Here is a 57,671-nt window from a genome sequence, read left to right on the forward strand (position 1 = left end):
GTGGGGTCGCGGTCCGGGAAGCGGCCCCGCGGATCCAGCGTGATGGACTCGATCGCGGCGCCGTCGAAGGGCAGCTCTGCCTCGAAAGTCTTGCTGCCCGAGAACCACACGTCGACCGGATAGGTCACGACCAGCGTGCGGTCGTCGACTCGCTCGGCATTCGGCATCGGCGGTGGCGTCCGTCCGTCAGCGTGGAAGCGCACCTGAAGCACGACGGGCGACGGCATCTGACCGTCCTGATGCACAGTGACCGTCGTGCCAGAGCCCGACGACGTGACGTTCTGGATCGATCCGTCCACCGACTCGGTGGTGAAGAGCCAGTAGTACCAGAACCACCCGAGGTCCCGATCGAGTGCCCGGTTCATGAAGAACATGTAGTCCCACGGGGACGGGTGTTTGAAGCGCCAGGCGTGGGCATACTCGCTCATCGCCCGCCACACCTCCTCGTCGCCGACGATACCACCGAGCATGGAAAGCATGAGCGGCGCTTTGGAGTATGCCTGGAACGAGTACATCGGCCCGCCGTAGTTGGCGTTCCACATGAGCGGCGCCTCCCGCTCGTTGCCGCTCACGAAGCCGTACGACTGGCCGGCGCCGTCTAGGACCGGCGGCTCGCCGCGCCGGTGCGCGCTCGAGAGCACGTTCATGTACTGGTTGAAGCCCTCGTCCATGAAGCCGTACCAGGTTTCGTTCGTCCCGACCATCATCGGCCACCACTGGTGTCCGATTTCGTGATCTTCGGCACCCAGAGCAGACCCGATGAACATGGGGTACTCCATGCCTGTGTCCGGCCCGTCCACCATCGTGAGCTGCGGGAACGAATACGGCATCCACAGCTCCGAATAAAACTGGAGCGCGTGCCTCCCCCGAGCGTCGGCGCCTACGTAGCGGCCGGCGTGCCCAGGCAGGTACATCCATTGGAACGGGATCGTCTCCCCACCGGGGATGTCCACGCTCGTCGCCTCCCACACGTATTGGCTGGAGGTCGCCCAAGCGAAGTCGTTCACGTAGTCGGCGACGAAGTGCCACACGAGCCGATCTCCGTCCGCCGTCGCGGTCCCGGGCCCGAAGTCCTCGACCCCCACGATCGTCCGGGTCTCGTCAGAGCCCACGACGTGTGAGAGCCGGTCTCGGGTCTGCTCACTGAGGACATCGTCAGGATTCTGAAGAAGACCCGTCGCGCCGACCACCCAACCGGCCGGCACGTCGATAGACACGTCGAAGCGGCCGAAGTTGTTGTAGAACTCGGAGGAACCCAGGTACGGCTCGGTATCCCACCCCCGCAGGTCATCGTACTTGGCGACCCGCGGATACCACTGCGCGACCTGGAAGAGCGAGTCGCCCCAGGCCCCCATGCGGAGCCCTCGACCGCCTTCCGCTGGCGGGACCCGAAAGCTCCACTCGATTTCGAGCGTCGCCGAAGCCTCCGCGGGAATCGGATCCCTCAAGATGATGAGCGAGGAGGTGGTGTTCAGCCCGGTCACATAGTTCATCTCAAGCTGACGTGGCGGCTGGCCAAGACGTCGCCGGGGCGGGCTGGCGGTGAGGTCGATCGGTTCTCCGTTCAGGGAGATCGAAGAGACGACCGTGCCGTCGGTGAGGTCGTTGAGCGCCCGCGAGCGCACCGCGCTGGGCGAGAAAAGGTTCTGGTCGAGCCGGAGCACGATCGAGTTCAAGGCGTCGGGGCTGTTGTTCGCGATCTCGACGGTCTCGCGGCCGGTCACGGTGCCGCTGGACGGGTCGAGGCGAGCCTCGATCGAGTAGTCGACCTCGAGCTGCCAGTAGTTGGCGCCGGGCGCGCCAGTGGAGTCCCGGGTCCCCGCTTCGAAGGCCCTGCGAATCATGTTCGTCAGAGGGATGTCGTGCCGGATGGACCGCTCGGGCCGGGTCCAGTCGGTGGGGGTCTGCGCCGACAGCGAGGCCGATAAATTCACGCACAGGGCCGGAAGGCAGAGGGCGGTGAGGGCACGCTTCATTGTCGAGGCTCCTTGGGGCAGCACATTCGTTTCCAGCGAAAAGCCTAGATCGGGCGCCCGGAGGCGACAAGGGGACGCGGAACCCCGAGACATGGCATGCCTGTTCTTGTCCGCCTTCGGCTAGGGAACCATCTTCGAACCGATTTGCGCTGTTGGGTGCTGCCGTCCCACCACGGGCTCAGGAGCTTCCCTGATCGACACTATCGGCTGCCGTCGGGACGGCTGCCGTCCGGACTCGGCGGAGCGATGACATCGCTCGACGATTCCGCTGCGGGGAAACTCGGAGGTCCGGCGGTCCGTGAGTTGCTGGCAATCACGCTGATCGTCTCCGCATGCAGTCGACGGAGCGAGCCTGTTCGTGTTCTTCGGTGTGTCCCTGACCATGACCTTGCTCGTCGGCCTTTTCAGCGGGATCGAGCTTCCCCTCCCGATCGACATCGGCAACGACATCGCCGATGGCGGCCGGCTCACGAATCGTGTCCTGGGCTGGGACTACATCGGTGCGCTGGTGGCCGGCGTGTCGCGGCCCACGACCAAGATCTGGAGCACGCGTCGTCCATGGAGCTAGGCTCGTAGCCGTGCTCCTATATGCGCTAACCGTGTTCGTGAGCGCGTTCCTGCTCTTTCAGGTCCAGCCGCTCATCGCGCGTTACATCCTGCCCTGGTTCGGCGGTGGGCCCGCAGTGTGGACTTCGTCCATCTTGTTCTTCCAGGCGATGCTGCTGGCCGGCTACGCCTACGCGCACTTGAGCATCGTACGGCTCAGGCCTCGCGCACAGGTGGGAGTCCACCTCGCGCTCTTGGCGGCGGCGTTGACCCAGCTCCCGATCACGCCATCCGACGCGTGGAAACCGACCGCGGTTGCGCACCCCACGGCGCAGATTCTGCTCCTGCTCACCGCGAGCATCGGGTTGCCTTACCTCGTCCTGTCCTCGACGGCTCCGCTGCTCCAGGCCTGGTTCGCGCGAGCGCTTCCGGATCGCTCTCCCTATCGACTCTATGCGCTCTCCAACCTGGGTTCGCTGCTCGCGCTGGTGAGCTATCCCTTCGTCGTCGAGCCCCTACTGGCGCGGAGCACCCAGACCTTGGTGTGGTCGGCGACGTTCTGCCTTTTCGTGGTGCTCTGTGGCGCATCGGCGCTGCGGGGACTGAGGGCTGTCGGGACAGACGGAGTGGGAGCCGCCGCGCTCCCGGATCCCGACGAGCCGCCTCCAGCGGCAGGGACGCGCGTGCTGTGGCTCGCGCTGTCCGCCTGCGCCGCCGTGCTGTTCCTGGCCGTCACCAATCAGATCACGATGGACGTGGCGGTGGTTCCGTTCCTGTGGGTGCTTCCGCTCGGACTCTATCTACTGACCTTCGTCATCGCCTTCGAGCGCGACGGCTGGTACGTGCGCTCGTGGTTCGTCGCGGCGCTGGCGCCGGCGCTCGCCTGCGCCGTGTGGTTCATGTTCCGGGGACAGGCCGCACCCATCCCCCAACAGCTCTTGGTGTACGCGGTCGTCGTGTTCATCGGATGCATGGTCTGCCACGGCGAGCTCAGTCGCCTCAAGCCGCATCCTCGATACCTGACCGGGTTCTACCTCACCGTTGCGCTTGGCGGGGCCCTGGGCGGCGCTTTCGTGGCACTTTTGGCTCCCGTGCTCTTCAACGACCATCTCGAGCTGCATGTCGCGCTGATGGGCGTCGCCACGCTGGCGCTCGTCACAATGTTCATCGACGAGGAATCGACGTTGGATCTCCGCCGGCACCCGGCGGCTGCCATCCTCCTGACGCTGTCGGTGGCAGGCCTTGCGCTCGCGTTGAACATTCATGCCCGTCGGGCAGGCGAGCTCGCAGTCGTGCGGTCCAGGAGCTTCTACGGCGTCCTCACCGTATACCGTCAGGCCGAGGGCAGGCCCGACGAGACTCTCTCGCTATGGCACGGCAGGACCGCACACGGCATACAGTTCACCAGCCTCGAAGGGCGCCGGCTCGCAACGAGCTTCTACGCGCCCAACAGCGGCGTGGCCCAGGCCTTTCAGCTGCTCACGCCGGACCGAGATCGCCGGATCGGGATCGTCGGAATGGGAGTCGGCACTCTGGCAACCTTCGCGCGGCCGGGGGACTATATTCGGCTCTACGAGATCAACCCGGAGGTCCGGCGTCTGGCGGAAACACTGTTCACCTACTTGAGGGATTCGCCGGCCGAAATCGATGTCGTGATGGGCGACGCACGCCTGTCGATGGAGCGCGACGCCCCGCAGAACTTCGACATACTAGCCTTGGACGCCTTCAGCGGCGACGCAATCCCGTTCCACCTTCTCACGAAGGAAGCGTTCGAGGCCTACGACCGTCATCTCGCGCCGGGTGGCGTCATCGCCATCCTGATCTCTACCTGGCATCTCGACTTCGAGCCCGTCGTGCGACGAGTCGCGGATCACTTGGGGCTGCATGCGATCAGGATCCGCTCGCCGGCCGGCCCGGTGCAGAACTGGGGCTCCGACTGGATGATACTGACGCGTGACCGTGAATGGCTCGACCCGGCCCGCTTCGACCACGTAGTCGCTCCGACCGAGAACACCATGGAGGGTCAGCGCCTCTGGACGGATGACTATACGAGCCTGTATCAACTTCTGAGGAAGTGATTTGAGAACCTCGATACACGCCCAGACAATTTACGTTTTCGCGTTCCTCCTGGGCTTCTGCAGCATAGTATATGAGCTGCTGCTCGGGCAGTCCCTGTCGGCGTTCTTGGGCAACACCGTACTCCGGTTCAGCGTGACCATCGGTCTCTACATGCTGTCGATGGGCATCGGGGCGCTTTTGGCCGAAGGCCGCTGGCTCGAGCACGCGGCTGCCACGCTGCTCAAGGTCGAAATCCTGCTCACGGTGGTGGGCGGATTTTCGGTGATCTTCCTCTTGATCATGAACTCGGTGGGCATTCCGGACACGCTCTTCTCAGTGCTCGCGCACCTGCTCATCGTCCTGATCGGGGTCCTCACAGGCCTCGAGATCCCACTCCTCATCGAGCTACGCGGCCATGAAGTGGAAGGCTGCGAGCGCACGGTGCTCGGCGTCGACTACCTGGGCGCCTTCTGCGGCACGATCGCGTTCGCCTTTGTCTTCTACCCCCGCTTCGGCCTCATCCCCACGACGTTCTTCGTCGGTCTTCTCAACGCTTTTGTGGGCGTCTGCCTCTACACGCAGCGATTCAAGGTGCACGAGGCCGGCCGCCGCAACTATGCCGCTCTCGTGGGGGTGCAGGCCTTTTTCTTCGTGGTTCTCGCGGTGCTCGTCCAGACCGCCAACCGTGTGAACGAGCTGTTCCTCCGCTACTACCTGGCATCGTGAGGCCCGCGTGACGACGAGAACGGACTTTGGTCAGCACTACCTCGTGGACTTCCTGAGATGTGACCCCGTGACGCTGCGATCGGTGGGTCCGACCCGCGAAATCTTCCTGCGGGCGGCCCGGGAGGCGAAAGCTATCGTGGTGGCGGAGGACTTCTATCAGTTCGAGCCCGAGGGGGTGAGCGGCGTGCTCCTCATCGCCGAGTCACATCTGAGCGTGCATACCTGGCCGGAAGACGGGTTCGCGGCCATCGACATCTTCACGTGCGGCGAGGAGATGGACGCGGAGGTGGCGATCGCGGTGCTGACCGTCGCCTTCCGGGCGGAGGAGACCGTCGTGAGGGTGCACACGCGTGGCCAGCTCGGCGAAAGCGAATCCGAGGAGCCCAACGTTGGCTGAGCGACCCGGAGCGGTACGCGCCGTCCTGGCGATCACCATCGTTCTGTCTGCGTGTAGCCTCCTCTACGAGCTGCTCATTGCTCAGACGATGTCGATGATGGCCGGAAACACGGTCGTGTGGTACAGCCTGACCGTGGGCGCTTACCTCGGAGCGTTGGGGCTTGGGGCGGTCGCGGTCAATACGAGAGCAGCGCGGAGCAGCTGGAACATGCTCTTCATCGTCGAGCTCCTTCTGAGCATCGTGGGTGCGTGCGCGGTCCTCGTGATCCAGCTCGCTCACTCTCTCTACCTGTACTTCTACGCGGGTCCGGGCGGCGGCAACATCCTTCTCCTCTTTGGCGTTTCGCTCGCGATGATCCTACTGGTCGGCGTGCTCAGCGGAATCGAGTTGCCGCTCTTGATTCAACTCGGAAAAGACGCCTCCGAGGACGGCAAGATCACGAATCGGGTCCTGGGTTGGGACTACCTGGGAGCCTTGATAGCGGGACTTCTGTTCCCGCTGGCGCTCGTACCCTTCTTCGACCTGGCGGTCATCGGTTTCGGTACGGCGCTGGTGAACCTGTCGGCGGGCGCGTACGTGCTGCACCGTTTTGTGCCCCGCAAACAGCGGTTTCGGGTGAAGACGACGCTTGCCTTGGCGTTGGGGGCGGTGCTGGTCTTCGGGATCTCGCAGGGCGGTCACATCCAGCAGTACTTCCTCAAGCGGTACTACTTCTATATCGACGCGGCCGCGATCGGCTCTCCGTTTGGCTACCTCAGCGAGCTGCCGGACATCGTGCGCGTAAGTTCCCCCTACCAAAAGATCGATCTGGTCCACGACACCTCAGTGTACGAGGGAAGCGTCCTCATCGATGCGTACTCGACGAAGTTCGCCGAAGACCCGTCGCTGCCGAGGGACTGGTTTCTCTTCTTGAACGGGGACTTCCAGCTCAGCTCCGACTACGAGGAGATCTATCACGAGTGGTTCGCGCACGTGCCGATCATCCTGAACGGGAAAGTACCTGAGCGAGTGCTGGTCATGGGCGCGGGCGACGGCATACTGCTCCGGGAGCTCGTGAAGCACGAGGGAATCCGTAGCATCCTGCACGTCGACCTGGACCGGACGCTGGTGGGCTTGGCGAAGGATCACCCCACGTTCACGGCCATGAATCGACGCGCTTTCGATGACCCGAGGATCCAGACGGCGTTCGGAGACGCGTTTCAAGTGATTCGGAAATCTCGGGAAACGTACGACGCGATCTATCTCGATTTCCCGTACGTAATGGACTACAACCTCTCGAAGCTGTACAGCCGGGAGTTCTTCCACTTCGTGAGGGCGCGGTTGGCCGATGGAGGCTTCGCCGTTCTGGACGCTCCAGCGCCGAACATGAGGCTGGATCCGGATCTGGAAGGGAACCTCCGGATCGAGCCTGGCGGCTACCTGGACATCTATCACAGCACCATCCGAAAGGCCGGCTTCGAGTCCATCATACCGTTTCACACCCGGCTCGAGCTCGACAATCCGAGCGCGTACGAGGCCCTCGAGGCATGGCCCGAGACGCCCACCTTCGAGGGCGTAGAACGGGAAGATTTCCGGCAGGCCCTGCGGCGAGAGTGGATGCTCCAGTTCATCGAACAGCACGAGAGCAACTTCGAGCAGGGCTTCATCCTGATGTGGAACGATGACCGCGATCCTACCGTGCACATGTATCGCGACCTCGGCGTCGACCTGAGCGTGCTGAACGAGCGACGGTTCGCGCTGGCGTTCCCGCCTCCGTTCTCCCGGTCGGCGGACATCGATCCGTTCAGAGTGAACTCGATTCTCCGGCCCACACTGCCCCGTCAGCGAATCTTTAGCGTGCGCAGGCCGTTTTGATTCGAGACAGCCCGTTCGCAGCGAAGAAATTGGTGGCTAGGGCCGCACCGTCACCATATCCTTTGGACGAAATAATCTGCCGCGGCGGAGTCCGGGCGAGGACTCTCGCCGACGGTCGATACGCGGGAATGAGGTTTATCGCTCGGACCACGGGTGGCACACGGTTTGCGGATCCTCACGGTGTTTCGTCGATGCGTTGCTGGCAAGAGGTTTCGGATGACCCACGCGGGCTCACCGAGCCATTACCGCGCTGAACGAGGCGGTTTCACGCTGATCGAAGTGATCTTTGCCCTCGTGATCCTCACGGTAGGCATCTTGGCGGTGGCGACCCTCAATACTATCTCGATTTGGCAGACCCGCAGGGGTGACGACCTCACCAACTCGGCGTTCGCCGCCGCGCAGGTTCTGGATGCCGTCTCCGTGCTGCCGTTCGACTCCGTCGCCGTGGGTAACTACGTGGATACCGTGAGCTTCGGCCCAGCCAACTACATCGTGAATTGGACGGTCTCCGACATGTCGGATTCGCTTGCGACGGGAAACAGGGAGATCAAGAGAGTCCTCGTACTGAGCGGCGGAGGATTGACGCAGACGACTGCTGAACAGTACGAGCTGTTCATTTTCAAGCCCGGCGGCTCGTGAGAGCGTCGGGCGGAGCGAACGTGACAGAGATGGACGAACGAGCCGATACTGAGTCGGGCGATGCGAAGGGCTTCACGCTGGTGGAGTTGTTGGTGGCCTTCGTCCTGTTCGCCATCGTCATGGGGTCTACCGTAAGCTTCCTGATGTCGCAGCGAGCACTGTACGACGTGCAGGCCGACCGCATGGCGCTTCAGAGGAACGTCAGGGCAGCGGTGGACCTAGTGGCGAGCGAGCTCCGTTCGATCCCGCCTGGAGGCGTCGTCAAGGGTACGCAGGACTCGGTGGTCGTGCGCTATCCAATCCGGTGGGGCCTCGTATGCGGCCACCTGAACAAGGCTGCGCCGTCGAAGAACCCCAACGACCCGCCCCCGCCCCCGGCACCCGACGCCGAAATCTACATGCCGACCATGACCGATCCGCTCTACTCAGCGGAGAACCAGACTGGCCTCGGTTTCCGCGGCGCGGACAGCGTATGGGTGTTCATCGACGACGTCGGTTCGCCGCAGCCGTGGGAGGACTCGCTCTATGTCGAGAGTACGGTCTTCTGCACCGCGGGCCCCGGCGCCAAGGTGCGTACCGACAAGTTCGACAAGGATGGCAATCTCGTAGAAGCGGGCGATACCTTGAGCCTGCAATACCGCCGGTTCATGGGCTACTACTCGTATGTGGGATCCGAAGCCTATACCGGCGCTCAGGTGATCGCTTACAGTGAAGTAACGTACCGCTTCGGCGCCTCGGTTTTCGAGCCTGGAACCCGTGCGCTCTTCCGGATCACGTCGGCCGGTGAACAGGAGTTGGCCGGTCTCTTCGACACTGATTCCGGGTTCGAGTATGTGCTGGAGAACGGCACCGTGCAGTCTGCGCTTACCAACCAATCTGAGATCGACACCCTCGTGGAGATCCGCATCAAGGCGTTTGCTACCAAGGACAACCCGTCCGGTGGGGATACCAGGACGTTGGACTACGATGCGACGGTGGGGGTGCCGTTGCGTAACCTCGGAGAGGAACAATGAGTACGATCCCAACGCGCCTCGAGCGTGATAGATCCAGTGAGGAGGGGAGCGCGCTGGTGTCAGCGGTCTTGATCCTCATGCTGCTCACAGTCCTCGCTTCGGGCGGCTACTGGGTGTCCCGAGGCGAGATGAGCGCGGCACAGGGGTTCTCCCAGAGCGTCCGCGCCCTGTACATGGCCGAGTCCGGGCTGGCGCTCTACTTCGCGGCAAATCCGACGCCGAACGCGGACTCGATGGTCTTCGAGTTCTACCCGGACCTTTGCGCGGACACGCTCGTCTATACCGACTCAACGGCGGTTGCGGAGTGCTACGCTGACGCAGACGACGAGGAAGAGGACTTGCTTGAGGAGCTCGAGCTCGACCCACCGCCGTCGCAATCGTTCGCGCTCACGAATGCCAACGTCTACGTCACTTCGGACTTCGTGATGAGCAACGGGCAGACACCGATCTATAGGGTGAGGTCAGAGGCGAGGGTGGAGGACGTCGAGGGTGCCGGCTTGCAGACGATTCGCGCCATCGACACTTACGCTGTGCTCGCGCCGCCCTTCGATATCACATCGGTCTTCGCAGCCTCCGGCGGCGTCGACTTCGGAGGAGACGACGGACACTACCACTTCGACAGCAAGGCGAAGCAGGGGAAGAACGGCGGCTGTGGCTCCGAGTTGGTCCTTCCGAACATACAGATTCCGTCCGGTCAGTTCGACCTCCCCCTACCCGACGCTGACTGTCCTGCCGGCGAGAATTGCCCGTATAAGTGGCACATGAAGGGCGACGGTCTGGAGGTCGACAGCACGGCTGCCACGGGCACCGGAATCCTAGCGGGCATGGGTATCGACTGGAGCGACTTCCTCGACAACTCGTACTTTGCCGGCGTCTCGGACGTCATTGCCTTCGACGACTCCGTTGACTTCATGGATTATTTCCAGTCGGCCAATGCCGATACCTTCAAGGGGGCGTCTTCCTGGCCCATAACTCGGTTTACGGGAGACCTCACTACGGACGATCGGGTCAAAGGGTATGGCCTGCTCATCGTGAACGGGGACGTGCTTGTAAGCAACGACAAGCTCGAATGGACGGGCCTCATCCTGGTGGGTGGCACGATCACCACGATCGGTGCCGCACACATCCACGTGAAGGGCGCCGCCGTAGCGGGGTTGGGCTGCACGGAAACGGAGCGTTCTAGCGGGGCCTGCCGGAGTGTGCTCGACGGCGACCACAGCGACATGAAGTACCGGCCGTGCGAGATCAGCCAGGCCTGGAGCCGCCTCAGTCACCTTCAGCCTATGAGTGACCTCTTCCGTGAGGTCAGCCCGGAGAACTGATGGAGCGGAGCTCCGCGTCTTCGGCCGGCAGCGTTGAGGATCCGCGTCCGGAGCCCTCGGAAGCTACGGCTTCGGCCGGAAAGTGGGCGGGTAGTGGCGGACACTTTGGCTGAATCGGCCATCTTGTCTGTATGTGAAGCGGTTCAAGACCGCGCCACTTCTATCTCTTGTGGTTGAAGGTCAACCATTTTCAAGATCGTAGGCGAACCGGCACAGGATCTGCTATGATCCTGGGCGAAAGTCGAGCCGAGCGGGCATCGAATCGAACACCGTGAAAGCAAGAGCATCGACGTGAGCGAGATCCCACAGCGACGCGAGAGCCGGACGAGTTCGGCGGGCTTCTCACTGATCGAGCTCGTTATAGTGCTCACGATCATCGGTGTGATGGTTGGGATCGCGGGCGGCCAGTATACCGAGTACCGGGATCGGACCGTACCGGAGCGAGCCGCGCGCGTCGTGGGCAGCTACGTTACGCTCACCAGATCATACGCCATCCAGCGGCGGACCCCGGTCACGTTGGTCATAGATCCTACGAACCGGAGCATCATGATCCGCAGCGAGACGGACACGCTCCGCATCGTGCCGCTCGGCTTGGGAACCGACTTCGAGCTGAATGGACTCGACTCGAACATCGACGGCGACAGTCTCACCTTCAATGGCCGGGGTTTGTGCAGCGTGTGCGGGGTGGATGGGAACGGCATCACGCTTACAAGTCGCGGGACGACCTACATCGTCACGTTCAACGCGCTCGGGCGGTGGAAGAGAACCAAGGTGGTCGACAGCTAATGGCCTCCCGCGCGGGCGCACACCCGTGGCCTGCGTGACCGACTACCGTCCTAACCGCAGGTTCCCCTTCCACCAGTCGGCCTCGGCCTCGCTCTTCGGCCCCATCTCGCCACGCACGGAGTCGAAGAGCGCGCCGGGATCGTACACCTTCCCCGACCGGATCACATAAATCGCGTTGCGCGTGTCCGTGATCGTGGTCAGCGGGTCCCCTCGAACGATGAGCAGGTCGGCGTACTTGCCCGCCTCCACCGTGCCGAGTCGAGCGTCCACGCCGAAGGCGCGCGCGGAATTGATCGTGCCGAAGCGTAGTGCGGCCGCGTTCGGAATCCCTGCGAGCACGAAGGCGTGCAGCTCACGGTGCACGCCAAAGCCGCTCCACCACTCCCCCCAGCTGGGGTGGTCGGTACCGAGCGAGATGTTGTCGCCACCGCCGGCATCGAAGAAGAGCTTGATGGTCCGACGCTTCATGTGATAGATGCGCTCGAACTGGTCGACTGGGGCGCGGGGTAGGCGCGCTTCTACTTCGGCCCGCGCGTAGGGCGTAAGGAAGCCCCGCTCGTCTTCCCAATAGTCGTAGACCTCGGCCTCCTTGCCGGCGTAGTAGTCATACGCTGTGAGCGTGGCATCGAAGTAGGCGCCCTGCTCCACGAACAACCTGGCCTGCGCTTCGAGCTGCGCGCGCGTCGTCGGGTCATCGAGGTCGAACGCTTCGAGCGACGCATATGCCGACTGACTGCCCAGGAACGCGTCCCCACCCATGAAGTGCTCGATGCGATCGATACCCATCAGGATCGCGTCGCGTGGATTCACGCTGTTGCGGACCCCCGAGTCGAGGTGGCCGGTGACCGTGATGCCGTGCTCGTGTCCGACCTCGATCAGGACCTGAAGCTGAGCGGGCCGGATACCCTTGGCCTTGAAGCCACGCACGCCGTTCAGAGCCCAGTACGTGGCTTCCTTCCGAATCGAGTCGAGGGTCATCGCCTCGTGACTCCACCCGGGTCGAGCGGAACCCCAGTACGGCCCGGAGCTGTAGATTCGAGGCCCTGGAATCTCGCCCGACGCCACCCGCTCACGACCCCTGCGCGCCTCGGCCGGATCGACCTCGCCCGCCGGGAACGTCGACGTCACGCCGTTGGCCAGGAAGAGCACCGGGTTCACCGTGTACTCGTCGACGCGACCCTCTGCGAACAGATCCACGGCGTAGTGCGCGTGGAGGTCGAAGAGGCCCGGCATGATGAAAGAATCATCCCCGAGCGTGATCGCGTCGGCCCCGCTCCCCGTAGGATCGATCTCACCGACCCGCAAGATCGTGCCGTTCCGAACGAGGATGCCGGGATTGGGGCGTGACGCGTCGCTCGTGCCGTCCCAGAGCACTCCGCCCAGGAGGACGAGGTCGCCTTCTTGGGGCAGGATCTGGGCACCCGCGTGGGGCACCATCAGGAGCGTCATGGCGATGCCGAGAAGGGTCCGACGCATGGGTGTTTCAGTGTGGAGGCTGCGGTGAATGCCGCTAAGGCTTACCATTTGGAGTATACCCGAACCCGAGGCACCATGCCGTATTACGAATACCACTGCGAAACGAACAAGCAGACGATCGAAGTGCGCCACGGAATGGACGAGCGCCTCGAGAGCTGGGGTGAGCTGGCCGAACGCGCCGGCGTGGACGCCGGGACTACGCCGGCCGATACTCCTGTCGACAAGCTGATCAGCGCTCCCGTACCGCTCGCCGGGTCCAACCAGGACACCAGTTTCCAGGGCTGCGGCTCTGGCTGCGCCTGCGTGCCGCAGGCGTAGCTGCCCTCCCCTCTACCCGGCTTGTGGCGACGGGCCGCTATAGCTGCTTCGCCCATCTGTTACACGTAAGGATTGAACTCGTGCGTGTAGGTCCGGTTGTCAGTTCGGGGCCATTGACACGTCTCCCGAACGCGTGTTTCGCGACACGTCCTGGGCATTATGGTGTCGACAACGACACGTCGAGAAAACGTGTTGCCAATTACCAGTTTTGACGACATGTGGTATCCGGCATGGTTTCGCGGGGCGACATCGGAGCCGAAGCACCCGCGGAGGCTTTCTTGGCCGATCTAAGACTCGGGCCGCATCATCGGCTATTGGGGCTTGGCGCTTGGAGAAACACCTCACGAGTTCGAGGTAGAGGGGCGTACGCTCTATACGTGGTGCGCGTGGGACACGCTCTTCCTTCCGGAGCTGATCGGGAAGGACGCGACCGTGCGGTCACGGTCAGCAGTCACGGGTGAACTGATCACTCTGGAGGTGACTGCCGATGGGGCGACCTCGCCGAGCCCGGATGTCGTCGTGTCGTTCGTCGATCCGGAGGTGTGCGACGTCGAGGGCAACCAGATCATCTCGTCTTTCTGCCATCACATCCTGTTCCTGTCGTCGCGAGAGGAAGGGGAGGCGTGGGTGACCGAACAGGGAGACGGCACCTACCTGCTGTCGCTGCAGGAGGCGTTCGAGCTCGGCCGTACGTGCAACGCGCTTCGGTACGGAAGTGCCCTGGCCAGCGAGAGCACGGCCACAGCGTTCCTTGCCGCCAATTGCTCGGCTCCGTAGTGTCGGTCTTCCCGTCCGCGGGCCAAGATTGAGGCCTTGCCCACGAACGTGTGGAGTCGGTGGACGGCAGATGTAGAGGTGCAGGCATGTATGGAATTGATCAACCCGCTCGCTTCACCCGTCGTGAAGCGATCCAGCTGCTCGGCGGCGCGGCCGGCCTCGGAATGGTGGCCGGCTGTGTGGATTCCGGCGACCAGGCTGCGGCGCCCGCCGCGATCATCCGGACCGTACTGGGCGACATCAGTCCCGATGCCATCATCGGGGTGACGCTGTTCCATGAGCACTTGTCGATCCGAATGTCCGATCGGCCCGCCGCGACCGACGACGTCGACTACGTCGTCCGCGAGATCCGGACGGCAGCCGAAGAAGGCGTCGGCTGCATCGTCGATGGCGGGCACTCGGACCTACGGAGGGACCTCGACGCGCTGCTTCGAGTGGCCGACGAGACCGACGTGCACGTCGTGGCGTCCGGCGGCTACTACATGGAGCGGTTCTATCCGCCCGAGATCGCGACGAAGAGCGAGGATCAGATCGCGGAGGACCTGACCGCCGAGGCCGACCGTGATCGGCTCGGCGCGTTCGGTGAGATCGGCCAGAGCTCGAACGCCTCGGAGATGACCCCGAACGAGCTGAAAGTGTTTCGCGCGGTCGGCAAAGCCCACGTCGCCACGGGACTCCCGGTCTTCACCCACAACGCCTACGGCACCGGCGAGAACGTGAGACCGGACGCCGGCCTCACACAGCTCGACGTCCTCGAATCGATGGGCGTCAGCCCAGGCCACATCGCGATCGGGCACGCATGCTGTCTCGACGACCCCTCGGCGAGCGTGCTGATCGAGATCGCCGAGCGCGGCGCGTTTGTCGGCTTCGACCGGGTGACCGGAGGGCGGGTCGACGACCCGCAGAAGGTCGAGACCATCATGGCGTTCCTGGAAGCCGGGCACGCCGACAAGCTGCTGATCTCGTCCGATTTCACGGGCCGTCGGTCCGAAGCGCGCCCGGGGTACGGCAACTCGATCACGGTCTTCGCCCCGCTGCTGCGTGAGGCGGGGATCGACGAGGACGTGGTGTGGGCGATCCAGCGCGATAACCCGCGCCGCTTTCTGGCCTTCGTGCCTCGCACAGGCTGATACTGTCCGGGGCCAAGAAGTGCGGCCGGAGCCGCACCGAGGCGTGAGGATCGTCGTCGTCGGTGCTGGCGGCCTGGGCAGCTACGTCGGAGCGCTGCTCGCGCGGGCCGACCACCACGTGACCTTGGTGGCTCGCGGCGAACACCTCTCGGCGATCCGCCGCAGCGGTCTCCACGTGCACACGGTGGCCGGCGACTTCGACGTACAGCCCGAGTGCGCCGCTTCGGCGCTCGAGCTGCCGGGTGCCGACCTTACGTTCGTGACCGTGAAGGCCTTCTCGCTCGATGACGTCGCGGACCAGGTCGCGCATCTCGCACGAGCCGGCTCGATCGTCGTGCCTCTCCTGAACGGAGTCACCGCCGGTGAGAGACTGGTGGAGCGCGGAGTGGCAAGTGACCGGCTGGTGGAAGGCATCGCCTACATGACGGCTTTTGTGACGGAGCCCGGACGCGTCGAGCGCAGGGCGGAACATCACCGCCTGGTAGTAGGATCGTCGACCGGGAGCGACCCGGCCGCGATCAGCTTGATCGCGGAGGCTTTCCACGGCACCGGGGTCGAGATCGTGGCCTCGGAGGATATCGCCGCCGAGCTGTGGATGAAGATGGCTGTCGTGTGCGCACTGTGTGTACTCTGTGGGCTGACCGGGAAGTCGATGGGCCCGATCCGGACGCACCGACTCGGGGCCGACCTGCAGAAGCGGGCGATCGCCGAGGTCACGTCCGTGGCGCGCGCACGAGCTGTCGAGCTACCTCGAGATGCCGAGCTGACGGTCGGCGCAGCGCTGGACGCATTCCCTCCGGACTTCGTTCCCAGCGTGATCCACGACCTGCGCAGCGGCCGACCGACGGAAATGGAGGAGCTGGGCGGAGCGATTGTCCGCTTGGCGCGCGAAACAGGTGTCGACGTGCCCCTACACGAAGCCGCGACCTGTGCGGTTCAGCTCGCGGAGCCGGAGTCGGCCCGGTAGTCCTTTCCGATCCTGAACGAAGGCGCCATCTTAGTTCAGCTTGTGCGATAAACTGAATCAAGAGGAAAGGCTCGTTCAGGATGCGCGGAACACTCGTCACCAAGGTCTGGGAGTGGGACCCCACGCTCTACGCGCCGCCGAGGTACCGGAAGGCCTGTAAGTACGAGGCGTTCATCCCCGATGCGTTGACCGGTTTCGAGTTCGAAGTGACCTCCGGGGTCGCTGGTGTCGTGTCTGACGCGGAGCAGGCGATCATGACCCTCAACGCGAGCGCTCGGCCCGCCCTCGCGCCCATGGCCCGCCTGCTGCTCCGCACGGAATCGATCGCATCATCGAAGGTGGAGGGTATGCAGGTAGGGATACGTCAACTCGCCCGTGCCGAGTCGAAGCTCGAGACCGGAGGGAAGGCCTCGTCCACGATCTTAGAAGTACTTGGGAACATCGATGCCATGCAGCTGGCGGTTGATGAAGCGGCTACCGTCGAGCAGATCGGTGTCGAACACCTTACAGAGATCCATGGCAAGCTGATGGCCAATTCCCCCAATTCGCGGGTCGCAGGCGTCGTCCGCAGGGATCAGAACTGGATCGGCGGGAATGACTACAATCCCTGCGGCGCCGACTTCGTCCCGCCGCCGGCGGAGCACGTCGATTCCTTGCTCCGTGATCTTTGTGAGGCCACTGGGGACGACTCGCTTCCTCCCCTCGTTCAGGCCGCAATGGTTCATGCGCAATTCGAGACAATCCATCCGTTCGATGACGGGAACGGGCGCACCGGCCGTGCGCTCATCCACGTAGTGCTCCGTCGCCGCGGCATCGCGACCTCATACGTCCCTCCCATCAGCGTCGTTCTGGCAACACAACGAGAACGCTATATCCGAGGCCTGGCCGGATTCAGATCTGGCGAGGTCGGTGCGTGGATTGAACAGTTCGCCGCTGCGGCGGCGCGTGCGGCGAGACTGGCAGCTGACTACCTCGAGGCGGTGACCGAGCTGATGGATGAGTGGCGCTGCCAGCTAGCCGAAGGCCCAGCGCCGAGGTCCGACGCCGCCGCGTGGGCAGTGATCGACGTCTTACCCGCGCATCCCGTCATCACCGCACCGGTTGCCGCTGCCGTGACGGGGCGATCCAAAGCCGCGATCCACCAAGCCATTCGGCAACTCACGGACTGTGGCGTTCTAGTGGCGCTCTCCGAGTCCAAGCGTAATCGCTCATGGGAGGCGGTTGGCCTTCTGGATCTCCTAGAGAGTCTGGAATCGGGCAGGGCACCCGACAGAGTTTGACGGCCCGGGGACGAGCGCTTGTGTCCTCTTGGGCTTGATTGTGCAGATTGGCCCGCGACAGTCTGGGAAGACGACACTGTGCCGAGCCACGTTTCCGGACCTGCCCTACGTCTCGTTGGAACCGCTCGACGTCCGGGACTTCGCGGTCCACGACCCGAGAGGCTTCCTGAGCGAGTACGAGGACGGCGCTGTCATCGACGAGGTGCAGCGGGCTCCGGCACTCTTCTCGTATCTCCAGGAGGCCGTGGACGCGGATCCTACACCGGGGCGGTTCATCCTCACCGGCTCGCAGCACTTTGGGCTGACCGACGCGATCACCCAGTCGCTCGCAGGCCGAGTTGGGCAACTCCACCTGCTCCCGTTGAGCCTAGACGAGGTGCGCCGCTTTCCGTCCCGGCCATCAGATCTTTGGGATACGCTTTTCACGGGGGGGATACCCGCGGATCCACGATCGCAGCCTGGTGCCATCGCAGTGGCTGGGGGACTATGCGACTACCTATGTGCAGAGGGACGTTCGACAGGTCCTGAACGTCACCGACCTGGAATCGTTCGCCACGTCCCTGAGGCTGCTCGCCGCGCGCACCGGCCAGACGGTCAACCTTTCGAGCCTCGGTGCCGACGCAGGCGTGACACACAATACCGCGCGCTCCTGGATCTCAGTCCTCGAAGCGAGCTTCGTCGTCTTCCGAACGCCGCGATGGCAGCGCAATCTCCGGAAGCGAGCGGTGAAGGCTCCGAAGCTCCACTTCGTGGATTCCGGCCTCGCATGCTGGCTGCTGGGCATCCGAGAGCCGGAGCAGATTCGACTCCATCCGCTGCGCGGAGCGATCTTCGAGAGTTGGGTCGCGTCGGAGATTCTCAAGGCCCGGTCGCACGCAGCCAAGCCCGCTGATCTCTTTCATCTGCGCGAAGACCGCGGCGCCGAGGTGGACTTGATCGTCGAAGCGGGCAACACCGTCCGCGCGGTCGAAGCCAAGTCCGGGGCAACGGTGGCGGAAGACTTCCTCGAGCGGCTGATCGCGTTCGGCGACGCCTTGCGGGAGCGGCATCAGCACCTGCAGGCGGAGCTGTCTCTGGTACACGGGGGGACGCAGCGTGGGCGTCGCAACGATGTGCGTCTCATCCCGTGGCAGGAGATTCAAGACTTCGAGTGGTGAGAGCCGTACTTGCCCACACTCCAACCCTCGATAGACTTCCGCCCCATGTCTGACCGCACCTCGTTCGAAGTCATCGTGCTCGGAGGCGGTCCCGCCGGCACCGCGGCGGCCACGCTGCTTGCCCGCCGGAGCCACGAGGTGGTGCTCGTCCGTCCCGCTTCCCATCCGGCCGGGAAGCTCGCCGAATCGATTCCGCCGTCCGCGCGGCGACTGCTCTCCGAGCTGGAGGTGCTCGAGGCTGTGGAGGCGGCCGGCTTCTATGCGAACACCGGCAACACCGTGTGGTGGGCGGACGCCGACGCGCGCGGCGAGCGATTCGGGACTAAAGAGCCCGGTTTCCACGTGGACCGAGTCGGCCTCGAGCGCGTACTGGTCGCGGCCGCGGAATCGTGCGGCGTCCGCCTGCTGCTCGGCATGCTGGCCCGCGCGGCGGTGCAGAGCGAGGACGGATGGAGTGTCACTTGTGAGGGCGCCAACGGCGAAACCCTCGAGCTGCGCGCCCCGTGGCTCATCGACGCCACGGGTCGGCACGGGCTGCTCGCCCGCGACGTGCGCGAGCCGGACCGTTCCACGACCACGCTGGCGTTGCTCCGCAGATTCCGGCGCCCGGGAGGCTGGGGGGATGAAGTGCTCGGCCAGACGCTCATCGAGAGCTACGAGGACGGATGGGGATGGTCGGTGCCGCTCTCGTCCGAGACCCGATGCGTGACCGCGATGATCGATCAGCGCCACGCGGAGCTGTCGGGCGTCGATGTCGGCGCGATGCTGGAGACGGAGCTGGCCAAGACGCGGCATCTCGGCGCGTTGCTCGAGGGCGCGACTCCGGAGGACGAGGGCTGGGCGTGCCCGGCGTCGCTCTACTGCGCGTCCCAGTATGCACGGCCGGGTCTCGTCCTCGCCGGCGACGCGGGGTCTTGCATCGACCCCCTCTCCTCGTACGGAGTGAAGAAGGCGCTGGCGTCGGGATGGCTCGCGGGGGTCACGGCGCACACGGCGCTCATCGACCCGCCGATGACGGAGGTCGCTGTCGACTTCTTCGACACCCGTGAACGCGAGGTCTACCGGAGCTACCGTCGGCGCGCCGCCGAATTCTTCGAGGAAGCGGCTGCCGCATACGGACATATATACTGGGCGACGCGCGCCCAAGCCGCGCGTACCGCCGGCGGAGAGAGAGACGGCCTCGACGTCGATCGGCTCGAGGCCCTCGACGGACCGCCGGTGTCGGAGCAAGACGTGCGCACGGCCTTCGAGCGAATCCGCGCCCGGGAGTCACTCGGTGCGGTCCGCGGCTCGACGGTTCGGCCGATCGAGAGAGCTGCGATCGCCCACCAGAGGATCGTGCTCGAACAGCACTTGGCAACCGACCAGCACCCAGAGGGCATCCGCTTCCTGAGGAGCGTGGATCTGCGCACGATGAGCGAACTGGCGCCTGAGCACGACCAGGTCCCCGAGCTGTGGAGCGCCTACAACGGAGTCGAAGCACCCGTGCCGCTCCCGGACTTTTTGACCGCGCTCGCCACTGCGTTCGCCGCAGGTCTGCTCGAGCATCGGAAGGATTGATGCGCGCAACCCTGGCGGATCGTCGGTCAGCCTCCCAGGATGATCGGGTCACCGTTCCCAAACACCCCACCCGCCTGATGGTGTCTGCCAAACGCATCGCTCTTGCAGTCGCTGGCCTAGCGGTCTCTCTCGCATGGACTGCCTCACCGGCGTTCGCGCAGGAAGACGAAGACGAAGAGGGGTATGCGATCACGAGCCAAGTCGTAATCGAGAGCTGCCAACGGTGTCATGCCGTCCACGACGAGGGGCGCATGACCCGGATCTCGTATCTACGCAAGACGCCCGAAGGCTGGCAGACGTCGATCCGCAGGATGGTGGCGCTGCACGACGTAGGGCTGACGCCCACAGCGGCGCGGGAGATCGTGCGCTACCTCTCGGACCGGCAGGGCATCGCTCCCGAAGAGTTGCGCCCTGCCCTCTTCGAGGTGGAGCGACGCCTGACCGACCACGATTACGAGGGTGACTCGGGCGTCGAGTTCACGTGCATCCAATGTCATTCCATGGGGCGCGTGATGACGCAACGCCGCACGAAGGACGAGTGGGGACTGCTGATCGCGACGCACCGCGCACTCTATCCGCTGGTGGACCGCTTTCAGTTCAGGCGCCGCGGCCCAGCCCCGACCGAGCCAGGTCCGGATGGACGTCCGCCGGACGGACGCCACCCGATGGACAGGGCGATCGATCACCTCTCGAGCGTCTATCCGCTCGAGACCACGGAGTGGTCCGCGTGGTCTGCGACGATGCGTCCGCCCCGACTGGCGGGCACATGGGCGCTCTCCGGCTACGAGCCTGGCAAGGGCCCGATCTACGGAACGGTGACCATCTCGGCGAACCCGGACGACGACGCGGCCTTCACGACAACGGCGTCCTACATGTACGCCGAAAGCGGTGACGCCGTGGAGCGCTCCGGGCAGGCGTTGGTCTACACCGGATACCAGTGGCGCGGGCGCTCGAACCCGGGCGCGGACTCGGAGCTGCGCGAGGTCATGTTCGTGGAACGGGATCAGCGCGAGATGTCGGGCCGCTGGTTCACGGGCGCGTACGATGAGATCGGCCCGGACGTGAAGCTGCGGCGTGTGGGCGGTGAAGCGATCATTACCGGGGTATACCCGAAGGCGGTGGCGCGCGGGGAGCCGGTCGAGGTTCGTGTATTCGGCGGGGGGCTGACCGCCGGATCTGTAGCGGGCCTCGATTTCGGCTCTGGCGTCACCGTCGTCTCCGTGAGTGGCCCGAATGACGGCGCGTTGCGCGTGAGCCTCACCGTCGCGGACGACGCCCAGATCGGCGCGCGCGATCTCTTCGCCTTCGGTGCATTTCTCGAGGGCGCGCTCGTCGTTCATGACGGCGTGGACCGCATCGCGGTGACCCCGGAGACGGGCATGGCCCGAGTGGGCGGAGGCAACTTCCCGAAGGGATACCAGACCTATGAGGCGATCGGCTTCGACGACGGACCGGACGGCGAGCCCGAGACCGACGACGACCTGAACCTCGGTCGCGTAGACGTGTCCTGGTCCGTGGAAGAATACGCCGCGACGTTCGGAGACGACGACGTCGCTTTCATCGGCTCGATGGGCCAGGACGGGACGTTCGTTCCGGCGATCGACGGGCCGAATCCCGACCGTGTGGGCAGTCGTAACAACGTCGGCGACGCGTGGGTGATCGCGACCCATAGGACGACGGAGGGAGCAGAGTTGCGCGCTCGTGCGCACCTGCTGGTGACAGTTCCGCTCTACATGCGCTTTGAACCTTGGAAGGAGGTCTCCCGATGAACCCACCCGTGACGACCGCGTCGGAAACCATCGCGCTGCGCGAATTCCACGCCTTCGAGGCGCACGGTGCTCGCTTCCTCTACATGGTGCCGTCCGCGGGCATCTTCCGGATGGATGGTCCGTCGGTAGCGATCCTCGACGCGCTCGAGGGCGGACCACGAGGCGCCGAGTCGCTGATCGAAGAGCTCTCGAGCGACTACTCGATCGAGCAAATCGTGGAGACGATCGAGGAGCTCACCGAGATCCGAGCGATCGGAGACGTGGACGCGCCCAAGCAGCAAGTACCGAACGACCTACCGCCGGCCGGCTTCCCGCTCACGACGATAGTCCTCAACGTGACCAACAAGTGCAACTTGGCGTGCACCTACTGCTACGAGTACGGCGAGGACAAGATCGTCGATACCAAGTACGGTGACGCACCCAAGTTCATGAGCGAGCGGACGGCCGAAGAGAGCGTCGAGTTCCTGCTCAAGGAGTCGCGCGGCCAGGAGGTCGCGCACCTGACGTTCTTCGGGGGAGAAACGCTGCTCAACTTCCCGGTGCTGCAGAAGACCGTCGCCTACGCGCGCCGGCGCGCAGCGGAGGAAGGCAAGCGCATCGAGTTCTCTCTGACGACCAACGCCACGCTGCTCCGCCCCGAAATCATCGAGTGGCTCGCCGACAACCAGATCGGCGTGACGATCTCGATCGACGGCCCGAAGGAGGTGCAGGACGGGCTACGCGTCTTCCACAACGGCAAGGGCACGTACGATGTGATACAGCCGAAGATCAAAGAGCTCCTGCGCGTACACCGGAGCCGGCCGATCGGAGCGCGGGTCACGCTCACGCAGAAGAACATGGACGTGCTCGAGATCTTCCGTCATCTCACGGAGGACATGGGCTTCTGGGAGGTCGGTCTCGCACCGGTGACTTCCCAGGACGAGCGGGACTATGCGATCACGCCCGAAGGCAAGGATTCGATGCTCGGCCAATTCGAGATCCTCGCCCAGGAGTGGCTCCAGTGCGCGCTCCGTGACGAGCACCACGGCTTTTCGAACGTGAAGGATACGCTCGAGGAGATCCACAAGGGCGTGAGCAAGGCGTACGGATGTGGCGCGGGGCTCGGCTTGATGGGGGTGTCGACCGACGGCAACGTCGCGCTGTGCCACCGCTTCGCGGGCTCACCCGAGCACACCATCGGCTCGGTCACCGAAGGCATCGATCGCGATGTGCAGAACAAGTTCTTGCGAGACCACCACATCGCCTCGAAGACCGACTGTCACACTTGCTGGGCACGTCCGATCTGCTCAGGCGGATGTTATCACGAAGCTCACGTTCAGTACGGTGAGTCGACGCACCCGAACCTGCACTACTGCACCTGGGTTCGTAGCTGGACGCACATGTGCCTGGAGATCTACGGAGCGTTGGCCGAGAAGAACCCGAAGTTCCTGGAGCGTTTCGATGCATAGAAGGGTGATCGGAAAGGGAGGCGACGAGTGAAGCACCTGAAAGGCATCAACCAGAAAGCCGCTCGCATCGAGGCGTACGTTGCGTACGAGGCTGAAGAAGCGAGGGTAGCCGAGCTCGACGTGGTCGCGCTCGAGAGCAGACCGCCACACGAAGAAGATGGGCCGCACTTCCCGCTGGGATGCTCGCTGGTCTTCTTCCCCGGCTGGGAAGCGGATCGGCAGGGCGGGACCGCGGGTCTGTGCCAGCCGGTGGAGCGCGACCTCTTCGACTGTCACTTGAATTGCTTCTGGCCGGCGCACGTGCCCGACCAGCTCAATCACGCGCCAGACTGGACCGGCAAGTGCGCTTCTGCCCAGAAGGACTGGCGGACGCTCGATCTCATCTTCCCCTAGCCGCCGGCGAGTCCCTGATATGATGCGTTCGCTCATCCGAAGCGCTGCGGCGCTCGTCCTGATGGCGGCTGTGGGAGTGGCCGCCCTCGAGGCCCAGGCCAACGCCCGCTGGTACATCGCCACGTACAGCAACCACCTGCTGGTGTGGGACGAGGCGAGCGAAAAGGTCGTCGACCGGATCGAGGTGAGCAACTTCATCCCGACCGACATCGTGGTGAACGAGAAGAAGGACCGTCTGTACGTGATGGAGGCGAGTTCGCAGAAGGTCGAAGTCGTGGACCTCGGGACGAACCAGGTCATCGACGAGTTCACGCTCTCCGAGGGCAACGTGGCCGTGCGCATCGGCAGCTTCGCGCCGCATCCGTCGGACGAGCGGGCCGTGTTGTTCGTGAAGCGCTATACCAAGCACAGCGATCGCTACGAGGTGGAAGGGCCGTTCATCCTCGAGTACGACCTGATCACCAAGACGGTGAGCGACACGATCCCGTGGCCGGACGGCGAAGAGCGTGAGAACGTCAGCTTCCGGTACTCACCCGACGGCAAGACGCTCTACCTCTTCACGGACGACATCATCGCCCTCGACGCCGAGACCTTCGAGGAAGTCGATCGTTGGGAGATCTCCCAGGCACTCGAACCCGGCCTCGGTCGGCCGAGCTTCGGAGTGACCCCAGGCACGTATGATCAGGACGGTGTCGTGACGAGCCTCTTCCGCATGACCGACCCGGCGCAGAACCGACGCATGATGGGCATCGCGCGCGTGCGGCTCTCCGAGAAGGAAGTCGACTTCTACACGCTCGGCACCAACGAGCCCGTCGGCCGCTTCAGCGTCGCCCCGGGCGGCGAGAAGGCGTTCGGCCTGTTCGCGGAGATCGGCCGTTACGAGTTCTGGGAATTCGACCTCGTGAACCGGCGCGTCGCGCAGCGCGTCCCCTTCGCGGGCCGACCCCGCATGGGACTGCAAGTGAGCGCGGACGGACAGAAACTGTACATTCACGTCGCCGGAAACACGATCGACATTTACGACTCGAGCACATTCGAGTATTTGCGCACGGTCAGCTTCGACGAAGACATGACCGGTGTGGCGGTGATTCCCCAAGGAGGCAGCACACCATGAAACGCTTCGCCATGTCGTTCACCCTCGTCTTGGTGGTCGCGGCATGCTCGTCAGGGCCGCCGGAGCCGCCACCGCCCCCTCCGTTCACCCCGGCTGGCGTCTTCGACATCACCATCGACGCGATGGGCACCGAGATGGCTGGCTCGATGACGATCGAGGGCATGGACGGCGCCTACACGGGCAGTCTCACAACCGACCTCGGTACTGTCGCGCTCACGGATTTCGCCGTGGACGGCATGGAAGTCACATTCGCCGGGACCATGCCCCAGTTCTCGATCGAGTTTACGCTGACCTTCGAGGGTGACGGGTTCACTGGTGCTTTGGACTTGGGCGACATCGGCACCGGCTCGATCACGGGAGTGAAGCGGTAGGACACATCCACGCCCCTGTCGTGACGTGACGCTGCTCGACCCTCACTTCAAGCGTGCCTTGGCGTTCGTGCGCCCCTACGCGGCGCCTCTGGTACCGGTCGTCCTGCTCTCGCTGGCGGGGACCGCGCTCAACCTGGTGCTTCCGTATCTGTCGAAGGTGCTCGTCGACGATGCGCTGATCGCACAGGACTTCGGCACGCTCACGCGCATCGTCGGCCTGTTCGTCGGGGTCACGGTGCTCTCGTTCGGCATGAACGTGCTGAGCGGCATGCGCTACATGAGGGTGTCCGCCGACATCCTCTTCGACATGAGGCTGCACCTGTATCGGCATCTGCAACGTCTGTCGCCTCGCTTTTACGCCAAGACGCCTCTGGGCGACGTAGTCTCGCGCATCAACGGGGACATCAGCGAGATCCAGCGCGTGACCACGGAGGCTGCACTCTCCTGGTTCGGTCAGGTGGTCGCGCTGATCGGCACCGTGGGCATGCTGATCTATCTCGACGTTCGGCTCTTCATGGTAGGGCTCATCGCGCTTCCGCCCGCGCTCTTCGCGCTCGTGCGCTACCGCAGACAGCTCGAGGACCGGGTACGAGAGCTGAGAGAACGCAGTGCCGACATCGGCACGTTCCTGATCGAGACGCTGCAGGGCATGCGCACCGTGGTCGGCGCCAACGCGCAGGAGCGAGAGGTCACGAAGTTCCGGGGGAAGAACTATTCGTTCGTCGACGCGCTGCTCTCCATGCGACTCTTCACGTACCTCGCGGGTGGGTTGCCGGGCCTCATGCTTTCGGTGGGCACGGGCGCGGTGTTCCTGTATGGAGGCTACCGCGTCATCAATGGAGCGACGACGCTCGGTACGTTCATCGCGTTCATGGCGTACCAGATGCGCCTCATGTCGCCCATCCAGGGGCTGATGGGGCTGTACTCCAACCTCGCCACGGCGCGCGCGTCGCTCGTGCGCGTGCACGATCTGCTCGACACACCCGCGGAGGTGACCGAGCCCGACGAACCCGTGGCGCTGACGGAGTGCGAGGGAGCGGTCGCGCTCGAGGGTGTGCGCTTCGGGTTCGGCAGGGGTGGTGAGGTGCTGGCGGGCATCGACCTGAAGATCCCTGCCGGCCAAGTCGTCGCCCTGGTGGGCGCGAGCGGCAGCGGCAAGTCGACGATCGCGGATCTACTCTCTCGGCAGCTCGACCCGGAAGAGGGGCGAGTGCTGCTCGACGGCCACGATCTGCGGTCCTTGGCGCTGCAGGACGTTCGGCGGCAAGTGGCGGTCGTTGAGCACGCTCCGTTCATCTTCCACGCCACGGTTGCCGAGAACGTTCGCTACGCACGCCCGGACGCGACAGACGCGGAGATCGACGAGGCGATCGAAGCCGCGGGTCTGTCCGACCTGGTTGCGCACATGCCTGACGGTACCGAGACCGTGGTAGGCGAACGCGGAAGCCAACTGTCGGCCGGCGAACGCCAGCGACTCGCCATCGCGCGCGCGTTCCTCGCCGACCCCGCGGTGCTGATCTTCGATGAAGCCACCGGGGCACTCGATCCGGCCTCCGAGGCCGTGGTGCTCGCGGGCTACGACAAGCTCATGCGCGGTCGTACCACGGTGGTGATCACACACCGTATCGACCTGGCGAGACAGGCGGACAGGGTTGTCGTCATCGAGGACGGCAAGGTCGCCGAAGACGGTCCGCCCAGTGTTCTCGAGGCGGAGGGGCGGGCGTTTCGCGATGTCTTCCTGGACGTGCTGACCAGATGAGTGCGTCGCCGCACCACGAAGACCGTCGGCGGGTGGCCCGAGCGGAAGCTGTTGGAGTCGGCCCCCTCCGACGATGACTGACGCCCCCGTCACCGTCGCGATCGTCGACAGCGGCGTCAACGTACCTCACCCCCATTTGCCGGGAGTCGCGGGCGGGGTGTTCATCGACCTGCATGGCAAGGAGCACGAGGACTATACGGACGGTTTGGGTCACGGCACCGCTGTCGCCTCCGCGATCCACGAGAAGGCGCCGGCTGCCGAGATCTACGCCGTGAAGGTCTTCGAAGACGCGCTCGCGACCACTGTTCCTACGCTGGTGCGCGCGATCGACTGGGCGTCCGAGCGCGGTGTCCGACTCGTGAACCTGAGCCTGGGCACGCCGAACGACTTTCGTGCCGACGAGCTGGTGCCGGCCGTCGAGCGCTCGATCGAGCGGGGAACGATTATCGTCTCCGCGCACGAGCACGAGGGACAACCCATGTACCCCGGGTGCCTGGAGGGCGTCGTGGGCGTGATGCTGTCCTGGGATCAACCCAGAGAGAGGGTAGCGACGGTCGTTCTCGAGTCCGGCGGCTCTGCGCTCGTCGCGTCGGGCTACCCACGCCCGATCCCGGGCGTGCCGCCCGAGCGCAATCTCAACGGAATCAGCTTCGCGGTCGCGAACGCCACCGGAGCGCTCGCCGCGGCCCTCGCCGGAAGCCCCGGGCGGCGATCGGCCGAAGCCGCGATGGATGCGCTCCGGAGTGAGGGGGAACGGGTCTGACGCCGACACTACCGGCGCTTGGAGATCAGGGGCACTCTGAGATCACCGTGACGCCGTTCGCCTCCAGCATCGCGATATCCTCGCAGCGCACGTTCGTCCCGGTGAGATAAACCGTGGCGTTTCTCCCAAGCCCCGCGTTGTCGATCAAGGGCTGGATATCAGTAAGCGCGTTGTTGTTGTCGAGCACAAGGGTAGTCAGGAACGTCAGCCCAGTCAGCGGGCCGACATCCGAAATCGAGGTCCCATCGAGGCCGAGGACCGCGAGCGTCGTGAGGCCACTCAGAGGAGAGAGCTCGGCGACGGAGTTTTCGCCTAGGTCGAGCAGGTTGAGGTCGGTCAGCCCACTCAGCGGGGTGAGGTTGGTAATCGAGTTGTTGAAGAGGACCAAGCGAAGCATGCCAGTGATCCCGGCCAACGGGCTGATGTCGCTTATCGAGTTGTGATCCAGGCCGAGGACCTGCAGACCAGTGAGGCCGCCAAGCGGGCTGACGTCGCTGACCGAATTCCGACTGAGAGTGAGGCCGATGAGGCTGGACAGCCCGCTCAGCGCGCTGATGTCCGTGATGGAGTTTTCGCGTAGGTCGAGGAGCTCGAGGCCGGTGAGCCCACTCAGCGCGCTGATATCGGAGATCGAGTTGCCGGCGAGAAGCAGCTCATCGAGGCCGGTGAGATTCTGCGCCCCCGCCAGGCTCGTGATCCCGCCATCGTTGGCGGGCAGGGACTCGAGAGAGGTGACGAGCTCGCACGTGAGCGCGCCGCCGCTGGCGAGCCCCAGAGCGGTCCGCACCTTGGCTTCGAGACCGGGGTCCGCGAATGCCGCGACCGCGTTCTCCTGACTGCCGCAGAGTTCCTCGGGGCCGAGAAGTGGCCCGGTGGAGTCACTACACCCTGGAGTGGAGAGCAGCAGCCCGGTCACCAGCACACGCGACCCGCGCTTCATCGAAACAGTCCCCACACGAGTTGAAGCCCACCCCAATGCAGCAGGGCCAGCCCCTTTGGTAGCCCGGGTTCCACCGTCGACCCTCCCCGCGAGCCGCCGGCCGCCCTGGCCCATCCGACCGAGACGGCCGCGATAGTCGCGATCAGGGCGATCGTTCTCACCGGGCTGAACCGCGCCACTTCGAGCGAGCGCACATCCCCCGATAGGACGCCGAGCCTGGGAGGCACAAACGTGGCGCCGGCTGCGGGCGCTTCGGACGAGACGATCGAGTCGTTGATGATCAGCGGATGTTTCAAGGTGATCGTGGCTCCCCCGGAGACCGTGACCCGCACCGAGGAGGGCCGCTGCTCGGCGATCAGTCTCTCCGGGCTGACCGTCGCAGGCTGCCACGTCCTACATCCGGCGAGCAGTCCCAAAAGGATTACGGTCAGCAACGGGCGCGCCGCGGAAACCCTGACACTCATGCCTAGATCGCCTTTCTGTGGTGAAGCGCGACTGCCGTTCAGCACGCAGTGCGTCGCAGGGACCCTCGACGAGCGAACATGCCGAGGTCGCGCGTGTATCGTAAGCTACAGTACGTCTTCCCGAGGTGCACTGGGGCTATCATGCGCTGCTCGATCTGTGGCAGGCCTGGACTTTTCGTCGCGGGCCTCGCCGTCGCGGTTTCGACCGCCGCTTGTAGTAGCGCCATGACGAACTCGCCCAGCCCGTTCTCCGACAGGCCGACTACCGTAGAACTCGAGGACGAACCGTGGTCGCCCGACGAGATCGGCCACGCTGAGATCGTGAGCCGTGGGGACAACTATCACACCGCGATGGAGTTGATCCGACGCCTACGCCCCGGTTGGCTTCGTGCCCGCGGCCAGAATTCTTTCACCGATGCGAGCGCGAGGTATCCCGTCGTCTATCTCGACGAGATCCGCCATGGGGCGTTGAGTACGCTCCACGGGATTCCCTCCAGTCAGATCCTGAGTATGCGGTTCGTCGGTACAGCCGATGCAACGACCCGCTGGGGCACTGGACACCCAGCGGGGGTCATCAACATCGCGACCGGACGCTGATCGGGCCGTCCGGTCTTCTCACTAACTGAACACGAAATCGGAGGCGGACCGCGAGCGGCCCGCCTCCGACTCTTTCGGGGAACGACGGCTTCCCCGCTGTCCAGGCCTCGATCAACCTCCGCCGATGTTCACGTTGTTCTGGAACTCGGTGGCCGGAAGATCGAAGCATATCTGACTCCCGTACGCGCCTCCGAAGCCGTCGTCCGTCCCGGTCGCCGGGAAGAGCGGAATGTTGAGGCGCTTGAGGTCCTGAAGGTGGTGCCCCTCCAGGAACATCTCGGCCGAGCGCTCGTAGACGATCTGGTCCATGAGCTCTGCCGTGTTGAGGCCGCCCGAGTACGCCGGCAGCCCCACCGCGGCATGCAGCGCGTCGAAGATGGCCACCGCGTTCGCGAAGTCACCGGACTCGATAGCGGCCTCGGCGATGATGAGCTGTGCTTCCTCCCAGCTCGCCATCTCGACCGGCGAACTGGCGTCGGGGTACTTGTCCGCCGTCCAGATCGCGATGCCGGTCTGGGGGTTGGTGGTCCCCTCGTCCGTCACAGCCACCCGTGGATCGGGCACTCCGTCGTACGAGAAGTTCCTGTACGGCTCCGCGACCGTCACGTTCTCGTCATCGATATTGAACTCCCACTGCTTGTTACGCGTGACGCTCTCGGCGTTGGAGTAGGCCAGCTCGAACGAGAAGCCAGCCGGCACCGCTGAGGCAGTCGTCGCGGCTGCCGCTTTCTGGCCCAGATTGAGCTGCGCCCTCGCCTTGCCGACCCGGGCGGCGTTGAGGATGTCACCCGCCGCGCCCGCGGCAATCGCCTGGTCGAAGCGCTGAATGGCGAGATTGAAAGCGTCCGTCGGGGTCTGCTCCGGCCCCTCGTCGAACGCGACGGAGCACATGGATTCACCGAAGAGCGTGTACGTAAACCCGGCGTACATCGCCACTTCGGCCTCGAACTCCGCCTTGTCCGGAACGTCGGCGACATCCCAGCCAGCCAAGAGCCCGAGTGTCAGGTCGGCGAGCCAACGCGTTCTGGAGAGTGGCTTATAGATCGCCGGTTGATTGCTCCCGCAGTCGGCGCTCGCGTACTGAGACCCGTATCCGCTCGTGTCGTGCACCCGCTGATCCCAGATGTTCAGGACCGAGTTGTTCGAGGCGTCCCTCCACTCGTTCCCGGTAAGGGCGCTCGCGGTCGCATAGTAGGTCAACGTGCACCGGAATTCGTTGGCCACGCTGGCCACGAGGAGCGCGGCCGCCGCCGGATTCTCGAGGTCGCTCGCCACGACCCTCGAAGGAGCTTCAACCGTGAGAAGGTCGTCGAGCGCGTCGCACGCACCCATGAAGACCGTCAAGGAGAGCACGAGGGCAGGGATCGTCATCGATCTTTTCGTCATGATCTAGCCTCCTACATGCCCAGGCGGACGGTGAGTGTGATCGAGGTCAGCGGCGGGATGCCGGAATCCTCTTGCGGTTCCCGGTTTCCGCTGAAGGTATTGCTTGGATCGATAACCTCCGGATCGTGGTGCGGCCACTCTTGCCAGTTGGTCCAGAGCATGCCGAGGTTGCGAGTCGCGAGACTCAGGGTCCCTCGGGTCGACCCGAGCTTCTGCACCCACTCGTCCGGCATCCGGTACGTGAGTGAGAGTTCCCTAAACCGGACGAACGACGCCTTGTTGACCCAAAGTGCGAACTCGCCGCTGGCGCCGAATTGGGCCTCGGCAACTGTATTGATGTCGTGCTCGCGCGGGAAGAGGTTGACTCTCGTCTGCTGGAACGCGGCGTACCTCCACCAGCCCTGCAGATCGTACTTCGTCTGGCCGATCTTACCCTGGACGAGCGCGTCGATCGTGAGGCGATCGCCGATGTTGAACGACGACCCGAACGACAGCTCGTAATTCGGATCTGGATGTCCCTGGTAGATCCACGCGGACGGGGTGCATTCGACCGGCTGCCCGCCGCCGTTGTCACAACGCATGGTGTCGCGATTGATCTGATCCGAGCCGTCTACGTACTCGGCGAAGATCACCTTCGGGGCGAAGAGCGAGCCCACCGGGTAGCCCTCCTGGTGTCGCGTCGTCCATCCGAGCTGCAGGAAGCCGTCGAGGCCAAGCTCCTCGATCCGGTTCCTGTTCGTGCTCCCGTTGAAATTGATCGTCCAGCCGAACGCCTGCGTGTCGATCACGCGGGCGTTCAGGGCGAGCTCGACGCCTCGGTTGTTGATCCGTCCGATGTTCACGAACTTCTGAGCAGTGAAGCCGGTCGAGGGAGCGATGTTGCGCCCCACGATCGCGTCCTTCGTGGTCTGGTCGTAGTACGTGAAGTCCACGGAGACACGGTCATCGAATAACCTCGCGTCGAAGCCGACCTCGATCTCGACACCCCGCTCCGGACCGAGTTGGCTGTTACCGGGTGAGAGGGGACGCAACGTCGCCTTCCCAGACGGCGAGGCCCGAGTGGTGAAGCTGCGGAGGGCGTCGAAAGCATCCGGCTGCTGACCCGATTCACCGTAGGCGGCGCGAAGCCGGAACGAGTTGACGAAGTCCAAGCCCCAGAAGTTCTCTTCGCTGACCACCCACGACGCGCTGAGCTTCGGGTAGTAGACGAGGTCGAAGTCCTCACCGAACGAGCTGTTGTCGTCGGCGCGGATCGCACCGGTCACGAAGAGTCGGTCGTTCCAGCCGATCTGCTGCTGCAGGTACACGCCGACCGTATTGTTCTCGACGACGTTGTCGGAGCCCGTGCGCAGGCCAGCGGCACTGACGCTCGCCAAGCCGATCGCAGGGAAGCGTCGGCCGTTCGCTACCACTTGCTTGATCGACTTCGTATAGACCTGGAAGCCCGCCGAGGTCGTGGACCGGAGGCTCTGCGACACGTCTCGCGTGGCCGACGTGGCGTAGTCGAAGGTGCTGTAGATCACCGACTCGCGATTCACCCTCTTGCCGCCGAGGGCGGTATTCGTTCCGTAGAACTGCGCCGACTCGGGACTCAGGAAGTTGTCCAACTGGTCTTCCAGCTGGTCGGTGACGTCCAGGCCGAACGTGAGTCTTTGTGTGAACCAGTCGGTAGGCGTGTGCGTCGCCGTGACGCCCGCTGTCATGCGGTTCGCCTCGTGAAGATCGAGGTCCTTCTCGATCCGGGACTCCGGCGTCGCTCTGCGGTAGCCGCGCCGCGCGTCACCGGCTCCAAGCCGGGTTGGGTCAGCATACACCGCCTCCTCGTATGGAAAGTCGGAGGGGAGACGGAGACGTGTGAGTCCGATACCCGCGTTCACTGAGATCGTCAGGTCGTCGTTCGGCTGCGCTCTGACGTTGACCCGGCCGTTGTACTTCTTCGCCCAGCTGTTCAGTGTCACGCCGTCTTCGGAGGAAGCGGAACCGGCGATGAAGTACTGGAAGACATCCGTGCCACCGGACACGTCGATTCCGTAGTACTGCGTGCGGGCGTTCCGGAAAATCAGGTCCGACTCCGCCTGGTTCTCCAAGATGTTGAGCGACTCGATCTGACCGCTGCTCGGATTCACGCCCCAGTTGGTGGGCGTGTGTCCGGCAGGATCCCGGAACCACTGCGAACCTTGTCGCAGCGTGAAGTTCCACTGGGCTTCCCCGATACCGCCCGACTTCGTCTTGATGTTGATCACGCCGTTGGCGGCCTCGGTGCCGTACAGCGTCGCCGCTGCGGGCCCCTTGATCACCTCGATGCTCTCGATCATCGCCGGGTCGAGGTCGTCGATCCGGGAAACGTCCCGGCCGCCGCTCTCCATGCGGTTGTTGACGCGAATACCGTCGATGTAGATGAGTGGTCCGTCGTTCACGAGCCGCATCGTCGAGCTGCCGCGGATCTTGATCGTGGATGCGGTGCCGGCGTCACCTGAGCCCTGCTGCACGACGACTCCGGCCAGGCGACCCCGCAGAAGGTCCGAGACGTTGGTGATCGGCTGAAGCTCCGCGACCCGTGCGTCGAGCACCGCGACGGAGTTACCGATCTCGCGTACTCGGCTCGCTGCCGCTGTGCCCGTCACGACGAGTGCGTCCAGCTCGAGCGCTTGCTGACTGAGGAAGACGTTCTGAACCACGGTCTGTCCGGCACCGACGGTCACCGTGACGGACTCCGTCCGGTAGCCGAGAGACTGCACGGTTAGCGTGTGTGTGCCGACGGGCACACTCACGAGGAGATACTCACCGTTGCTCCGCGTGAGGACGCCAAGCTCCAGGCCCTCCAAAAAGACCTGCGCCGATTCGATCGGGTTTCCGGTGGCCTGGTCCCGCACAGCGCCTGTGATCGATTGAGCTTCCAGAAGGTTCGGCGATGCCAGAACCAGCACCGCAAAAGCAAACAACGCACGTAATTTCATCTCATCCTCCCCTTGCGACATGACGAGTCGGTTCCCGACCCTTGCGCAACGTACGGTTGGGCCCGTCTAACCAACAGAGCACATCGCGTACCGAACGCCCGCCGACGTTTCGGTTCCTCTCCCTCAGGGCGGCCGGGGGCCTCGGATTCAGCTGGGCCGCCTCGTGGACGGCCATTGCATCGTAGGCACCATCGGCCAAGACGGAGGCACAAAGGCCGATCGAGCACGGAGTGTGGGTGGATCCGCTAGAGCGGTGGGTGGAGGGGACTCTGGCGATGACTACCAGAGCGTGCGGACGGGGTACTCACGGATCGCTTCGTCCGGGGTGACGATCGTGAGCCCGTGCTCGATGGACTGGCAGACCAGCATGCGATCAAACGGATCTCGATGGAGCGCCGGGAGCCGAGGAAGCTGAAGGACGGCCGCTTCGCACAACGCCAGCTCCTCGAATGAGTGGTCCCTCCTCAACCTGGGGATGAGCGCTTGAGGGGACTCGGAGAGCGGGAGCTTTCCCAACCCGTGCTTCACGGTGATCTCCCAGGCCGATACCGAACTGAGAAAGACGCGTCGCGTAGGATCCGCGATCGCGGCGCGTGCGTCGGCCGTAACCGCCGGATCTCCCGACACCCACCAGAGAAAAGTGACGGTGTCCAGAAGTAGGTTCACGGCTCGGAGCCTTCGAAACCCAACTGAACGTCTGGCGGGAGAGGCTCGAAGAACGCAGTCGACACTTCGAGCGTCCCCGTTGCCAGACCGAAAGGACGGGGCCCCTCGCTCACTCGCGCGGTAGCACGCAGTTCCGCAACCGGCACGTTTCGCCGACAAATCACGACGACTTCGCCGGCTTCCACGCGGGCGAGGTACTCAGAGAGCTTCGCTTTCGCCTCGTGCACATTGATACGGATCATGACTATATACTTGACTATGTTTGGGACTAAATTCAAGCCCTGCATGCGCCGCAGGCCCGTTTGGGAAGGTGCTGGCGAAAGAAGGGCGGGGCGATGGTGACGCGGGACCGTTTGACTCTTGGCTGTCCCCCTGCTCTTCGTGGCCACTGTGGTCGATGCCGAACCCGCACCCCCGGCTGCAGCGGTTGGCGTCCGACAGGTCCGTCCAGCGTCAGCCTACAGCTTGCTCTTCGCTCACCGCAGCGATCGTGCACCGACCGTCGGGCTGTCTGAGCGTCGGGTACGACACCCCGAGCTGATCGAGGTAGGAGTCGTACTCATCCGGGTTGTAGTAGTACCTCCGCATCTCCTCCCGGAACTCGTCCAGGATGCCCGCGTTCATCTCGATCGCAGGCTGGTCGGTGGGGCTAATGAACGGCGTGTACTGCAGGTCGGCGGTCTGCACGTCCCGGAAGTAGTCCCACGCGGCTTCGACCAGATCCGGGCGGACCATGAAGTCCAGGAGGGTCATCGACTGAGCGACGGCACCCTGGGTCGCGCCTTTGTGAGCGATCGGAGTCGCCATCGCGATCGCGTTCGCCCAGTTGTGGCCCGGGAGCCCGGGCATGTTGGACGGGAACGAGAGCGTCGCCGTCGGTACGTTCCAGGAGACGTCGCCGATATCGTCGGCGTAGCCAGCGGTACGTTGTGCCTCTGTGGGCGCTGGGCGCAACCGACTGAGCTCGGTGGCGAGCCCCGTCTCGGGCCCTCCGACCTCGCGCTGGGTGGCGCGGGCGAAGCGTTGGTCGTCTTCCGTCCACTCGGGCAGACCGACGCGCTCGATGTTCGAGTACATCGTTTCGGCGATGACCTTGTTGAAGTGGCCCGGCCAAGCGGTCCCGATGAGGCGCACGTCCTTGAGCGTCGTCCCGGTCATCATCGCGGCACCGCGGGCGACGGAGTCGCCGATCGCGAAGAGGTCAAGGATCTGCTGGTAGTTCTTCTCGCGGAAGTAGAACCAAATCGAAGCCTCCGACGGCACAACGTTCGGCTGATCGCCGCCGTTGTAGACGATGGAGTGCGACCGGTGCTGCAAGCGCAGATGTTCACGGCGGAAATTCCAACCGACTTCCATGAGGCTCACGGCGTCGGCGGCGCTGCGGCCCCTCCACGGGGCGCCCCCAGCGTGCGCCGCGAAGCCCTCGAAGGTGAACATCGCGGAGATCAGGCCCGTGCCCGGGGTCATGCCCCACCCGGTCGAGAGGTTGTTGCCGACGTGCGCATAGAGAACGATGTCGACGTCCTCGAACATGCCCGCGCGTACGTAGTACGCCTTGGTCGCCACGAGCTCTTCGGCGACACCGGGCCAGATTTGAATCGTCCCCGGTAGCCCCTCCCTCTCCATGAGCTCCTTAACCGCGAGCGCGGCCGTGATCTGGACTGCCATACCCGAGTTGTGCCCTTCACCGTGACCGGGCGCACCCTCCACCAAGGGGAGACGGCAAGCGACCCCTGGCATCTGAGATGCTTTCGGTATGTCGTCGATGTCCGTACCGAGCGAGATCTTCGGGCGGCCCGAACCCCAGGTGGCGACCCAGGCCGTCGGGATCCCCGCTACGCCTTCCTCGACCGTGAAGCCGTTGTCCCGCAGCAACGCGACCAGGTATCGCGACGTCTCGAACTCCTGAAAGCCAAGCTCACCGAAGCTGAAGATCTGATCGACGATGTTGGCCGTGAACTTCCTCCTGCCCTCGATCGACTCGGCCAGCTGGCTCTTCCACTCGTCCAGCTGCGCGGGTTGGGCGGTGGCGGCTCGAGGTGTGCCGAGGGTCAGTAACAGGAGGGCGGTCGGGCAGATGGTGCGCAGCAGCATGAAGGACCTCGCAGGCGACTTCGGGAACGGGAGCTAGGAGGACAACATGAGGTGGTGGCGCCAGGGCGGCGAGGGGCTGTCCGTCTTCTCCACAGGCCCCCGCAAGGAGGAAAGTGTGCTCCTGCCTGCGCACGGCACGGCGAGCGAGGAGGAAAACGAGCGACTTCTTCAGGCGATGGATGAGGTCGCGGCCGTGATTGCCAAAACGCCGTTCCGATCGGTCCGCAGCGTGGCGCTCCGTGAGGACTGGCCCGAGAGACGGTCCGTGGCCGAGGCACGGATTCGGGACTTCGTGCGACAGGAGACCGCTGCTGGTCGCCGCGTCATCGTGGTCCCGATGAGGCTCTCGGGATTCGGGGGCCCTACGCTGAGGTCCTGGCGGGCCTCGTGTACACGCCGAGCGAGGGCCTACTGCCACACCGTGCCGTATCCACTTGGCTTCGACGTACCGCTTCCCGAGTGATCTGCGGCAGTGGTTGGGACGATCCGAAAGAGCATCTCGCGGGCGTTGGTTTGCCACCCGTCCTCGATCTTGTACTCCTGGAGGAAACGCTCCAGATAATCCTTTGCCCGAGGCGCGTCGCCCGCTTCGAAGCGCGCGGTCCCCGCGTGGTAGAGCGCCATGTAGTGATTGGGCCAGAATTCCACAACGAGCTCCATGAGGGGACCCGCGGCAACGTCATCACCCGCATCTGCTGCGGGGTGTCCGACCGCGAAGACGACCCTCGCACCCTTCCACTGATCTTCGGCGGACAGCGTGAGCAGTCGCGCGCGCGCGTCATCCGTCCGGCCGGCGAGGGCCAGACACGCGGCCTCGTGCATCGTCCCTTCTGCGCCCTCGGGCGCAGGGGACCACGCGAGGCGGGTCATGACGTCGACCGGGTTGCAGAAGGGGCGCATCGAGGTCAACCACTCTTCCGAGGTCACGGATCCGGTAGCTGCCAGATCGCCGCTCGGATCGGGCGACGAGCGCACCAGAGTCGGTCGGTTGTCCGGGGAGGGCCCCGCACCTGAGAAGACAACGGCCGAAAAGCCGGAAAACGCGAACGCCGCGATCGCCCAAATCAAAATGACGCTGCTCTTGTCGCGCACTTTTTGCCTCCTTCGACACTCGTTTCCGGTCCACGTACGCACTGAACCGACATGAGGGGCTTTGCACGGGTACGCCCCCAATAAGTGGCGAATAAATGGCAAAGCTCATGCCAAATCAGGACATCGAGCTCCCGAAAGCGGCCGGAGCGCTGCGCCTACGCCTCGAGGTAGCCGTCCACCTTCGCCGCCATCAGCGGGTCCCGCCCAAACTGGTTGGGCCCTCGCGTGCCCTTGGCGAAGAGCAGAATCGCGCCCATGTAGATGTTCACGAGCGGAATGAGCAGCAGCCACCAGTGCCACCCGGGCCGGTCGAGGTCGTGCAGCCGCTTGACCGTTACCGCGACTCCTGCCCAGATACCGCCGATCATCACACCGGCGAGAGGGAGAACGAACAAGGGAGTGCCGGTCGTCACCATCATCACTATGAAGACCACCGCGAGCGTGAACATCACGAGGTCGTCCAGCAGGATGTGCCAGAAGTACCAAGCACGGTTGGCACGTCCTTCGAAGGAGAAGAGGTCCAGTAGATTGTCCATCGGAGTCACTCACAAGTGTCGGCCGCGCAAGCCCTCTGCTACCAAGGTTGTACGCGGGATCCCATCCAAGCGTTCACTAGGCCCATCAGCTCCTTGGCCACGTAAGCGATGTCGTTCGACCGACGCCACCACCGGGCCCCGTCATACGGGTCCCGCGTAGCGGGCTGGACTATCACGCCAGCACTGTTCCCCGCCAGCCGCCTCCACAGCGTGCGCACACGCCGAGTGTGGAACTTGGAGGTGACGATGATCACGCGCTCCCCTCCGGTTTGTGAGAGCCTTTTCGAGATCTCACGCACCTCGTCAGCCGTGTTGCGCACGGCTCTGGGAATCACATGGATCACGTCGGTCGGCACGCCCATCGCCTCCAGGATCCGACGATTGTCGTCGGCGTCGACAAAGAGCTCGACCCCGAGCGGCGCAGCCGCAGCCTCGTCTCGGGGGTCCCGGTTCAGCGTCAGCCATACCTCCGGGGCCCAACCCTGGTTGTACAGGTCGGCCCCTTCCATGGCGCGAAACGGCACCTCACCGCTCAGCACGACAATAGCGGCCGATGGCGCCGGCTCGTCGCGCACGACCAGCCAGCTCCCGACGCGCATGAAGGCGACGCCACCCAGCAACAGGACCAGCGCCAGCGACGCCCCGGCGTACCACCACCGCCGGCTCCTCATCGGTCTCTTCTCGTCCGCTTCCATGTCTGAGGAGGACATCGCGCCCTCAATCATCGTCAACAATCGCCTCGGCTTCCATCTCTACCAAGTACCCGTCCCCGATGAGACCAGCGTTCACCAACGTGTTGGCGGGCCTGATCTGGGAGAAACGTGCGCCGTGCGCACGCGCCACGGGGTCCCAGACGGCCGGGTCGTGGATATAGATTCGCGTCCGCACGACGTCTTCGAGCCGACCCCCGAGCGAGAGAATCGCGCCCTCGATCTTGTCGATCACGAAATGGGTTTGGCTGGCCGCATCCGAGCCGCCGATCAACCTGTCGCGATGCGTGGCGGTCGTGCCGGATACGAGTATCCGGTCCCCTTTTCTCACCGCACGACTGAAGCCGGCCACATCCTCCCAGACGGTGCCGCTCGATGCCCTCCTGCGACCCTCCGACTCGGCTTCGGTTGGGTACGGCGGGGGGAAGTCATCGAAGTGGTCGCTCAGGTCTCCGGCCGCGGTCAAGATCGGTGGCCTGCGGTATTCGTCGCCGCAGTCCCCATGGATGGCGTCGAGTTCACCGAGCGCCGAAGTAATCGCGTCGGACCCCTCTTCGTCGAGCGTGAAGTCGAAGAGTGCGAGATTGTCGTCGACGTGCTCGCTGCGACCCAGGCGAGCCCCGACGATGATGCCCGCCACGGCCGGTGCATCCAGGATGTATCGGCACGCCACGTTCGCCACGGAGACGTCCAGGCGTGCGGCCACGCGCGCGACCGTCGAGAGAACGGACTGGAACTTCCCCCAGCCCCCGGCGGCATCGATGAAGCGCTTGTACTTCATCTGCGACCAGGTCTCGAGCGCCTCCAAGCTGGGCTCCGGTGCGCCCAACCACCGCTCGGTGAAGAAGCCTCCCGCGACGGTACCGAATGCCAGCAGGTGGACGCCGTGCTCCAGACAAAACTCGGTCATGGCGCCGAGCGCTCGCTGGTCGAGAAGCGAGTAGCTGACCTGATTCGACACGATCTCGATGCCGCTCTCCACAAGCATGCGTAGATGGACGGTGTCAGTGTTGGTCAGACCCAGATGGCGGATCAGCCCCTCGTCTTTCAGAGCCTGCAGCTCGAAGATGCAGTCGAGCCAGCCTGGGTCCGCGTAGCTCCATGCGTGGAACTGAAGCAGGTCGAGCTGTTGCCGGCCCATGCGCTGACATGCGAGCTCGACCGCGCCTCGCACGCTGTCCTTGGTGACGGGACCCGGCTTGGGCACCCACTTGGTGAGCAGCTGTGAGGCATCGGGCCGCTGCTGCTCGTACCGCCCAGCGATCAGCTCCGACGAACCGTAGTGGTCGGCCATGTCGAAGGTCGTGAGTCCGGCCCTGACGTAGCGGTCCATTTCCCGGGCGGCGGCGTCGAGGTCCGTTTCGAGTCCGTCGCGCTCCATATCGGCGACTTGCCAGAGGCCCGTGAGGACGCGGGAGATCTGCAAACCGGGCGCGAGCTCGAACCGCTCCACCGTCGCACTCATTCGCTTGGAAGCGTTTGGAAGAGCGCCCGCGTATCGACTCCGCTCTTCTTCAGGCCGCTCACCTCACGTGCATAGATCAAGGATGCGATGCCGAGCACGATCAGCCAGAGCGGCGTCGAGTGGAAGTACCACGCGTCCAGCTCGGCCGTGAGATCCTTCCGCACGTGCACAACCAAGAAGACAAGCAACAGCGCGATGCCGGCGGCGGCCAGCGGTACCTGAAGCCTCCGTGACGGGAGAACGGTCACGTCGGCCGCCAGCCGCGGATTGATCCTCGGAAGCCACAACACCGCCATGCACATCACCATGAAGTTCACGAGCATCGAGGTGACGAGGATGTCCACGCCGAGAAAGAAGTCACCTGCGAAGTGACTGCCGAGGATGCTCGCGGAAGCCATCAGCCCGCTGAGCACCAGCGCCACCGTAGGCGTATGCCACTCCTCGTGGACCCTGGCCACCGCCTTTGGAAAGACGCCGTCCTCCGCCCACGCGAACATGAGGCGCGACACTGCGAGAAGCATCGCCGGCAAGTCATTGACGAGGGCGACCGCGGCGCCCATGACGATGAGCACGGTCCAGGTCGGCGAGAGCACATAGCCGAGCAGGCCCGGTGCCGTGAGATCCTGGTTCAGCGCTCGCTCCGCCACGAACTGCCACGGCACCGTGTGGTACACCGCCGCCGTGAAGAGCAGATAGAAGGTGCCAACGGTCACCACCGAGACCCCGATCGCGAGCGGGAGGGAACGCCCAGGGTTCTTGGCCTCTCCCCCCGCTTGAGCGATCGAGTCGAATCCGATGAAGCTCGAGAAGAGGATCGCGGAGGCCGCCAGGAAGCTCGTCCAACTGAACGCGGCAGGCACGGCATCGGGGACCGCCACGCCTTCGCTCGCGAGAAGCCCGGCGGCGAAGTCGCCTTGGTCGAACAGGAAGCCTGCGACGATCACGACCCCGCCCAGTACGAACATCAAGAACATTAGCGGTACCAGAATCCGCTCGTAGAGCTGAAGCCCGCGCATGTTGATGGCGACTGAGGTCCACAGGAAAGCGAGCGCCAAGCCGACTCGGACCGGGCCGGTGTCCAGGAGCGCGGCAATCCCGTCGATGCCGAGGGCCGAGAAAACGTCGCGGATGAACGGGATCAGCAGGTAGGAGACGACGCCGATAGCGATAGAGAGCCCGAACCATTGTGAGAAGCTCGCGACGAAGCCCAGGTACGGGTGCAGGCCCCTGCTGGCGTAGATGTAGCTTCCCCCCGCCCGGGGCATCGCGGACGCCAGGATCGCATACGCGAGTGCTGCGAGAATCGCGGGCACAGCCGCGAAGAGGTACGCCGGCAGCACATAGGGACCGATTCCCGGCACGTTTCTCAGCAGCATGAACGGGACGACGTTGATCGCCGCCCCGAGCATCGAGCAGATCCCGGTCGCCGCCAGGCCCATGAAGCCGAGCTGGCGGGCGAGTCCGGTGGAAGGCGCAGACCCGCCGTCGGTCATGCAGCCGTCGCTTGTGCTTCACCAGCAGCGGGCCGCGAAACGAGCCGCGGCAGCACCACGAGCGCCATCGTCGCGGCCGTGACCGTGCCCAGGATGACCGCAAGGCCGAACCTCTGCGTGGGCGGGAACGAAGACAGCACAAAGATGCCGAAGCCTGCACAGATGATGCCCGTCGCTCCGAGCACCGGCGCACGAATCTGGCTCAACGCCGCGGCCCACGGTGCCTCTACGCCCGCGCCTGATAGCCGTCGGACCCGGACGACGAGGTGGATCATCGAGTCGACGCCCATCGCGAGGGCGACGTTCGCCGCGGGTGAGGTGATGATGTCGACCGCGATGCCGAAGTGGCCGAACGTGCCCAGCACCACCAGCGGGATTCCGGCCAGGCAGAGCCACATACGCGCGGTCGTCGCGAGGGAGCGCGACACCACCATCGCGACGCCGAGGAAGAGCAGCAGCAGCCCTCCGATCCCGACCTTGAGGCTCGACGCGATCAGCTTGCCGAGCTGAGCCTGCAGGTCGTACAGCCCCCCCACCAGTACCGGCTCCAGCCCCGCCTCTCGGGTATGCGAGCGCAACCGGTCGATGACCGCGTCACGTGAGGGCTCATCGACCGACTCGCGCATGCGCAGGAAGAAGTGGCCCTCGTCACGCTCGGCGGACACATACCCCAGGCCGACCGATCCGAGCTGCGGATTCGAGGCCAAATCGAGCAGGACCTGCAAGCTCATGAAGCGGGCGAGTGGCAGCGTGCGCGCGTGCTCGAGCAGCACCGAGGGCCCCAGCACGACCCCGACGGCCGAGTCCGCCTCGAGCGCCGCCTGCATGGCCTGCATCTTCTGAAACACAAGGTCGGAATCGAGGCGGCCGCCCTCCGAGTCGCGGAAGATGATGTCCAGCGTGCTGCTGCCACCGTCCGCATCGATGCGCTCGAGTCCATCGCGCAGCTCGGTCCCTTGCGCGAAGTACGTCAGAAGGCCGGGATCGGTATCAAGCCGGAACGTGCCGACACCCAGGACGACTACGATCGCGGCGGCTACCCCCACCACCACCTTACTCCCGGCGGGAGAACCGAGTTTGGCGACGCGCTCCCGACGCTCCCTGACCGACGCCCATCGACCGAGGAAAGCGGGGTACACCGAGTAGGCGACCGCGATCGCCGTCAGCGTCCCGATCGCGCCCGCGATGCCGAGCTCCCGAAGCGGCTTTGCGGTCGCGATGAGCAGACTCAGGAAGCCCAGCAGCGTGGTCGTCATGCTCCAGAACGAACTCTCTAGCGTGGCGTGGATCCCCTGGCGCAGCGCCTCGACTCTATCGGTCTCGGCCTGGCTCACACGCAACCAATTCGCGGTCAGGAATACCACATGGGAAAGCGTGAGCACGAAGACGATCGTGACGAGGTTCGCGGTGAGCAGACCGATCCCGACGCCGAGCGCCTGCGTGATCATCAGCGTAACGCTGACTGCCACGAAGCATGTCGTCAGCGTGCCCACGACGATGGCCACGTCGCGGTAGATCAACGCGATCAGAACTCCGAAGACGAGCGCCGCGGCGAGGCTGAAGACCACGAGATCACGGAACAGATTCCTACGGATCAACTCTACGATGACCGGGACGCCCGACATCACGATGTCGAGGTCAGGACCGTCATGATTCGCGATCAGCTCCTCGAGCCTGGGGAGGAGGATCTCCGGATCGGCGTCGTCGACTACCAAAATGATGTTCGTCGCGCTCGAGTCCGGCGTGAGCAGCACTCGGCTGAACAGGGGAGAGCTCGGATCGTCCGTCGTGATGCTGTACGCACCGGAGATGCCGTCGATGGCCAAGAACGCGTCGGTGAGGCCCTCGATGCGATCTTCGTAGGCGTCGGGGTCGCCGCTCAGATCCGCCACCCGAACGACGATCTGCGAGCCGGAGCCGTATCGCTCGCTGATCTGTTGCGACGCTTGAAGCTGTGGGTCGTCCTCGGCGAAGAAGAAGTCGCCCTCGACCTCGGGGGACAGGTCGACGAAAGCCCACACACCGAGAAGACCGACCACGGCCAGCGCCAACGCGACCCACGGGGCGGCGGCGGCCGTCCAAGTACGGGGGAACATCCGGTCAGCTCCGAGGTCGTAGGGGAATCGGCAATCGCCAGTAAGCTTTCATCCGGAGGTCGGCGTGTCTCGTCGCGTTTTGGGGTTGGGCCTGGTACTGCTGCTCCTGGGAGCAGTTCCGAATGTACGCGCTCAGGAGGCTGAGGTCTCGGCTGCGGTGACCGCGACCCTCGCAGCTTGGGCGGACGGCGAGTACGAAACGTTCGTCGGCTTCTATCACCCCGACGCGCGCGGATTCTTCCTGGACGGTGGCGCGCTCATACAAGGCTTCAGTGCGCCGGCGCTGGAGGCGATGGCCCAAGCCGGTTTCCAAGTGGACGTCGAAGTGCGCGATCTCGACGTGCAGATGTACGGATCGATGGCTGTGTCGGTCGCCTACTTCGAAGGCGCGCTCACGCTACCGGGTGGCCTGGTGCTCGAGGGAACGTGGCGCTATTCGGAGACACGCGTCGAGACGGACGACGGCTGGAAGGTCGTACAGTTCCACATGTCCCCGCAGCAGTCAGGGACGGGTGGCATCCCTTCTGGGACGGGAGACTAGCGCAGCTTGCCGGTCCTACTCACCGCCCGGGAGGCCCTCTTGCTGCGACGACTTCGTCCGACCCTGAACGTCGTGCTAGCCGTTTTCGCGCTGTCGCCGCTTCTACTGGACGCGCAAGAGCGATTCGGCGGCTATCGCGGGGCCCGCATGGGCGGCGCCTACATGCAGAACTTCTATCTGCCGCCCGCTCCGAGCTCGAGCCCGTGGTACCCGAGCTGGCATCCCGACGGTGAACACGTCGCGATTGCGATGCAGGGCTCGATCTGGAGCGTGGAGATCGCCACGGGTCTCGCGGTCGAGTTGGTGTCGGGTCCGAAATACTATTCGTCGCCGAACTACTCCCCGGACGGGAGCTGGCTCGTCTATACCGCCGATGACCATGGGCGCTCGATCCAACTGGAGGTGCTCGACGTCGCGACCGGCGAGACGCGGGCCCTGACCGATGACGCCCAGGTGTACGCCGACCCCAAGTTCAGCCCCGACGGCAGCCGCATCGCCTACGTATCGACCGAGCCGGCCGGCTTCTTCAACGTCTACCTGCGCGGGTTCGACCGTGGGAGCTGGACAGGAGACGCCGTCGCGGTCACCCAGGACAACGACTTCGGACGTGATCGGCTCTACTTCGGGCCACAGGACATCCACATCACGCCGGCGTGGTTCCCGGACGGTGAGCAGCTTCTGCTCGTTTCGAACCGCGACGTGCCCCTCGGTAGCGGAAACGTGTTTCGCGTTCCCGCGAGGGCGAACGGCTTCGCGGACCGAGAGACGGTGCTCGTCGAGCAGACGCTCTATAGGGCGCACCCCGACGTCTCGATCGACGGACGACGCTTCGTCTTCTCTTCGACGCGCGCGACCGCCGACCAGTTCAACAACCTCTACGTTCAGCCCACGGTGGGTGGCGAGCCGTACAAGCTGACATTCTTCGAGCACGACGCCTTCCACCCGCGGTGGTCACCGGACGGCGAGTGGATCGCCTACATCGACAATCGGGACGGGCTCCCCCAGCTCAAGTTGCTCGAGACGTACGGCGGCAAGATCGTCGACGTCGACATCACGGGTCGACGCTGGAAGAAAGCGATCGGCACGCTGCGCGTGAGGACCGTCGATGCGGACGGTCTGACCGGCTCGCGCATCCATCTCACCGCGTCTGACGGGAAGTTCTACGCACCGACGACGGAGTACGCGCGCATCGCTCCGCGGCTCGGGCAGTGGGCGTTCCACCACGGGGGGTCGTTCGAGGTCCAGCTCCCGGTCGGCGACGTGCAGATCGCTGCGGTGAAGGGCTTCGAGCATGAGCCCGCGCTCACGACCGTCGAGATCGTCGCCGGAGAGACCACCCAATTGACGCTCCGACTCCGCGAAGTCGTGGACATGGCGGAGAAGGGTTGGTTCAACGCCTCGACGCACGTGCACATGAACTACGGCGGCAATCTGCACAACACCCTCGAGAACCTGATGATGATGTCCGAGGCGGAGGACCAGGACCTCGTGCTCGAGCAGATCGCGAACAAGGACAACCGCATCTTGGACCATCAGTTCTTCGTGCCGGGTGGGGGGCCACATCCGCTGTCGCGGCCTGACCGTGTACTCGTGGTCGGCCAGGAGTACCGCCCTCCGTTCTACGGCCATGTCTTCATGTACGGAATGCGCGAGCACCTCATCTCACCCTTCACGACCGGGTACGAAGGAACGGCGATCGAGAGCCTCTATCCGTCGAATACCGACATGCTCAGGAAGGCTAAGGAACAGGGCGCTTGGACCGGATACGTGCACTCGTTCTACAACGGAGACCCGCTGGAGGGAAACCTCGGCGGCGCCAAAGGCTTCATGGTCGACGCGGCGCTCGCCACTACTGACGCGATCGAGTGGTCCACGTCCCAGGACGGGTATCCCCCTCTCTACGCGGTCTGGAACAACGGACTGCGCGTCACCGTCGTGGGGGGCGAGGATTCGATCAGCGATCTGCAGCAGACACCGCTCGTCGCGTCTGTGCGCACGTACGTGAAGACCGCCGACGGGGAGCTCTCGATGCGAGGGTGGTTCGAGGCCATGGCGAACGGGCACGCGTTCATGACGACAGGCCCACTAGTCGAGTTCGAGGTCGACGGCCGAATCTCCGGCGAGCAGGTCGACATCTCCGCCGGCAGCGAAGTGACGGTCCGCTTCACCGTTACGTCGATCGCGCCGCTCGAGCGTGCAGAGCTGATCTACAACGGAGAGATCGTCGCGACCGCCAATTTCACCGGCGACCGGAAGTCGCTCGACTTCCAGCGGAGCTTTCGCCCGGAGCGCTCCGGCTGGTACCACGTGCGCGTGATGGGCGCGCCGGGGGAACAGTTTCCGTTCGACATCGCATACGCGCTCGCGCTCACGAACCCCGTCTGGGTCCTCGTGGACGGCGCTCCAGTACGCTCGGTCGAAGCCGCCGATTACTCGATCGCATGGATCGACAAGCTCGAAGCGATGGCCGAGCAGTGGACGGGATGGCGCTCGCAGCCCGAGAAGGACCACGTATATGCGCAGTTCGAAGAGGCGCGAGAGGTCTACAGGCGGTTCAAGGCCGAGGCGGGCGGATGAAGACGCGCCTGGCGGCTTACAGCCCGAAGAACATCGCCACGAGGAAATTCATCAGGCCGAGCGCGAGCGCAGCCCACAGCGCCGACGGGAAGTCGTCGACCTCGAAGCCGTCCACGAAGGCGGCTGCAAGCATGATCATGAGCGCGTTCACGACGAACACGAACAGGCCCAGCGTGATGACCGTGATCGGCAGCGTGAGCTTGATCAGGATCGGACGGACGAACGCGTTGGCAAGTCCGAGTCCAAGCGCGCCGAATACAGCGGCCTTCCCATCCCGTACCTCGATCCCGTCGACCAGCCGCCCTACGACGTAGAGCAGCGCCGCACTTACCAGCGTGTGGACAATGAATCCCACGTTTTCACCCTCTCAGCTATGAGCCACGTCCGGGGACCCGAGTACCTACGACCGAGTCCCCTGCACTCTTAGACTTAGACGAGGAAAAGGCCAAAATCGTTTCCTCGGGATGTGAAACCCATCGGCGTGGGTGCGGTACTGCCGACGAAGCACTCGGGCGCTGACCTAGTCCCCGGCGTCTTTGGCGTCCTCAGCCACCCGCGGCGCACCGCTTTGTATTGCGGCCTGGAGGCATGCCGAAGCCAGCAGGTCGTCGTCTGCGATCACGTCAGGAGAGCCGCCGGACGCGGTCCAGCCGCGCACCTCTCTTGCCTGGTCGGCCCGGTCGAGCGCGTCGAGACCGTCAGCGACCGCTTCGAGGAACTCCGACTGCGGCGCCACGCGAGCCATCGCGAAGAGCTGGTCGCCCGCGAGAGACTGCATTTCGACCCGGATCGCGCCGTCAATGTAGTCGCGGAGGTGCATGACCGCCGTCGCCATGTGGCGCGCGCCGAGATCCAACCACAAGAGCGTACGGATAGTACGTACCGCCTCGGGATGAACCCGGATGAGCTTGTTCGCTACGCCCCTAGCCGCCTCGCGCTGCTCGTCCTTGAGAAAAGCATCGATCGCGCGCCCGTAGTAGACCACCGCGCGCTGCTTGTCCCCGCCCCGCAGGGCGAAGTCTCCGGCTTTGTTGAGCGGTGTACCTCTATAGCCCGCGGGAGCGTCTTCCGCCGCCCGCTCCAACTTTGCCAGACTGTCGTCCAGAGTCATCGCCCCCGGCCTGGGAGCAGACTCCTTGGATCCGAACAGACGCGACAGTAAAGACATACCGGTGAGGGGTGGTGTGGATTCCAAAGACTACTTGCCGTCGATGATCTCCAACAGCTCGATCTCGAAGACGAGGGTTTGGTTCGGCCCGATCAACTCGCTGCGACGCTGGGGACCATACGCGAGATCTCCCGGGAGGACCACCCGATAGTGGCTGCCGGCGGGCATTAGCATCAACGCCTCGTTGAAGCCTGGGACCAACTGCCCTACCGCAAACACGACCGGCTCACCGTCGTAGGACGAATCGAACTCTCGCCCGTCCGGTAGCGTGCCTCGATAGTGCAGCTGGACGCTCTGGCCCATGGTGGGCGCGGGACCGGCGCCCGCCCGAAGCACTTCATACTGCAACCCACTCTCGGTTGTGACGACGTCGGCCTTCGCGCCGTTCTCCGCGAGGTACGCAGCTCCGGCCTCAGCCGACTCGTAATCGCCCACGGCACCTCCCGAGCCGCCACAGGCCGCGACCACGATCGCCGTACCGAGCAACATCAAACCCTGCCGAATTCGCATCACGCTTCCGTCTTGTTAGTGAGCCCGAAGCTAACGCGAGAGCCTGAACCACCCAACGTCGTTTGCACGCCGCGACCCCGTCACAGCCCAAGCAGGTTCGACTGCAACTTCACCAGCCCTCGGTCGCCGGTCCAGAGATCGAGCTCGGGGCCTCGTGTATTTGGAGACGATCCGAGTCACTCGATCCGCAGTGGGCGTAACCAGGAGGCGCATCCCGAGGGCGCCCGGGTCGTCTCGTAGCACACCCACCTGCGGTGGGGAGCCACAGATCGGGCACGTCAGTCGGAGCGATGGGGCACCGCCCGAGCCAGCCCCGTCGCCATGTTGGTCGGAACCGCCAACTCCGGCCGTGCGAATCGGCACGGCACCAACCATTATGGCAGGCGAGGAGGTTGGCGATGCCGAGCATGACCGACGACAGCAACCCTCGGGCGAGCTTCAAAATCGACGTGCCCGCGGAGTTCAACTTCACCCGTGACGTCGTCGACGACTGGGCGAATAGGGAGCCCGAGCGACTCGCACTCATCGCGGTGGAACCGGACGGGCGCACCGTGCACCAGTACACGTTCGGCGAGCTTGCGGCGCTGGCGAACCGCGCCGCCCACGTGCTGCGGACGCGAGGGGTCGCCAAGGGCGACCACGTCTTCGTGCAACTGCCCCGGGTCGTCGACTGGTACTCGGCGCTGCTCGGCGCGTTCAAGATCGGTGCGGTCCCGATGCCGGGAACGACGCAGCTCATGGCCAAGGACCAGGCGTATCGAATCAACCGGGCCGGCGCTTCGGTCGTCATCGTCGATGAGGAAGGCGCCGAGAGACTCGACCGGGTTCGTGCGGACTGCCCGTCGCTGCGGAGTCTTTTCGTCGTCGGAAGCTCGCGGGATGGATGGACCGATTGGCAGCAGGCACTCTCGGAGGCGCCCGCCGAGCCCGCCGAAGCCGCCCGGACGATGATCGACGACCCGCTCCTGCTCTATTTCACATCGGGAACTACCGGTCAGCCGAAGATGGTCCAGCACGTGCAGTCGTATGCGCTCGCCCACGAGATCACGGCGCGGTTCTGGCAGGACCTTGGCCCCGATGACATCCATTGGACGGTGTCCGACACCGGATGGGCCAAGGCAGCGTGGGGCAAGCTGTTCGGGCAGTGGATCGTCGGCTCCACGGTGGTGATGTGGAACATCGTCGGCAAGCCGGACCTGGCGCGCATGCTCGAGTTGATCGGGGAGCTCCGGGTGACGTCGTTTTGCGCACCCCCGACGATCTATCGGGCGTTCACCCAGCTCGACCTCTCGGGCTTCGACTGGTCGTCGCTGCGCCACTGCACGGCGGCGGGTGAACCGTTGAACCCGGAGGTCATCCAGCTGTGGCAGCAGGCGACGGGCACGACTCCCTACGACGGATACGGCCAGACCGAGTCGGTGTGTCTGGTGGCGAACCATCCCTCCGAGCTGGTCAAACCGGGCTCGATGGGGCGCCCTGCGCCGGGGATGGCGGTCGACGTGATCGACGACGACGGTCGGGTGCTGGACGACCACCAAGAAGGCCATATCGCCGTGCGCACCGACGAGTGGCCGATCGGGCTGTTCCGAGGCTACTGGAAGGACCCCGAGCTGACTGCGGAGGTGTTCCGCCACGGCTGGTACTACACCGGCGATCGTGGCCGGCGTGACGAAGACGGCTACATCTGGTTCGTCGGGCGCGCGGACGACGTGATCCTTTCGGCCGCCTATCGCATCGGCCCGTTCGAGGTCGAGTCGGCGCTCATCGAGCATCCCGCCGTCGCCGAGGCCGCGGTAGTGGGCAAACCGGACCGGGCACGGGGCCAGATCGTCAAGGCGTACATCATCCTCGCCCCGGGCTACCAAGGATCAGACCAGTTGACAGATGAGATCCAGGCGCACGTCAAGTCGGTGACGGCACCCTACAAGTATCCCCGCGAGATCGAATACGTCACCGAGTTGCCGAAGACCATCTCGGGCAAGATCCGCCGCGTTGAGCTCAGGGGTGCCGACTGACCTGTGGAACGAGTACGACGTACTCTACATCGTCATCGTACATGGTCCGGAACCACTCAACGAGATCTACAGATCGCTCTGGCGGGAGGATGCCGTGTGTGCCGCGCAGGAGCCGCCGGATGACTAGTTCTAGTTCTCGACCCTCCTGGGCATAGGTCGACTCGTAGTGGCCAAAGTCACTGATCGCTCGTACGTCGTCGGGTAGGTCGGCGATCCACCCTTCGGGAAGCTGAATGCGATACTCGGTGTAGTGCTCTCGGCGACCGAAGACCTTCTCCGCGTCGATAGGGAATCGGCGGTCGTTCGTCTCCTCCAGGCGCGCGATGAGTTCGGCTGACCCGGAGCGAGGCAATCTGAGAGGAAGCATCCATCCCCCAGGGATCTCTCCAAGCACATCTTCCGCCTGGACATGCGCCCAGAGCCTGGGCACGACGGCGAGATCGCGACCATCGAAGAGCTCCAGTGAATCGACATCGGCCTCGTCGAACACCCTACGACCGATACCCCTCCTCACACTCGCCCGCTGCTGGGTGGTGAAGTCGCGAGCGAACTCGGCCCTAATGCGGTACTGGATCGCGCCAGTCACGACCTCCGTGTAGGTCCCCTCGAAATGACCATTCTCGGATAGTGAACCGTGAATGACGATCGACGATCTGTTCTTCGACGCATCGGTCCTCGGGAACTCGAAGACCTCCGCCGTCCCGTCGTCTCTCAGCAGAACACCCGTTCGGCCCTGGTGAGCTCCGAAGATCTCTCCGTACGGGGATACTGGAACCGTAAGATCGAGATACAGCCACTCATCCGCTGGCTTGATGGCAGCGATCATGTGGTTGAATTGGCTGATGGATGGCATGTCCGGTCGGACTCTTCCGCCGTTTCGCACCACGACAGGGTATCCTTCCACACCCAGGTGACGCGCCACCGCCAGGAACAAGGTCGTCTTGTCCTTACAGTCTCCCACTCCAGTCGCGAGCACCTCCGACGCGGCGCGGGGCTGGTATCCTCCGAGACCCAGCGAGATGGAGGCATACCGGATGTCCTGGGCGACCCACCGATGCACGGCTCGGAGGGAGTCACTGAGAGTGGTCGATCCTGCTAGGACCTCCGTCAGCTTTTCTTCCAGTTCCGGGCCGACTTCGTAGCGAGTCTGGGTCAGCCCCCAATACCATTGGGCGATGTCACCCCACTGAAGGTCGCCGGAGATGACAATCCGTTGGGGTACCGAACTAGTGTCCGAGGAGAACGGTTCCGATTCGAACGCCTCGATGTCCTCGTACACCCACTCGTAAATGAGCCGATCGCCCTCCTCATGGACGGACGGTGGAGCTGGGAGGTTTTCCTCACGAATCCGAAGGTCCAGCCCTGATGGAAAGTCCACCACGAGTCGGGAGAGGCCGATCGGCCCTAGCAGCCCGTGGTAGAAGTACAGCGGGCCGCGTTACGGTGCCACGGCTCCAGGGGGGAACCCGCGCCGTAGGCGTGGGTCGCGGGGCGACGACGCCATAGCCGTCGCTACGGCTAGGCGCGCCAACGACGGAGATGGGGCCGTGCCACCGTAACCCACACACTGTAAAGTCATGGCACACTTGGTGTTGGGCGCAGGGGGGTCGCGGCCCAATAGGTCGTCTCTCCTCCTCGGACCACCGCCTTCGGCGGCGGTGCCCGCTACGGCTACGACTCGTCGTCCTTCCTATTCTTGAACTCGCGAGACCCCTGCGCGCGGCCCACTGTACTTCTACCACGGGCTGCTAGACCGTTGACGGTCCAGCTCAACCATGAGTCGCCAGGGAGCGGTGGATCGAGTAGGCGAATCGTGTATTGCAGATCTACGATCCTGCCTACTGTCAGATCTCCCAAAGAGGCTCGCACCCTCTTACGCTCTGAGTAGACAGGCGCGTTCAGAGCGATTGGCTCGTCGACCTCCTGGACGTGGACGGGCTCCGCACTGATTACGGTACCGTCAGCTGTCACGACCCGGGCCCACTCCAAGTCGAACTCCTCGCGCGACGGATCATAAGCGAACGAGAGCTCTGCGGCCCGGTTGACCGCGCCCTCCTTCAGGATTTGACGGACGATCCTGATCCGTCGGACGCCAGTACCGTCTGCCTCGATCTGGAAGAACCCGTCCTCCAATAGCACGTAATCGGATTCATCGGGAAACGCGGTTGAGTCGACCGCTCGCGCCATAGATCTCGAGGTCTGCAGCCGTGATGGGAGGTGGTGCCTGGGCAGCCAGCGATGCTGCTGCCAGGACCGACGTCCATGCGATGGTCGCCCACCATCCAGGAGAGCAACAGGATCCAACATTCATGGCACTCCTCCGCCAAGCATCTCTGCAACACCCGAACCATTTCGCAACCTTGCCACCCTTGCCGTCATTCTACAACAGATCTACGCTCGTTGGATGAGAATGCTCACACATCCCCTCAGCGAGCGAGCGCGCCGCGCCGGCGCGGTTCTTCTGGCTGGCATCGTCGGGCTCGTCAGTAGCTGCGCGGACGGCGGCTCGAGCGGGCAGGGCGCCGATGGCATGGAGGTGGTGAACATCGGCTACATCGGGCCCCTGAGTGGCGGCGCCGCCTACTACGGTAGGAACGTCCAGCGAGGCATCATGATGGCTGCCGACGAAATCGCCGAGGCGGGCGGCTTCGAGGTCGACGGCCGCCGGGTCCGGTTCGAGATCGTTTCGCTGGACGACCGATACCTCCCCTACGAGACCGCCACAGCCGCGCGTAGGCTGCTCCAACAGAGCCAGACCCCGGTCATCCTGGTGCCGCACGCGGGTGGCATTCGTGTCCTCCAGGAGATGAACACGCGGGAGCCGAAGTTTCTATTGGCCGCCTATAGCAGCGAACCAAGCATTCTGGAGGCCGAAAATCCGTTGACACTCATGCTTCCTCCGCGCTTCGACGGTTATCAGCAACCGTTCGTGGAGGTCATGATGGCGCGCTTCGGCGCACGGTTGGGGCTCCTCCCGACGACCACCGCATACGGCCGGGCATGGACCGAGGCGGTCTCCGCGGAGTGGTCGCGCCAGGGCGGTACGGTGGGCCGTGACAACGGTGTGAACTACAACACCACGACGGACTTCACGGGCGCAGTGAACCGGGCATTGGCCGACGACCCCGACGTCCTCTTCGTCGGGGGTCCCTCCCAGCCCACCGCGCTCGTGATCAGGGCGGCTCGGGAGCAAGGCTTCGAAGGCGGCTTCCTCATCATGGACCAGGCCAAATTCATGGAGATGCTGGACATCGTCCCCATGGAACACCTCGAAGGAGCCATCGGAGTCTATCCGCAGGAGATCTACCCGACGGCCGGCGCTCCTCTCTTCACAGAGCGCTACTATGCGCGTTTCGGGGAGGACTTTCAGTCTCCGACCAGCGAGGTCGCGATCACCTACCAGGGCCTCCACCTGATCGCCCACGCCATGAAGCTCGCAGGGACGACCACGGACCCCGAAGCGATCCGGGCCCACGCGGGCGAAGCGGCACGGACCCTCCCCGACGAGCTCCGCATCTTCGACATGGATGGAGTTACCGAGGAGGGTCACCTCACCCGAGCGGTTTTCGCGGCCCACATCGTGGACGGAGAGTTCGTCGCAATACGGATCCCGGCCCCCAGCGGCGCACCGATACATTAGAAGGCTGATCGGTTGACCCTCTTCGTTCAGCCCGCGCCTGTCGGTTGACCCTCTTCGTTCAGCAGTTCGTGAACGGGATCGCGCTGGGCAGCGTGTACAGTCTCGTCGCGCTCGGCCTGACACTCGTGTACGGCGTGCTCAAGGTGCCCAACTTCGCGCACGGCGCACTGTACATGGCCGGCGCCTACGTCACCTATGTGATGCTGACGTCGTTCGGGACCTCCTACATCGTCGCAATGACCATCTCCGTGGCGGTGCTGGCGGTGTTGGGAGGGAGCATGGAGCTGCTCGTCTTTCGCAGGCTGGAAGGGAAGTCCCCCGTGCATGCGATGATCGCGGCGCTGGGACTGCTCTTCTTCATGGAAGGCACGGCGGACGTCATCTGGGGTCCCGACTTCCGACAGGTGCCCACGCCTTTCGACGGCGTCGTCACCCTCCTGGGTGTCAACATCACCGAACAGCGGATCCTGGTCATCGTGGCGGCGATCGTGACGATGGTCGCGCTTTATCTGCTGCTCAAACGGACCCTCGTGGGGATGAGCATCGAGGCCATGGCGCAGGACCGGGAGGGCGCGCTTCTCGTCGGCATCGACACGCGTCGGGTCGCGATGCTCACGTTCGCCATCTCGGGGGTTCTGGCGGCTGTCGCCGGATCCTTGATCGCGCCGCTCTTGTTGGTGTTTCCCAGCATGGGCGAGCTCATCATTCTGAAGGCGTTCGTCATCGTCATCCTGGGAGGCATGGGAAGCGTTCCCGGAGCGATTCTCGGGGGGTACCTGCTCGCTTTGGCAGAGGTCATGGCCGGGACGTACGTCTCGTTCGCCTTTTCGGAGCTGATCGCCTTCGCGCTGCTGGTCCTGGTCCTCGTGATCCGCCCGACGGGCCTGTTCGAGAAGGGGGTGTGAGGCGTGTCCTCCCATCGCGCCCGGGGTGTCTCGCTCTCGTTCCTGCTACTGGCCGCGATACTTTTTCCGCTGGTCGTGGACAACCCGTATCTCGTCAGCGTGGTGGTGACGGCCTACGTGACGGCGATCGCGGTGTATGGGCTGAATGTGCTTCTCGGCTACACCGGGCAGCTCTCTCTCGCGCAGGGGGGGTTCTTCGGCGTTGGCGGTTATACCGCCGGCATCCTGATGGCCTCGCACGGGGTCTCTTTCTGGATGGCTCTCCCAGCGGCGGTGGCGGTGACCTCCGTGCTCGGATACCTGATCGGATTGGCCGCGCTACGCACGCGCGGCGACTACTTCGCGATCTTCACCCTCGCGGTGGGCGTGATGATCGTCATCGTCATCGAGCGCTGGGAGGACGTCACGGGCGGGACCGACGGACTCATCGGAATTCCGCCACCCTCCAGCATCGGCCCCCTCCACTTCGATTCACTCACCGCCCAGTACTATCTCGTGCTCTTCTTTCTCGTCCTCACGATCTACGTGGTTTGGAGCCTGGTGAATTCTCTCGTGGGACGCACGTTCGTTGCGGTCCGCAATAGTGAGGATCTGGCTCGGGCGGTGGGCATCGACGCGGGGAGGACGCATCAGGTCTCCTTCGTCATCTCGGCCGCGCTGGCCGGCCTTGGCGGGGCCCTCTACGCGGTCTTCCTCGGATACATCGGTCCGGCCATGGGCGGCGTTCAGATGACCTTCATGATGCTCGTCTATCTCATGATAGGCGGGGTGGCCTCGCTCGCCGGTCCCCTGCTCGGCACCCTCCTGGTGACCGGCCTCATGCAGGCCCTGCAAGCGTTCGCACAGTATCAGATGATGGCGCTCGGACCGATCCTCGTGGTCGTGATCATCTTCTTCCCCACCGGCCTCGCCGGGCTGGCCAAGCGCCTCCTCGAACGCTGGACGCGATGACCACCATGTTGCTTCGCGTGGAACGGCTGGGAATGAGCTTCGGTGGGCTGAAGGCCGTGAATGACGTCGACCTCGACGTGCCGGCGGGAGAGATCACGGCCGTGATCGGACCCAACGGTGCCGGCAAGTCGACCTTCTTCAACCTGGTGAGCGGTTTCTGCACACCGACCACGGGTCGCATCGCTCTAAACGGAGTCGACGTCACCGGGCTCGCCCCCCACCGGATGGCCCGCCTCGGTGTGGCCCGCACCTTTCAGACGACGAAGCTCTTCCCTGAAGCCGAGGTGCTGGACAACGTCATCGTGGGCCGACGGCAGCACACGAAGAGCAACGTGCTCGACGCGATTTTGCGCACCAAGCGCCTTCGCGTCGAGGCCGACGAGTGCCGCGAGAGGGCCAGGGAGGCGCTGGAGTTCGCGGGCGTGCTGCACCTCGAGTCCCTACCGGTGGGGAGCATCCCCCAGGAGGCCCGAAAGCGGGTCGCCATTGCCCTGGCGCTCGTGGCCGAGCCGCGACTGCTCCTGCTGGATGAGCCCGCGGCGGGGATCAACGAAGAGGAGACGAGCGGGCTCACTTCGCTCATCCGCAAGGTGGTGGAGAGCGGAGTCGCCGTCTGCCTGGTCGAGCACAAAATGCGCATGGTCATGGACCTCTCAGACCGGATCGTCGTCCTCAATCAGGGGAAGAAGATCGCGGAGGGCACGCCGGAAGAGATTCGAAAGGACCCCACAGTCATCGACGCATACCTGGGCGGGAGCAGCCATGCTTGATCTCCATGCTTGAACTCAAAGGGGTCAGCGTCCAGTTCGGCTCGTTCCTGGCCCTGCGGCAGGTGACCGTTTCGGTTCGGGAAGGAGAGATCGTGGTACTGCTCGGCGCCAACGGTGCCGGAAAGAGCACCCTATTTCGGGCCATCAGCGGTCTCGAACGGCCCTCTGAGGGCACGATCCACTTCGACGGTCGGGACCTTACCCGTATGCCGGCCCATCGAATCGTGCGCGAGGGCGTGGCGCAGGCGCCTGAGGGAAAGCACCTGTTCATTGAGGCTTCAGTGCGAAAGAACCTCCTCCTGGGCGCCTACGTGAGGCGCGGGGAGCCGGCCGCGGTTCAGGAGTCCATGAATGAGGTCTTCGACCTCTTTCCCATGCTGCGAACGAAGGCTGGCGATGCCGCGGGCACACTGAGTGGCGGCCAGCAACAGATGCTGTCGATCGGGCGTGCTTTGATGGCTCGTCCGCGGCTCCTCCTTCTCGACGAGCCGTCTCTCG

General features: G+C 64.4%; 52 protein-coding genes and 1 pseudogene (1 of these 53 running past the window's edge). 33 read left to right on the top strand and 20 right to left on the bottom strand.

The genetic code is table 11. The features are described 5' to 3' along the window. On the bottom strand, positions 1-1,976 hold a 1,976-nt coding region (locus IIB36_12655; GenBank protein MCH7532591.1), incomplete at its 3' end, for a M1 family metallopeptidase. A 358-nt stretch (positions 1,977-2,334) separates the two neighbouring features. Between IIB36_12655 and IIB36_12660 the strand changes: the two genes are divergently transcribed. The 9 genes from IIB36_12660 to IIB36_12700 all read left to right on the top strand — a co-directional run bounded on the left by IIB36_12660 (position 2,335) and on the right by IIB36_12700 (position 11,318). Next, positions 2,335-2,544 (top strand): hypothetical protein, encoded by a 210-nt coding sequence (locus IIB36_12660; protein ID MCH7532592.1) that lies wholly within the window; start codon positions 2,335-2,337, stop codon positions 2,542-2,544. 10 nt (positions 2,545-2,554) lie between these two features. Then, entirely contained in the window at positions 2,555-4,600 is a 2,046-nt protein-coding gene (locus IIB36_12665) for a fused MFS/spermidine synthase (GenBank protein ID MCH7532593.1), read from the top strand. A gap of 1 nt (position 4,601) precedes the next feature. Beyond that, positions 4,602-5,306: a hypothetical protein gene (locus IIB36_12670; GenBank protein MCH7532594.1), complete on the top strand. Its 705-nt coding sequence runs from the start codon at positions 4,602-4,604 to the stop codon at positions 5,304-5,306. Positions 5,307-5,313: 7 nt separating this feature from the next. After that, positions 5,314-5,703 carry an adenosylmethionine decarboxylase gene (speD, locus tag IIB36_12675; protein MCH7532595.1) on the top strand — a complete coding sequence of 130 codons (390 nt, stop codon included), beginning with the start codon at positions 5,314-5,316 and terminating at the stop codon, positions 5,701-5,703. Beyond that, the gene (locus tag IIB36_12680; GenBank protein ID MCH7532596.1) at positions 5,696-7,558 is read left to right on the top strand and encodes a hypothetical protein; all 1,863 of its coding nucleotides are present in this window, start codon (positions 5,696-5,698) and stop codon (positions 7,556-7,558) included. The genes speD and IIB36_12680 overlap by 8 nt, the downstream gene beginning before the upstream one ends. A 216-nt stretch (positions 7,559-7,774) precedes the next feature. Then, complete coding sequence (locus tag IIB36_12685; protein MCH7532597.1) at positions 7,775-8,197, top strand: prepilin-type N-terminal cleavage/methylation domain-containing protein; 423 nt, start codon at positions 7,775-7,777, stop codon at positions 8,195-8,197. 20 nt (positions 8,198-8,217) lie between these two features. Next, positions 8,218-9,210: a prepilin-type N-terminal cleavage/methylation domain-containing protein gene (locus IIB36_12690; GenBank protein MCH7532598.1), complete on the top strand. Its 993-nt coding sequence runs from the start codon at positions 8,218-8,220 to the stop codon at positions 9,208-9,210. Then, positions 9,207-10,532: a pilus assembly PilX N-terminal domain-containing protein gene (locus tag IIB36_12695; GenBank protein ID MCH7532599.1), complete on the top strand. Its 1,326-nt coding sequence runs from the start codon at positions 9,207-9,209 to the stop codon at positions 10,530-10,532. The genes IIB36_12690 and IIB36_12695 overlap by 4 nt, the downstream gene beginning before the upstream one ends. Positions 10,533-10,823: 291 nt before the next feature. Continuing rightward, positions 10,824-11,318 (top strand): prepilin-type N-terminal cleavage/methylation domain-containing protein, encoded by a 495-nt coding sequence (locus tag IIB36_12700; GenBank protein MCH7532600.1) that lies wholly within the window; start codon positions 10,824-10,826, stop codon positions 11,316-11,318. Between the two features lie 42 nt (positions 11,319-11,360). Here the strand turns inward: IIB36_12700 and IIB36_12705 are convergent, their stop codons facing one another. Beyond that, the gene (locus tag IIB36_12705; GenBank protein MCH7532601.1) at positions 11,361-12,794 is read right to left on the bottom strand and encodes an amidohydrolase family protein; all 1,434 of its coding nucleotides are present in this window, start codon (positions 12,792-12,794) and stop codon (positions 11,361-11,363) included. A gap of 75 nt (positions 12,795-12,869) precedes the next feature. Here IIB36_12705 and IIB36_12710 point away from each other — a divergent pair, with 75 nt between their 5' ends. The 14 genes and pseudogenes from IIB36_12710 to IIB36_12775 all read left to right on the top strand — a co-directional run bounded on the left by IIB36_12710 (position 12,870) and on the right by IIB36_12775 (position 27,600). Further along, positions 12,870-13,112, top strand: coding sequence for a zinc ribbon domain-containing protein (locus IIB36_12710; GenBank protein ID MCH7532602.1), 243 nt, complete (start codon positions 12,870-12,872; stop codon positions 13,110-13,112). Between the two features lie 303 nt (positions 13,113-13,415). After that, a complete protein-coding gene (locus tag IIB36_12715) occupies positions 13,416-13,889 on the top strand; it encodes a hypothetical protein (GenBank protein MCH7532603.1) in 474 nt (157 codons plus the stop codon). A gap of 86 nt (positions 13,890-13,975) precedes the next feature. Next, the gene (locus tag IIB36_12720) at positions 13,976-15,019 is read left to right on the top strand and encodes a hypothetical protein (GenBank protein ID MCH7532604.1); all 1,044 of its coding nucleotides are present in this window, start codon (positions 13,976-13,978) and stop codon (positions 15,017-15,019) included. A gap of 43 nt (positions 15,020-15,062) precedes the next feature. Continuing rightward, positions 15,063-15,986, top strand: coding sequence for a ketopantoate reductase family protein (locus tag IIB36_12725; GenBank protein MCH7532605.1), 924 nt, complete (start codon positions 15,063-15,065; stop codon positions 15,984-15,986). Positions 15,987-16,066: 80 nt separating this feature from the next. Beyond that, a complete protein-coding gene (locus tag IIB36_12730) occupies positions 16,067-17,266 on the top strand; it encodes a Fic family protein (protein MCH7532606.1) in 1,200 nt (399 codons plus the stop codon). A 28-nt stretch (positions 17,267-17,294) separates the two neighbouring features. Then, a pseudogene (locus tag IIB36_12735) lies at positions 17,295-18,423 on the top strand (ATP-binding protein). 45 nt (positions 18,424-18,468) lie between these two features. Further along, on the top strand, positions 18,469-19,983 hold the full coding sequence (locus IIB36_12740) for a tryptophan 7-halogenase (GenBank protein MCH7532607.1): 1,515 nt from the start codon (positions 18,469-18,471) through the stop codon (positions 19,981-19,983). Then, positions 19,983-21,752 carry a quinohemoprotein amine dehydrogenase subunit alpha gene (gene peaA / locus IIB36_12745; GenBank protein MCH7532608.1) on the top strand — a complete coding sequence of 590 codons (1,770 nt, stop codon included), beginning with the start codon at positions 19,983-19,985 and terminating at the stop codon, positions 21,750-21,752. The genes IIB36_12740 and peaA overlap by 1 nt, the downstream gene beginning before the upstream one ends. Further along, positions 21,749-23,200, top strand: coding sequence for a quinohemoprotein amine dehydrogenase maturation protein (gene peaB / locus IIB36_12750; protein MCH7532609.1), 1,452 nt, complete (start codon positions 21,749-21,751; stop codon positions 23,198-23,200). The genes peaA and peaB overlap by 4 nt, the downstream gene beginning before the upstream one ends. A 27-nt stretch (positions 23,201-23,227) precedes the next feature. Then, positions 23,228-23,593, top strand: coding sequence for a quinohemoprotein amine dehydrogenase subunit gamma (qhpC, locus tag IIB36_12755; GenBank protein ID MCH7532610.1), 366 nt, complete (start codon positions 23,228-23,230; stop codon positions 23,591-23,593). Positions 23,594-23,612: 19 nt separating this feature from the next. Further along, positions 23,613-24,707 (top strand): hypothetical protein, encoded by a 1,095-nt coding sequence (locus tag IIB36_12760; GenBank protein ID MCH7532611.1) that lies wholly within the window; start codon positions 23,613-23,615, stop codon positions 24,705-24,707. Next, the gene (locus IIB36_12765) at positions 24,704-25,078 is read left to right on the top strand and encodes a hypothetical protein (protein MCH7532612.1); all 375 of its coding nucleotides are present in this window, start codon (positions 24,704-24,706) and stop codon (positions 25,076-25,078) included. The genes IIB36_12760 and IIB36_12765 overlap by 4 nt, the downstream gene beginning before the upstream one ends. A gap of 25 nt (positions 25,079-25,103) precedes the next feature. Beyond that, positions 25,104-26,837, top strand: a complete 1,734-nt coding sequence (locus tag IIB36_12770; protein MCH7532613.1) for an ABC transporter ATP-binding protein — start codon at positions 25,104-25,106, stop codon at positions 26,835-26,837. Between the two features lie 73 nt (positions 26,838-26,910). Then, positions 26,911-27,600, top strand: coding sequence for a S8 family serine peptidase (locus IIB36_12775; protein ID MCH7532614.1), 690 nt, complete (start codon positions 26,911-26,913; stop codon positions 27,598-27,600). 25 nt (positions 27,601-27,625) lie between these two features. Here IIB36_12775 and IIB36_12780 read toward each other — a convergent pair whose 3' ends face one another. Together IIB36_12780 and IIB36_12785 are read right to left on the bottom strand one after the other, a co-directional pair. Next, positions 27,626-28,540, bottom strand: a complete 915-nt coding sequence (locus IIB36_12780; GenBank protein ID MCH7532615.1) for a leucine-rich repeat domain-containing protein — start codon at positions 28,538-28,540, stop codon at positions 27,626-27,628. Continuing rightward, entirely contained in the window at positions 28,537-29,004 is a 468-nt protein-coding gene (locus tag IIB36_12785; protein MCH7532616.1) for a hypothetical protein, read from the bottom strand. Before IIB36_12785 ends, IIB36_12780 begins: the two co-directional genes overlap by 4 nt. Positions 29,005-29,229: 225 nt before the next feature. Here IIB36_12785 and IIB36_12790 point away from each other — a divergent pair, with 225 nt between their 5' ends. Next, complete coding sequence (locus IIB36_12790; GenBank protein MCH7532617.1) at positions 29,230-29,601, top strand: hypothetical protein; 372 nt, start codon at positions 29,230-29,232, stop codon at positions 29,599-29,601. 111 nt (positions 29,602-29,712) lie between these two features. Here IIB36_12790 and IIB36_12795 read toward each other — a convergent pair whose 3' ends face one another. The 5 genes from IIB36_12795 to IIB36_12815 all read right to left on the bottom strand — a co-directional run bounded on the left by IIB36_12795 (position 29,713) and on the right by IIB36_12815 (position 36,704). Further along, entirely contained in the window at positions 29,713-30,987 is a 1,275-nt protein-coding gene (locus IIB36_12795) for a RagB/SusD family nutrient uptake outer membrane protein (GenBank protein MCH7532618.1), read from the bottom strand. A gap of 11 nt (positions 30,988-30,998) precedes the next feature. Beyond that, positions 30,999-33,944, bottom strand: a complete 2,946-nt coding sequence (locus tag IIB36_12800; GenBank protein ID MCH7532619.1) for a SusC/RagA family TonB-linked outer membrane protein — start codon at positions 33,942-33,944, stop codon at positions 30,999-31,001. Positions 33,945-34,223: 279 nt separating this feature from the next. Next, positions 34,224-34,610 (bottom strand): type II toxin-antitoxin system VapC family toxin, encoded by a 387-nt coding sequence (locus IIB36_12805; protein MCH7532620.1) that lies wholly within the window; start codon positions 34,608-34,610, stop codon positions 34,224-34,226. Next, the gene (locus IIB36_12810; GenBank protein MCH7532621.1) at positions 34,607-34,852 is read right to left on the bottom strand and encodes a type II toxin-antitoxin system prevent-host-death family antitoxin; all 246 of its coding nucleotides are present in this window, start codon (positions 34,850-34,852) and stop codon (positions 34,607-34,609) included. The genes IIB36_12805 and IIB36_12810 overlap by 4 nt, the downstream gene beginning before the upstream one ends. Positions 34,853-35,063: 211 nt before the next feature. Continuing rightward, a complete protein-coding gene (locus IIB36_12815) occupies positions 35,064-36,704 on the bottom strand; it encodes an amidohydrolase (protein MCH7532622.1) in 1,641 nt (546 codons plus the stop codon). A gap of 46 nt (positions 36,705-36,750) precedes the next feature. On the opposite strand from IIB36_12815, the gene IIB36_12820 reads away from it, so the two are divergent. Further along, positions 36,751-37,167, top strand: coding sequence for a hypothetical protein (locus IIB36_12820; GenBank protein MCH7532623.1), 417 nt, complete (start codon positions 36,751-36,753; stop codon positions 37,165-37,167). Here IIB36_12820 and IIB36_12825 read toward each other — a convergent pair. The 6 genes from IIB36_12825 to IIB36_12850 all read right to left on the bottom strand — a co-directional run bounded on the left by IIB36_12825 (position 37,113) and on the right by IIB36_12850 (position 44,096). Beyond that, positions 37,113-37,796, bottom strand: coding sequence for a hypothetical protein (locus IIB36_12825; GenBank protein MCH7532624.1), 684 nt, complete (start codon positions 37,794-37,796; stop codon positions 37,113-37,115). The two genes, IIB36_12820 and IIB36_12825, sit on opposite strands and share 55 nt — an antisense overlap. Positions 37,797-37,951: 155 nt before the next feature. Further along, positions 37,952-38,332: a DUF805 domain-containing protein gene (locus tag IIB36_12830; protein ID MCH7532625.1), complete on the bottom strand. Its 381-nt coding sequence runs from the start codon at positions 38,330-38,332 to the stop codon at positions 37,952-37,954. A gap of 38 nt (positions 38,333-38,370) precedes the next feature. Then, on the bottom strand, positions 38,371-39,042 hold the full coding sequence (locus IIB36_12835; protein MCH7532626.1) for a YdcF family protein: 672 nt from the start codon (positions 39,040-39,042) through the stop codon (positions 38,371-38,373). 7 nt (positions 39,043-39,049) lie between these two features. Further along, positions 39,050-40,507 carry an aldo/keto reductase gene (locus IIB36_12840; GenBank protein MCH7532627.1) on the bottom strand — a complete coding sequence of 486 codons (1,458 nt, stop codon included), beginning with the start codon at positions 40,505-40,507 and terminating at the stop codon, positions 39,050-39,052. After that, positions 40,504-42,000, bottom strand: a complete 1,497-nt coding sequence (locus IIB36_12845) for an APC family permease (GenBank protein ID MCH7532628.1) — start codon at positions 41,998-42,000, stop codon at positions 40,504-40,506. Before IIB36_12845 ends, IIB36_12840 begins: the two co-directional genes overlap by 4 nt. Beyond that, a complete protein-coding gene (locus IIB36_12850; protein ID MCH7532629.1) occupies positions 41,997-44,096 on the bottom strand; it encodes an MMPL family transporter in 2,100 nt (699 codons plus the stop codon). The genes IIB36_12845 and IIB36_12850 overlap by 4 nt, the downstream gene beginning before the upstream one ends. A gap of 64 nt (positions 44,097-44,160) precedes the next feature. Here IIB36_12850 and IIB36_12855 point away from each other — a divergent pair, with 64 nt between their 5' ends. Both IIB36_12855 and IIB36_12860 read left to right on the top strand, forming a co-directional pair. Next, the gene (locus tag IIB36_12855) at positions 44,161-44,637 is read left to right on the top strand and encodes a nuclear transport factor 2 family protein (GenBank protein ID MCH7532630.1); all 477 of its coding nucleotides are present in this window, start codon (positions 44,161-44,163) and stop codon (positions 44,635-44,637) included. 39 nt (positions 44,638-44,676) lie between these two features. After that, positions 44,677-47,214: a CehA/McbA family metallohydrolase gene (locus IIB36_12860; protein MCH7532631.1), complete on the top strand. Its 2,538-nt coding sequence runs from the start codon at positions 44,677-44,679 to the stop codon at positions 47,212-47,214. A 16-nt stretch (positions 47,215-47,230) separates the two neighbouring features. On the opposite strand, the gene IIB36_12865 is transcribed toward IIB36_12860, so the two are convergent. From IIB36_12865 to IIB36_12875, 3 genes are all read right to left on the bottom strand, one after another. Further along, entirely contained in the window at positions 47,231-47,569 is a 339-nt protein-coding gene (locus IIB36_12865) for a phage holin family protein (GenBank protein MCH7532632.1), read from the bottom strand. A 165-nt stretch (positions 47,570-47,734) separates the two neighbouring features. Further along, positions 47,735-48,325 carry a hypothetical protein gene (locus IIB36_12870; protein MCH7532633.1) on the bottom strand — a complete coding sequence of 197 codons (591 nt, stop codon included), beginning with the start codon at positions 48,323-48,325 and terminating at the stop codon, positions 47,735-47,737. Between the two features lie 87 nt (positions 48,326-48,412). After that, positions 48,413-48,892 carry an FKBP-type peptidyl-prolyl cis-trans isomerase gene (locus tag IIB36_12875; GenBank protein MCH7532634.1) on the bottom strand — a complete coding sequence of 160 codons (480 nt, stop codon included), beginning with the start codon at positions 48,890-48,892 and terminating at the stop codon, positions 48,413-48,415. Positions 48,893-49,290: 398 nt separating this feature from the next. Here IIB36_12875 and IIB36_12880 point away from each other — a divergent pair, with 398 nt between their 5' ends. Further along, positions 49,291-50,907 (top strand): AMP-binding protein, encoded by a 1,617-nt coding sequence (locus IIB36_12880; GenBank protein MCH7532635.1) that lies wholly within the window; start codon positions 49,291-49,293, stop codon positions 50,905-50,907. Here the strand turns inward: IIB36_12880 and IIB36_12885 are convergent. Together IIB36_12885 and IIB36_12890 are read right to left on the bottom strand one after the other, a co-directional pair. Next, entirely contained in the window at positions 50,891-52,285 is a 1,395-nt protein-coding gene (locus IIB36_12885) for a transglutaminase domain-containing protein (protein ID MCH7532636.1), read from the bottom strand. The two genes, IIB36_12880 and IIB36_12885, sit on opposite strands and share 17 nt — an antisense overlap. A 293-nt stretch (positions 52,286-52,578) precedes the next feature. Beyond that, positions 52,579-53,094 (bottom strand): DUF3857 domain-containing protein, encoded by a 516-nt coding sequence (locus IIB36_12890; GenBank protein MCH7532637.1) that lies wholly within the window; start codon positions 53,092-53,094, stop codon positions 52,579-52,581. A 223-nt stretch (positions 53,095-53,317) separates the two neighbouring features. Here IIB36_12890 and IIB36_12895 point away from each other — a divergent pair, with 223 nt between their 5' ends. The 5 genes in view from IIB36_12895 to IIB36_12915 are tightly spaced (at most 44 nt apart) and all read left to right on the top strand, a layout consistent with a single transcriptional unit that may run on beyond the window. Continuing rightward, the gene (locus IIB36_12895; GenBank protein MCH7532638.1) at positions 53,318-54,547 is read left to right on the top strand and encodes an ABC transporter substrate-binding protein; all 1,230 of its coding nucleotides are present in this window, start codon (positions 53,318-53,320) and stop codon (positions 54,545-54,547) included. A gap of 44 nt (positions 54,548-54,591) precedes the next feature. Then, on the top strand, positions 54,592-55,452 hold the full coding sequence (locus tag IIB36_12900; protein MCH7532639.1) for a branched-chain amino acid ABC transporter permease: 861 nt from the start codon (positions 54,592-54,594) through the stop codon (positions 55,450-55,452). Between the two features lie 3 nt (positions 55,453-55,455). Next, the gene (locus IIB36_12905; protein ID MCH7532640.1) at positions 55,456-56,403 is read left to right on the top strand and encodes a branched-chain amino acid ABC transporter permease; all 948 of its coding nucleotides are present in this window, start codon (positions 55,456-55,458) and stop codon (positions 56,401-56,403) included. Positions 56,404-56,408: 5 nt separating this feature from the next. Next, a complete protein-coding gene (locus IIB36_12910; protein ID MCH7532641.1) occupies positions 56,409-57,173 on the top strand; it encodes an ABC transporter ATP-binding protein in 765 nt (254 codons plus the stop codon). Between the two features lie 5 nt (positions 57,174-57,178). Beyond that, positions 57,179-57,671, top strand: the 5' portion of a protein-coding gene (locus tag IIB36_12915) for an ABC transporter ATP-binding protein (protein MCH7532642.1). Its footprint extends 215 nt past the window's final position; only the first 493 of its 708 coding nucleotides appear in the window; its start codon is at positions 57,179-57,181; its stop codon lies off the right edge, out of view.

Source organism: Gemmatimonadota bacterium (genome assembly GCA_022560615.1).
GTDB lineage: Bacteria > Gemmatimonadota > Gemmatimonadetes > Longimicrobiales > Gaopeijiaceae > UBA1138.

Coding starts and splice junctions, on each gene's coding strand:
- IIB36_12815 (MCH7532622.1), bottom strand. CDS start 36,704: ATGCTGCTGCGCACCATCTGCCCGACCGCCCTCCTGTTACTGACCCTC.
- IIB36_12785 (MCH7532616.1), bottom strand. CDS start 29,004: ATGAGTGTCAGGGTTTCCGCGGCGCGCCCGTTGCTGACCGTAATCCTT.
- IIB36_12730 (MCH7532606.1), top strand. CDS start 16,067: ATGCGCGGAACACTCGTCACCAAGGTCTGGGAGTGGGACCCCACGCTC.
- IIB36_12850 (MCH7532629.1), bottom strand. CDS start 44,096: ATGTTCCCCCGTACTTGGACGGCCGCCGCCGCCCCGTGGGTCGCGTTG.
- IIB36_12820 (MCH7532623.1), top strand. CDS start 36,751: ATGAGGTGGTGGCGCCAGGGCGGCGAGGGGCTGTCCGTCTTCTCCACA.
- IIB36_12845 (MCH7532628.1), bottom strand. CDS start 42,000: ATGACCGACGGCGGGTCTGCGCCTTCCACCGGACTCGCCCGCCAGCTC.
- IIB36_12840 (MCH7532627.1), bottom strand. CDS start 40,507: ATGAGTGCGACGGTGGAGCGGTTCGAGCTCGCGCCCGGTTTGCAGATC.
- peaB (MCH7532609.1), top strand. CDS start 21,749: ATGAACCCACCCGTGACGACCGCGTCGGAAACCATCGCGCTGCGCGAA.
- IIB36_12890 (MCH7532637.1), bottom strand. CDS start 53,094: ATGGCGCGAGCGGTCGACTCAACCGCGTTTCCCGATGAATCCGATTAC.
- IIB36_12760 (MCH7532611.1), top strand. CDS start 23,613: ATGATGCGTTCGCTCATCCGAAGCGCTGCGGCGCTCGTCCTGATGGCG.
- IIB36_12800 (MCH7532619.1), bottom strand. CDS start 33,944: ATGAAATTACGTGCGTTGTTTGCTTTTGCGGTGCTGGTTCTGGCATCG.
- IIB36_12830 (MCH7532625.1), bottom strand. CDS start 38,332: ATGGACAATCTACTGGACCTCTTCTCCTTCGAAGGACGTGCCAACCGT.
- IIB36_12705 (MCH7532601.1), bottom strand. CDS start 12,794: ATGCGTCGGACCCTTCTCGGCATCGCCATGACGCTCCTGATGGTGCCC.
- IIB36_12775 (MCH7532614.1), top strand. CDS start 26,911: ATGACTGACGCCCCCGTCACCGTCGCGATCGTCGACAGCGGCGTCAAC.
- IIB36_12780 (MCH7532615.1), bottom strand. CDS start 28,540: ATGAAGCGCGGGTCGCGTGTGCTGGTGACCGGGCTGCTGCTCTCCACT.
- IIB36_12720 (MCH7532604.1), top strand. CDS start 13,976: ATGTATGGAATTGATCAACCCGCTCGCTTCACCCGTCGTGAAGCGATC.
- IIB36_12685 (MCH7532597.1), top strand. CDS start 7,775: ATGACCCACGCGGGCTCACCGAGCCATTACCGCGCTGAACGAGGCGGT.
- IIB36_12790 (MCH7532617.1), top strand. CDS start 29,230: ATGACGAACTCGCCCAGCCCGTTCTCCGACAGGCCGACTACCGTAGAA.
- IIB36_12895 (MCH7532638.1), top strand. CDS start 53,318: ATGCTCACACATCCCCTCAGCGAGCGAGCGCGCCGCGCCGGCGCGGTT.
- IIB36_12910 (MCH7532641.1), top strand. CDS start 56,409: ATGTTGCTTCGCGTGGAACGGCTGGGAATGAGCTTCGGTGGGCTGAAG.
- IIB36_12695 (MCH7532599.1), top strand. CDS start 9,207: ATGAGTACGATCCCAACGCGCCTCGAGCGTGATAGATCCAGTGAGGAG.
- IIB36_12875 (MCH7532634.1), bottom strand. CDS start 48,892: ATGCGAATTCGGCAGGGTTTGATGTTGCTCGGTACGGCGATCGTGGTC.
- peaA (MCH7532608.1), top strand. CDS start 19,983: ATGCGCGCAACCCTGGCGGATCGTCGGTCAGCCTCCCAGGATGATCGG.
- IIB36_12795 (MCH7532618.1), bottom strand. CDS start 30,987: ATGACGAAAAGATCGATGACGATCCCTGCCCTCGTGCTCTCCTTGACG.
- IIB36_12710 (MCH7532602.1), top strand. CDS start 12,870: ATGCCGTATTACGAATACCACTGCGAAACGAACAAGCAGACGATCGAA.
- IIB36_12740 (MCH7532607.1), top strand. CDS start 18,469: ATGTCTGACCGCACCTCGTTCGAAGTCATCGTGCTCGGAGGCGGTCCC.
- IIB36_12810 (MCH7532621.1), bottom strand. CDS start 34,852: ATGATCCGTATCAATGTGCACGAGGCGAAAGCGAAGCTCTCTGAGTAC.
- IIB36_12880 (MCH7532635.1), top strand. CDS start 49,291: ATGCCGAGCATGACCGACGACAGCAACCCTCGGGCGAGCTTCAAAATC.
- IIB36_12870 (MCH7532633.1), bottom strand. CDS start 48,325: ATGACTCTGGACGACAGTCTGGCAAAGTTGGAGCGGGCGGCGGAAGAC.
- IIB36_12765 (MCH7532612.1), top strand. CDS start 24,704: ATGAAACGCTTCGCCATGTCGTTCACCCTCGTCTTGGTGGTCGCGGCA.
- IIB36_12835 (MCH7532626.1), bottom strand. CDS start 39,042: ATGTCCTCCTCAGACATGGAAGCGGACGAGAAGAGACCGATGAGGAGC.